This is a genomic window from Mycetocola sp. Y171 (assembly GCF_056713165.1).
In genome coordinates this window covers 617,889-672,993 of record NZ_JBWYGX010000002.1, presented here as the reverse complement: position 1 = coordinate 672,993, position 55,105 = coordinate 617,889, and the positions used below count along the sequence as shown (strand labels likewise).

At 67.3% G+C, this 55,105-nt stretch carries 52 protein-coding genes, 4 tRNA genes and 1 riboswitch (2 of these 57 only partly in view); of the genes, 21 read left to right on the top strand and 35 right to left on the bottom strand.

All coding sequences use genetic code 11. The features are described from left to right. Window positions 1-836, bottom strand: the 5' portion of a protein-coding gene (gene tig / locus AC1M2K_RS12950) for a trigger factor (RefSeq protein ID WP_480241296.1). 514 nt of this gene lie to the left of the window's left edge; 836 of the gene's 1,350 nt are visible here — the first part of the coding sequence; its start codon is at window positions 834-836; its stop codon lies beyond the left edge, outside the window. Between the two features lie 56 nt (window positions 837-892). After that, window positions 893-966: transfer RNA gene (locus tag AC1M2K_RS12945), tRNA-Pro, on the bottom strand. A 227-nt stretch (window positions 967-1,193) separates the two neighbouring features. Here AC1M2K_RS12945 and AC1M2K_RS12940 point away from each other — a divergent pair. Continuing rightward, window positions 1,194-1,267: transfer RNA gene (locus tag AC1M2K_RS12940), tRNA-Gly, on the top strand. Window positions 1,268-1,269: 2 nt separating this feature from the next. After that, entirely contained in the window at window positions 1,270-1,455 is a 186-nt protein-coding gene (locus AC1M2K_RS12935) for a hypothetical protein (protein WP_480236727.1), read from the top strand. 9 nt (window positions 1,456-1,464) lie between these two features. On the opposite strand, the gene AC1M2K_RS12930 is transcribed toward AC1M2K_RS12935, so the two are convergent. Continuing rightward, complete coding sequence (locus AC1M2K_RS12930) at window positions 1,465-1,998, bottom strand: gamma carbonic anhydrase family protein (protein WP_480241295.1); 534 nt, start codon at window positions 1,996-1,998, stop codon at window positions 1,465-1,467. Window positions 1,999-2,101: 103 nt separating this feature from the next. Between AC1M2K_RS12930 and AC1M2K_RS12925 the strand changes: the two genes are divergently transcribed. Beyond that, window positions 2,102-5,989: an SCO7613 C-terminal domain-containing membrane protein gene (locus AC1M2K_RS12925; RefSeq protein ID WP_480241294.1), complete on the top strand. Its 3,888-nt coding sequence runs from the start codon at window positions 2,102-2,104 to the stop codon at window positions 5,987-5,989. A gap of 32 nt (window positions 5,990-6,021) precedes the next feature. Here AC1M2K_RS12925 and AC1M2K_RS12920 read toward each other — a convergent pair whose 3' ends face one another. The 3 genes from AC1M2K_RS12920 to AC1M2K_RS12910 are packed head-to-tail and all read right to left on the bottom strand — an operon-like array spanning window position 6,022 to window position 9,765. Then, window positions 6,022-6,690 (bottom strand): response regulator transcription factor, encoded by a 669-nt coding sequence (locus tag AC1M2K_RS12920; protein ID WP_480236730.1) that lies wholly within the window; start codon window positions 6,688-6,690, stop codon window positions 6,022-6,024. Window positions 6,691-6,737: 47 nt separating this feature from the next. Next, window positions 6,738-8,147, bottom strand: a complete 1,410-nt coding sequence (locus AC1M2K_RS12915) for a sensor histidine kinase (RefSeq protein WP_480241293.1) — start codon at window positions 8,145-8,147, stop codon at window positions 6,738-6,740. Further along, the gene (locus AC1M2K_RS12910; protein ID WP_480241292.1) at window positions 8,137-9,765 is read right to left on the bottom strand and encodes a multicopper oxidase family protein; all 1,629 of its coding nucleotides are present in this window, start codon (window positions 9,763-9,765) and stop codon (window positions 8,137-8,139) included. The genes AC1M2K_RS12915 and AC1M2K_RS12910 overlap by 11 nt, the downstream gene beginning before the upstream one ends. 181 nt (window positions 9,766-9,946) lie before the next feature. Here AC1M2K_RS12910 and AC1M2K_RS12905 point away from each other — a divergent pair, with 181 nt between their 5' ends. Beyond that, window positions 9,947-10,432: a Dps family protein gene (locus tag AC1M2K_RS12905; RefSeq protein WP_480236733.1), complete on the top strand. Its 486-nt coding sequence runs from the start codon at window positions 9,947-9,949 to the stop codon at window positions 10,430-10,432. 68 nt (window positions 10,433-10,500) lie between these two features. Here AC1M2K_RS12905 and AC1M2K_RS12900 read toward each other — a convergent pair whose 3' ends face one another. From AC1M2K_RS12900 to AC1M2K_RS12880, 5 genes are read right to left on the bottom strand one after another with little or no spacing between them, the layout of a single operon-like run. Continuing rightward, on the bottom strand, window positions 10,501-12,012 hold the full coding sequence (locus AC1M2K_RS12900) for an amidohydrolase (RefSeq protein ID WP_480241291.1): 1,512 nt from the start codon (window positions 12,010-12,012) through the stop codon (window positions 10,501-10,503). Then, entirely contained in the window at window positions 12,009-12,629 is a 621-nt protein-coding gene (locus AC1M2K_RS12895) for an FMN-binding negative transcriptional regulator (protein ID WP_480236735.1), read from the bottom strand. The genes AC1M2K_RS12900 and AC1M2K_RS12895 overlap by 4 nt, the downstream gene beginning before the upstream one ends. Before the next feature lie 34 nt (window positions 12,630-12,663). Then, window positions 12,664-13,659: an Fpg/Nei family DNA glycosylase gene (locus AC1M2K_RS12890; protein ID WP_480241290.1), complete on the bottom strand. Its 996-nt coding sequence runs from the start codon at window positions 13,657-13,659 to the stop codon at window positions 12,664-12,666. A 1-nt stretch (window position 13,660) separates the two neighbouring features. After that, window positions 13,661-14,164: a ribose-5-phosphate isomerase gene (locus AC1M2K_RS12885; protein WP_480236737.1), complete on the bottom strand. Its 504-nt coding sequence runs from the start codon at window positions 14,162-14,164 to the stop codon at window positions 13,661-13,663. A 45-nt stretch (window positions 14,165-14,209) separates the two neighbouring features. Beyond that, window positions 14,210-14,845, bottom strand: a complete 636-nt coding sequence (locus AC1M2K_RS12880; protein WP_480241289.1) for a mycothiol-dependent nitroreductase Rv2466c family protein — start codon at window positions 14,843-14,845, stop codon at window positions 14,210-14,212. Window positions 14,846-14,980: 135 nt separating this feature from the next. Here AC1M2K_RS12880 and pepN point away from each other — a divergent pair, with 135 nt between their 5' ends. The 6 genes from pepN (at window position 14,981) to AC1M2K_RS12850 (ending at window position 24,027) form a co-directional block, all read left to right on the top strand. Further along, entirely contained in the window at window positions 14,981-17,527 is a 2,547-nt protein-coding gene (gene pepN / locus AC1M2K_RS12875) for an aminopeptidase N (protein WP_480241288.1), read from the top strand. A gap of 129 nt (window positions 17,528-17,656) precedes the next feature. Beyond that, a complete protein-coding gene (locus AC1M2K_RS12870; RefSeq protein WP_480236740.1) occupies window positions 17,657-18,673 on the top strand; it encodes a mechanosensitive ion channel family protein in 1,017 nt (338 codons plus the stop codon). Next, on the top strand, window positions 18,670-19,065 hold the full coding sequence (locus tag AC1M2K_RS12865) for a globin (protein ID WP_480236741.1): 396 nt from the start codon (window positions 18,670-18,672) through the stop codon (window positions 19,063-19,065). The genes AC1M2K_RS12870 and AC1M2K_RS12865 overlap by 4 nt, the downstream gene beginning before the upstream one ends. A 78-nt stretch (window positions 19,066-19,143) precedes the next feature. After that, entirely contained in the window at window positions 19,144-20,811 is a 1,668-nt protein-coding gene (locus AC1M2K_RS12860) for an FAD-binding dehydrogenase (RefSeq protein ID WP_480241287.1), read from the top strand. Window positions 20,812-20,935: 124 nt separating this feature from the next. Then, entirely contained in the window at window positions 20,936-23,095 is a 2,160-nt protein-coding gene (locus AC1M2K_RS12855) for an elongation factor G-like protein EF-G2 (protein WP_480241286.1), read from the top strand. Between the two features lie 44 nt (window positions 23,096-23,139). Then, a complete protein-coding gene (locus tag AC1M2K_RS12850) occupies window positions 23,140-24,027 on the top strand; it encodes an aminoglycoside phosphotransferase family protein (protein ID WP_480241285.1) in 888 nt (295 codons plus the stop codon). Window positions 24,028-24,045: 18 nt separating this feature from the next. On the opposite strand, the gene AC1M2K_RS12845 is transcribed toward AC1M2K_RS12850, so the two are convergent. Beyond that, on the bottom strand, window positions 24,046-24,783 hold the full coding sequence (locus tag AC1M2K_RS12845; protein WP_480241284.1) for a VOC family protein: 738 nt from the start codon (window positions 24,781-24,783) through the stop codon (window positions 24,046-24,048). 49 nt (window positions 24,784-24,832) lie between these two features. Then, window positions 24,833-25,489, bottom strand: a complete 657-nt coding sequence (locus AC1M2K_RS12840) for a DUF8185 domain-containing protein (RefSeq protein ID WP_480241283.1) — start codon at window positions 25,487-25,489, stop codon at window positions 24,833-24,835. Between the two features lie 69 nt (window positions 25,490-25,558). Here AC1M2K_RS12840 and AC1M2K_RS12835 point away from each other — a divergent pair, with 69 nt between their 5' ends. Next, entirely contained in the window at window positions 25,559-26,461 is a 903-nt protein-coding gene (locus AC1M2K_RS12835) for an acyl-CoA thioesterase (protein ID WP_480241282.1), read from the top strand. On the opposite strand, the gene AC1M2K_RS12830 is transcribed toward AC1M2K_RS12835, so the two are convergent. The 4 genes from AC1M2K_RS12830 to AC1M2K_RS12815 all read right to left on the bottom strand — a co-directional run bounded on the left by AC1M2K_RS12830 (window position 26,445) and on the right by AC1M2K_RS12815 (window position 29,714). Next, complete coding sequence (locus AC1M2K_RS12830; protein ID WP_480236748.1) at window positions 26,445-26,918, bottom strand: acyl-CoA thioesterase; 474 nt, start codon at window positions 26,916-26,918, stop codon at window positions 26,445-26,447. The genes AC1M2K_RS12835 and AC1M2K_RS12830 overlap by 17 nt on opposite strands. Continuing rightward, window positions 26,918-28,600 (bottom strand): energy-dependent translational throttle protein EttA, encoded by a 1,683-nt coding sequence (ettA, locus tag AC1M2K_RS12825; protein WP_480241281.1) that lies wholly within the window; start codon window positions 28,598-28,600, stop codon window positions 26,918-26,920. Before ettA ends, AC1M2K_RS12830 begins: the two co-directional genes overlap by 1 nt. A 4-nt stretch (window positions 28,601-28,604) precedes the next feature. Next, the gene (locus AC1M2K_RS12820; RefSeq protein WP_480241280.1) at window positions 28,605-29,078 is read right to left on the bottom strand and encodes a DUF6993 domain-containing protein; all 474 of its coding nucleotides are present in this window, start codon (window positions 29,076-29,078) and stop codon (window positions 28,605-28,607) included. Between the two features lie 81 nt (window positions 29,079-29,159). After that, entirely contained in the window at window positions 29,160-29,714 is a 555-nt protein-coding gene (locus AC1M2K_RS12815; protein ID WP_480241279.1) for a single-stranded DNA-binding protein, read from the bottom strand. 242 nt (window positions 29,715-29,956) lie between these two features. On the opposite strand from AC1M2K_RS12815, the gene mgrA reads away from it, so the two are divergent. The 3 genes from mgrA to AC1M2K_RS12800 all read left to right on the top strand — a co-directional run bounded on the left by mgrA (window position 29,957) and on the right by AC1M2K_RS12800 (window position 32,237). After that, window positions 29,957-30,964, top strand: coding sequence for an L-glyceraldehyde 3-phosphate reductase (gene mgrA, locus AC1M2K_RS12810; RefSeq protein ID WP_480236752.1), 1,008 nt, complete (start codon window positions 29,957-29,959; stop codon window positions 30,962-30,964). Between the two features lie 183 nt (window positions 30,965-31,147). Continuing rightward, complete coding sequence (locus AC1M2K_RS12805) at window positions 31,148-31,444, top strand: hypothetical protein (RefSeq protein ID WP_480241278.1); 297 nt, start codon at window positions 31,148-31,150, stop codon at window positions 31,442-31,444. Between the two features lie 76 nt (window positions 31,445-31,520). Next, on the top strand, window positions 31,521-32,237 hold the full coding sequence (locus tag AC1M2K_RS12800; RefSeq protein ID WP_480236754.1) for a hypothetical protein: 717 nt from the start codon (window positions 31,521-31,523) through the stop codon (window positions 32,235-32,237). 80 nt (window positions 32,238-32,317) lie between these two features. Here the strand turns inward: AC1M2K_RS12800 and nadE are convergent, their stop codons facing one another. The 3 genes from nadE to AC1M2K_RS12785 form a co-directional block, all read right to left on the bottom strand. Further along, window positions 32,318-33,142, bottom strand: a complete 825-nt coding sequence (nadE, locus tag AC1M2K_RS12795; RefSeq protein WP_480236755.1) for an ammonia-dependent NAD(+) synthetase — start codon at window positions 33,140-33,142, stop codon at window positions 32,318-32,320. Between the two features lie 63 nt (window positions 33,143-33,205). Beyond that, window positions 33,206-33,715 carry a DUF427 domain-containing protein gene (locus AC1M2K_RS12790; RefSeq protein ID WP_480241277.1) on the bottom strand — a complete coding sequence of 170 codons (510 nt, stop codon included), beginning with the start codon at window positions 33,713-33,715 and terminating at the stop codon, window positions 33,206-33,208. A 168-nt stretch (window positions 33,716-33,883) separates the two neighbouring features. Beyond that, window positions 33,884-33,959 (bottom strand) — tRNA-Arg (locus tag AC1M2K_RS12785). Window positions 33,960-34,071: 112 nt separating this feature from the next. Between AC1M2K_RS12785 and orn the strand changes: the two genes are divergently transcribed. The 4 genes from orn (at window position 34,072) to AC1M2K_RS12765 (ending at window position 36,516) form a co-directional block, all read left to right on the top strand. Next, window positions 34,072-34,692, top strand: coding sequence for an oligoribonuclease (orn, locus tag AC1M2K_RS12780; RefSeq protein WP_480241276.1), 621 nt, complete (start codon window positions 34,072-34,074; stop codon window positions 34,690-34,692). 49 nt (window positions 34,693-34,741) lie between these two features. Further along, window positions 34,742-34,817: transfer RNA gene (locus AC1M2K_RS12775), tRNA-His, on the top strand. 58 nt (window positions 34,818-34,875) lie between these two features. Next, a complete protein-coding gene (locus AC1M2K_RS12770) occupies window positions 34,876-35,226 on the top strand; it encodes a metallopeptidase family protein (protein WP_480236758.1) in 351 nt (116 codons plus the stop codon). A gap of 57 nt (window positions 35,227-35,283) precedes the next feature. Next, the gene (locus AC1M2K_RS12765; RefSeq protein ID WP_480241275.1) at window positions 35,284-36,516 is read left to right on the top strand and encodes a D-alanyl-D-alanine carboxypeptidase family protein; all 1,233 of its coding nucleotides are present in this window, start codon (window positions 35,284-35,286) and stop codon (window positions 36,514-36,516) included. A gap of 18 nt (window positions 36,517-36,534) precedes the next feature. On the opposite strand, the gene AC1M2K_RS12760 is transcribed toward AC1M2K_RS12765, so the two are convergent. The 7 genes from AC1M2K_RS12760 to AC1M2K_RS12730 all read right to left on the bottom strand — a co-directional run bounded on the left by AC1M2K_RS12760 (window position 36,535) and on the right by AC1M2K_RS12730 (window position 42,175). Then, window positions 36,535-37,104: a nucleoside/nucleotide kinase family protein gene (locus tag AC1M2K_RS12760; protein WP_480241274.1), complete on the bottom strand. Its 570-nt coding sequence runs from the start codon at window positions 37,102-37,104 to the stop codon at window positions 36,535-36,537. After that, window positions 37,097-37,879 (bottom strand): energy-coupling factor transporter transmembrane component T family protein, encoded by a 783-nt coding sequence (locus tag AC1M2K_RS12755; RefSeq protein WP_480236761.1) that lies wholly within the window; start codon window positions 37,877-37,879, stop codon window positions 37,097-37,099. Before AC1M2K_RS12755 ends, AC1M2K_RS12760 begins: the two co-directional genes overlap by 8 nt. Beyond that, window positions 37,876-39,378, bottom strand: coding sequence for an ABC transporter ATP-binding protein (locus AC1M2K_RS12750; RefSeq protein WP_480241273.1), 1,503 nt, complete (start codon window positions 39,376-39,378; stop codon window positions 37,876-37,878). Before AC1M2K_RS12750 ends, AC1M2K_RS12755 begins: the two co-directional genes overlap by 4 nt. After that, complete coding sequence (locus AC1M2K_RS12745; protein ID WP_480236763.1) at window positions 39,375-40,025, bottom strand: ECF transporter S component; 651 nt, start codon at window positions 40,023-40,025, stop codon at window positions 39,375-39,377. The genes AC1M2K_RS12750 and AC1M2K_RS12745 overlap by 4 nt, the downstream gene beginning before the upstream one ends. 26 nt (window positions 40,026-40,051) lie before the next feature. After that, a riboswitch (TPP riboswitch) is annotated at window positions 40,052-40,162 on the bottom strand. A gap of 17 nt (window positions 40,163-40,179) precedes the next feature. After that, a complete protein-coding gene (locus AC1M2K_RS12740; RefSeq protein ID WP_480236764.1) occupies window positions 40,180-40,539 on the bottom strand; it encodes a hypothetical protein in 360 nt (119 codons plus the stop codon). Window positions 40,540-40,590: 51 nt separating this feature from the next. Further along, window positions 40,591-41,844 carry a DNA polymerase IV gene (locus tag AC1M2K_RS12735; protein WP_480241272.1) on the bottom strand — a complete coding sequence of 418 codons (1,254 nt, stop codon included), beginning with the start codon at window positions 41,842-41,844 and terminating at the stop codon, window positions 40,591-40,593. A gap of 91 nt (window positions 41,845-41,935) precedes the next feature. Next, window positions 41,936-42,175 (bottom strand): hypothetical protein, encoded by a 240-nt coding sequence (locus AC1M2K_RS12730; protein WP_480236766.1) that lies wholly within the window; start codon window positions 42,173-42,175, stop codon window positions 41,936-41,938. Window positions 42,176-42,233: 58 nt separating this feature from the next. Here AC1M2K_RS12730 and AC1M2K_RS12725 point away from each other — a divergent pair, with 58 nt between their 5' ends. Beyond that, entirely contained in the window at window positions 42,234-42,665 is a 432-nt protein-coding gene (locus AC1M2K_RS12725) for a VOC family protein (protein ID WP_480241271.1), read from the top strand. A 21-nt stretch (window positions 42,666-42,686) separates the two neighbouring features. Here the strand turns inward: AC1M2K_RS12725 and AC1M2K_RS12720 are convergent, their stop codons facing one another. The 4 genes from AC1M2K_RS12720 to gatC all read right to left on the bottom strand — a co-directional run bounded on the left by AC1M2K_RS12720 (window position 42,687) and on the right by gatC (window position 46,719). Continuing rightward, window positions 42,687-43,280: a hypothetical protein gene (locus AC1M2K_RS12720; RefSeq protein WP_480236768.1), complete on the bottom strand. Its 594-nt coding sequence runs from the start codon at window positions 43,278-43,280 to the stop codon at window positions 42,687-42,689. Between the two features lie 114 nt (window positions 43,281-43,394). Further along, window positions 43,395-44,909 (bottom strand): Asp-tRNA(Asn)/Glu-tRNA(Gln) amidotransferase subunit GatB, encoded by a 1,515-nt coding sequence (gene gatB / locus AC1M2K_RS12715; protein WP_480236769.1) that lies wholly within the window; start codon window positions 44,907-44,909, stop codon window positions 43,395-43,397. Next, complete coding sequence (gene gatA, locus AC1M2K_RS12710) at window positions 44,909-46,420, bottom strand: Asp-tRNA(Asn)/Glu-tRNA(Gln) amidotransferase subunit GatA (protein WP_480236770.1); 1,512 nt, start codon at window positions 46,418-46,420, stop codon at window positions 44,909-44,911. The genes gatB and gatA overlap by 1 nt, the downstream gene beginning before the upstream one ends. Further along, window positions 46,420-46,719, bottom strand: coding sequence for an Asp-tRNA(Asn)/Glu-tRNA(Gln) amidotransferase subunit GatC (gatC, locus tag AC1M2K_RS12705; protein WP_480236771.1), 300 nt, complete (start codon window positions 46,717-46,719; stop codon window positions 46,420-46,422). Before gatC ends, gatA begins: the two co-directional genes overlap by 1 nt. A gap of 109 nt (window positions 46,720-46,828) precedes the next feature. On the opposite strand from gatC, the gene AC1M2K_RS12700 reads away from it, so the two are divergent. Then, window positions 46,829-48,544, top strand: a complete 1,716-nt coding sequence (locus tag AC1M2K_RS12700; protein WP_480241270.1) for a long-chain-fatty-acid--CoA ligase — start codon at window positions 46,829-46,831, stop codon at window positions 48,542-48,544. A 103-nt stretch (window positions 48,545-48,647) separates the two neighbouring features. Here the strand turns inward: AC1M2K_RS12700 and ligA are convergent, their stop codons facing one another. The 4 genes from ligA to AC1M2K_RS12680 all read right to left on the bottom strand — a co-directional run bounded on the left by ligA (window position 48,648) and on the right by AC1M2K_RS12680 (window position 54,936). Then, window positions 48,648-50,969, bottom strand: coding sequence for an NAD-dependent DNA ligase LigA (gene ligA, locus AC1M2K_RS12695; protein ID WP_480241269.1), 2,322 nt, complete (start codon window positions 50,967-50,969; stop codon window positions 48,648-48,650). A gap of 53 nt (window positions 50,970-51,022) precedes the next feature. Beyond that, complete coding sequence (locus AC1M2K_RS12690; protein WP_480241268.1) at window positions 51,023-52,288, bottom strand: MFS transporter; 1,266 nt, start codon at window positions 52,286-52,288, stop codon at window positions 51,023-51,025. A 257-nt stretch (window positions 52,289-52,545) separates the two neighbouring features. Further along, window positions 52,546-53,670: a tRNA 2-thiouridine(34) synthase MnmA gene (gene mnmA / locus AC1M2K_RS12685; RefSeq protein WP_480236775.1), complete on the bottom strand. Its 1,125-nt coding sequence runs from the start codon at window positions 53,668-53,670 to the stop codon at window positions 52,546-52,548. A gap of 45 nt (window positions 53,671-53,715) precedes the next feature. Beyond that, the gene (locus AC1M2K_RS12680; RefSeq protein ID WP_480241267.1) at window positions 53,716-54,936 is read right to left on the bottom strand and encodes a cysteine desulfurase family protein; all 1,221 of its coding nucleotides are present in this window, start codon (window positions 54,934-54,936) and stop codon (window positions 53,716-53,718) included. A 56-nt stretch (window positions 54,937-54,992) separates the two neighbouring features. On the opposite strand from AC1M2K_RS12680, the gene glgX reads away from it, so the two are divergent. Next, a protein-coding gene (glgX, locus tag AC1M2K_RS12675; RefSeq protein ID WP_480241266.1) for a glycogen debranching protein GlgX crosses the window boundary here: on the top strand, window positions 54,993-55,105 show its 5' end (the start). 1,942 nt of this gene lie beyond the right edge of the window; 113 of the gene's 2,055 nt are visible here — the first part of the coding sequence; its start codon is at window positions 54,993-54,995; its stop codon lies off the right edge, out of view.

Sequence of the window (55,105 nt, the reverse complement as noted above, 5' to 3'; positions counted from 1 at the left end):
CCGAAGGCCTTCTGGCGCGCGACCTGCTCCTTGAGGCTCTCGGTCAGCTCGGCGATAGTGTCGAACTCGCTGGCGATCTGAGCGAAGTCGTCGTCTGCGGCGGGCATTTCGCGTTCCTTGACGGCGCTGACGGTGACGGTGATCTCGGCGTTCTCGCCCTCGTGGTCTCCACCGAGCAGCGGAGCGCTGAACGTAGTGACCTCACCGGCGGTGAGCGACTCGAGCGCCTCGTCGATGCCCTCGATCAGGTCGCCTGAGCCGACCTCGTATGAGATGCCTGACGCGTTGTCGACCTCTTCGCCGTTGATCGTGGCGATCAGGTCGATCTGCACGAAGTCACCGGTGGTTGCTGGGCGGTCGACGGTGATGAGCGTGCCGAAGCGTGTGCGGAGCTTGTCGAGCTCCTCGGTGACGTCGGCGTCGGTGATCTCGGCCTCGTCGACCTCGATGGTGATGTCGTCGTAGGCCGGGAGCGTGATCTCGGGGCGAACGTCGACCTCGATGGCGAGCTGAAGGTCTCCGGAGAAGTCCTTGTCGCTGGGCCACTCGACGATGTCAGCCTCTGGCCGTCCGAGGGTGCGGATGCTGTGCTCTTCGACAGCGGCGCGGTAGAAACCGTCCAGGCTCTCGTTGACGGCGTGCTCGAGGACGGCGCCCTTGCCCATCCTCTGGTCGATGATCGCCGGCGGAACCTTGCCCTTGCGGAAACCGGGGATGTTGACCTGTTCGGCGATGTGGCCGTATGCGTGGGTGATGCTCGGCTTCAGGTCCTCAGGCGTCACCGAGATGGCGAGCTTGACTCGGGTGGGGCTGAGCTTTTCGACCGTGGATTTCACGTTGGTGTGTTCTCCTGTGTAGTGGATTTTTCCTCGAGCTGAGGAGTACGGACTTGTCGGGGCGACAGGATTCGAACCTGCGACCTCCCGGTCCCAAACCGGGCGCTCTACCAAGCTGAGCTACGCCCCGGTAGCACCTACCGGTGGTGGACTCACACACCGAAGCAAAACGATGCATCAAGGTGGAAGGCCTCCGACAGTCTAATGCACGGCCGCTCCGAAAATTCCGCCTCGGGCATCAGCGGCACGAGGCGACCCGAAACGTGTACTACGATATTCGGGTGCCGGTCTTCCGGCGTCGGGATGTCGCCCGACCAACAACTGAATACGAAACTCCGGCGGAGACCCGTCGGATTCGGGGCTGTAGCTTAGTGGTAAAGCCTCTGTCTTCCAAACAGATGATGCGAGTTCGATTCTCGTCAGCCCCTCCAATATGAAAATCCTCCGCGCCTATTCGCTGTGGACGACAGCAGGTGTGGTCCTGTTCGTCGTCGGAGGCTTCGCGATGGGTACCGGCCGCTTCGGCGTCGGCGTTTTCCTGCTCGCCGCCTCAGCCGTCTGCCTCGGCACGGCGATGGCATCCCACCGGCGGTGGGTCAAGAAGTACGGCTCCGACTAGCCGCGTTCCTCATTCGGCCGGTTCGCCATGGTGCTGAGCGTTTGCCACATACCGCGCCGCGTTCTGACGGATGCCATCGACCTCGTCATCGGTGAGCGACCGGCGCACCTTCGCCGGGACCCCTGCGACGAGTGACCGCGGCGGCACCACCGTCCCTTCGAGCACGACCGCTCCCCCCGCGATGAGGCACTCATCGCCGATGACGGCGCCGGAAAGCACGACAGAGCCCATCCCGATCAGCACGGTGTCGCCGATGGTGCATCCGTGGACGACGGCGTTGTGGCCCACCGAGACGTCTCGTCCGATTCGGACCGGCCAGGCGGCATCCACGTGCACAGCGACGCCGTCCTGGATGTTGCTGCCTTCTCCGAGCTCGATCGCGGCGTAATCGCCGCGGAGCACGGCGTTGTACCAGACACTCGACGACGGTTGGAGGGTGACGTTGCCGATCACCCGGGCCCCAGGGGCGACGAACGCACCGTCGGTGTGTGGCCCGGGAACGCCGGAGAGTCTGATGATCGATGAAGAGTCCTGGACTGTCATGGCGACACCCTATCCGGCGCAAAATTCCTCCACAGCCCGAGCCCGGCTTCCCCAACCCCGAAAGGGGCGGTTGCGGTGCGCGCGGCTCCGACAGAATGGGGCAATGCCCGAATTCCAGGACCCGCGTCGCCTCAGCAGGTGGCCGGCGGACGCGTCGCTCCTCACCGACACGACGGTCTGCCCGGCGTGCTTCCACCCGCTCGGCAGGACGGTGTGCGCCAACTGCGGCCTCGACCTCGGAGTCTCCGCCGCAGGCGACCTTCTCGCCGCCGGAACGGCCGTCGCCACCGCCGAGGCCGCCAGACAGCGGCTCATCAGCAGGATGCGCGTCGAGCAGGAACAGCGTCTCCTCGCGGAGCGCATGGCCGCGGGTGCGCGATCGGTGAGCCATGCCGGTCCCGACCACGGGGCACCCGTAGCGGGGTTCACTCCTTCGGGCCCCGGTCACGCACCGATCCTGCCGCCGGCGGCACCCGCTGGCGACCCGTTCGTCACGGCGGCGTTCGCCCCAGTGCCTGGAACGCCCGGTCCGTCCGTGCCCCAGCCGGCTCCCGCAGCAGCGCAGTTCGCGCCTTCCCAGCCGATTCCCCCGATGTTCGCGGCCCCACCGGCTGGGATGACACCGATGGGCGCGCCACAGGCCGGGCCTGCGCGACCGCGACGGAGCGGCATCCAGATCCTCATGCTCACCGTTGGCGTGATCCTCGTCTCGATCATGGCCCTCTTCTTCGTGCTGCTCGCCTACCTCATCGCCAGTCTCGAAGTGCGGTCGATCCTCACCGGGCTGGCGAGCGTCGCGGTGTTCGGCGTGGCCGTCCTGCTCTCCCGCCGACGTCTGCAGGGAACGGCTGAAGGGATCGCTGCGCTCGCTGTGGTGCTCTTCCTCCTCGACCTCTGGATCGTCAGGGCGAACGGCCTGTTCGGATCCGACCGGCTCGACGGTTGGCTCTACGCCGGGCTCTCGATCGGCCTGCTCACCGGGCTCCTCGCGCTGGCGGCGCGGGCGCTGCCTCTGCGGACCCTGTCCTTGTCCGCGGCCCTGCTCGGGCCCGTTGCCGGGTTCGCCCTCGTTCAGGGCGTCCTCGCCGACGTCGATCCCTGGACCAGGACCTGGGCCGCATTCACCGCCGTCGGTGTCGGCGCCCTGGTCTGGACCAGGGTGCGGCGCCGCGTGGAACAGGGAATCCTGCGCGCGTCAGGCATGCTCGCGGCCGCCTGGGCGACGTTCTGCGCGTTCGGAGCATTCCCCGACCTCGACGCCGGCGGCACGATCGCGTTCACCGTCGTCGCTTCGGTCTGGTTCCTGACCCTGGCTGTGGCGCCTGTCGGCCAGGCCGTTGCCGGTGAGGATGCGGTCCGGCCGGCGCGATTGGACGGCTGGGGAGCGCTTGCCGCGATTGGCCTCGGCCTCGCAGCTGCGGCGGCAGGGCTGTCCCTCCTTCTCCGCGGCGGTGTCGATGACGCCGTGTTCTGGCTGCCGGCGACGGTGACGGCATCGGCTGCAGTCGTCGTGGCACTGCTCGCCCGCATCCCCGGACTCACGCGGCTCGTCCCTGCGCTGCGTCTGGCCGCCCTCCTGCCCCTCAGCCTTGCCGCGCTCGCGACCGGTCCATCCATCGTGTACTCCGCCGCCATCACCGCCTGGGGCGCGACAACCCGCCCGTTCAGCCTGTCCGCGTTCGGGACTCCGCCGAACCCGCTGGTCCCGCTCGACGTGGGAGCGCCACTCGGCCTGCTCCTCGTCTCGGGACTCGCTCTCGCTGCACTCTCCGCACTCGGCTTTGCCCGGCAGATGGTCTGGCTCCCCGCGATCGTCGGCGGATTCGGGCTCGTCGCCGTCAGCGCCGTGATCGGCCAGCCGGTCGCATCCGCAGTGTGCCTCGGTATTCTGGCGGCCCTCCTGCTCGTCGCATTTGCAGTGCTGCCGCCCGGTTCTCTGCGTGTCGCCGTCTGCACCGTGTTCTCCGTCGCCCTCTTCGCGTTCGGCACGATCGGGCTGACCAGCACGGCCACCTTCCCGGTGACCGCGGTCGCGTCGGTGATCCTCCTGGCGGCGGCGAGGCAGGTGTGCGTGCGTGCGGTCGCTCCCGCTGCGGCAGCGGTCCTCGCGCCCGTTGCCACCGGTTCTGCTGTGATCGCGCTCATCGTCAGCGCCCGACTCGTCCCGACCTGGTTCGAGGTCGTCACGGGCACCACGGTGACCGCCGCGATTCCTCCGCTGTGGATGACGGTCTCCGCGCTTCTCCTGGCCGTCGGAGTCGTCGTTGCCGCCGAACGCCTCACCCGGGCCGAAGCCGCCGTCATCACCGCAGTCTCGGCGGTCTCCGTCGGCATCGGGCTCGCCGAGCTCAGCATCTGGAGCGACCCGATACCCCACCTGGTGGCGCTGGTGGCTACCGTCGCCGCCGGGCTGGTCTGGCAGCTTGGCGGGCGGGTTTCCGACTGGGCCGAGCGATACGTGGCCGCTGCGGCCGCACCCGCGGCCGCTGTCTGGGCCGTCGGCGTTGCATGGACCGAGTTCGGTCCTGACCTCCCCTCCGGCCTCGACCCGGCCACGACGACGGGCGTCGTGCTCGCTGTGGCGACCGTCGCTCTCGCAGCGATCGCGCCCCCTCTCTTCCGTCGACGGGACGGCAGTGCCGGCTCTCATCCGGCACGGATAGCGTGGGATGTCTCCCTCGGTTTCGCTGCGGCGGTCGTGATCGCGTCGGTCTTCTTCCGCCCTGAGCTCGGCTGGCTCACTCTCGTCTTCCTGGCTGTCACACCCGTGCTCGTTGCGAGCGGAGACGGCGACATCGTCGCCGGGAACTCGCCGAGACGACACGTCGCGTGGCTCGGACTTCCCCTCGCGGTCTCCGGCCTGTGGCTGGGTCTCGCGCGTGCCGACGCCACCATCGTCGAGTACTACACCCTGCCGGTCGCCGGACTCCTCCTGGCGCTTCTCGCACTCACCCTGCTGCGGCGCCCAACCACCGGTCCCGGGAACGGACGCACCCTCCTGCTCGCGTCTGCGCTTCTCGTCGGTCTCGGCCCGAGCGCGATCGCGGCATCCGACGCGGCACCGATTCGAGGATTTCTCGTCCTGGTCGTCTCCGCGATCCTCGTCGTCGCCGGGTCGCTCGTGGCTCCGGTGTATCGCGGGCTCCAGGGCGGACCCGTCTTCTGGCTGGCCGGCGCGTGCGCGGCCGCCATCGTCGGGATCGGTCGCACCTCGCTGAACCCCACCGCGTCCTCGCTGCCGTTCGAGTGGTGGTCAGCAGGCGCAGCCCTGGTTCTCGCCACCGGCGGCGTCCTCTGGCACACCAGGGCGCGCACGCCTTCCTCCTTCGCCACCGCCGCGATGATCGCATCGGTGGTCGTCGTCTCGCTGCCAACCACGATCGTCCTCCTCACGGCGGGCACGGATGCCTGGCGCGCGGTCACCGTTCTCCTCGTGACCTGCGGGTACATCGTTGCGGCATCCCTTCGCGACGAATTCGGCCCGGCCCTGCGCTGGGTGTCGATCGCGTCCGGCGCCGTCCTCGGCGGGACGATCCTCGTGACCGGCTCCGCCGACCCGTTCGAACTCGCCACCGTCCCGCTCGCCATGGCGCTCCTTCTCGGCGGAAGTGTCCGACTCAGCCGGGACGAACGTCGAGGCTCGTGGCCGGGACTCGGACCAGGGCTTGCGCTGCTCCTGCTCCCGCCGCTCGCCGCCGACTTCGGTCCGAACGAGCTGTGGCGGGTCGTCGCGCTCGGCGTCGTGGCCCTCGTCGTGCTCGGTGCCGGGCTGGCGCTCAAGCTGCAGGCTCCGACGTTGATCGGCGCCGCAGTCGTTGTCCTCCACGGGCTCGCACAACTCTGGCCCTGGATCTCGGATTTGTACGGCAGCGTGCCGTGGTGGCTGTGGGCGGGCATCGGAGGCGTGATACTCATCATCCTCGCCGCGACATACGAAAGCCGGATCCGCGACCTCAAGGCCGTGGCCCGCGGAGTGTCCTCGCTGCGCTGACGCCGGTCTCGGGCCCGCGAAGAAACTGGCGCTCAGGACCTCAGGTAGCGCAGCACGGCGAGCACCCGGCGATGGTCGGACGCCGACGCCTCGAGCCCGAGCTTCGCGAAGATCGCGGTCACGTTCTTCTCCACGGCGCCGACCCCGACGACGAGCCGCCTGGCGATGCCCTGGTTGGTGACCCCCTCTGCCATGAGCTGGAGCACCTCGCTCTCACGCGGGGTGAGGGATGCCAGCGGGTCCCGGCGCTGCGCGAGCAACTGGTGGACCACCTGCGGGTCGAGCACCGTTCCGCCCGAAGCGATCCGAGTGACGGCCTCGCGCAGTTCCTCGAGCGACGCGACGCGATCTTTCAACAGGTAGCCGACACCACCGGATGACGCACCGAGCAACTCGTCCGCGTACGCGCCTTCGACGTACTGACTGAGCAGGAGGATGCCGATCCCCGGGTGCGTGCGCCGGATCTCCAGGGCGGTGCGTACGCCTTCGTCCCGGTAGCCGGGAGGCATCCGGACATCGAGGACGACGACATCCGGTGCGGTCCCGGCGAGTCCGGCGAGCAGGCTGTCCCCGTCGCCGTATGAGCCGACCGTGGAGAATCCTGCTTCGTCGAACAGCCGGACGAGGCCCTCACGGAGCAGCACAGAGTCGTCGGCCACCGCCACCCGTATCGGGCCTCGTTGCGCATCCAGTTGAGTCACGCCCCCAGCCTAGGGCCGGGGCGCCTGACCGGACCGGGGTGAGCCGGTCAGGCCAGCGGCACGGATGCGGTCGCCCGCGTCCCCGCACCGACGGGGCTGTCGAGCGTCAGTGAGCCGCGCAGCCCCTGCAGGCGATCGCGAAGCCCCTGCAGGCCGTGTCCGTCGACGATTCGGGCGCCTCCGACACCGTCGTCCGAGACGATGAAGGTCAGCATCCGGCCGTTCTCGGTTGCGACGACGGACAGGTCGACCGTCACGGATCGCGCCCTGGAGTGCTTCGAGGCGTTGGTGACGAGTTCGGCGGCGATGAAGTAGCCGTTCCTTTCGATCTCTGCTGGAAACCGCAGGCCGGGTTCGAGCGAGCTGGTGACGGTCACAGGGATGGTGCTCACCGTGGCGAGCGACTCGATGGCGCTCACCAGCCCCCGGTCGCCGAGGATCGGCGGAGCGAAGCCGCGGGACAGCGCGCGGAGCTCTTCGAGCGACGCCTGGGCCTGCTGCCGGGCCTCACCGATCAGTGTCCTGGCGGCATCCGGGTCGGTGTCGAGCCGGCGTTCGGCCGCTGCGAGGTCCATCTGCAGGCGCACGAGACGCTGCTGTGGGCCATCGTGGATGTCGCGTTCGAGCCGCCGGACGGACTGGTCCTCGGCCTGCACCGCGGCGCCGCGCGATGCATCCAGGGCCGCGACCTCACGGCGGAGGTCGTCGCTGCTCCACCGCGACAGCAGCCCGCGTGCGATCGTGTGGTGAAGCGTGGTCAGGCCGCGGGTGATGAACGGCAGGGTGGCGAGGAAGATCACGCCGAGGACGAACTGGGCGATGGAGTCGGCGACGGCGGGATCGATGCCGAGGGGGCGGCCGTTCGAGGCAAGCGCGAATGCCCACTCGCTGAGGTAGAACTCACGGTCCCCTCGCGGAAGGAAGATCGACCAGAACCAGTAGCTGACGCCGCCGAGACCGACCGAGACCCAGACGATGGTGATGGTCCAGGTCGCGACGCTCACGATCGGGTTGATCACCAGGCCGTGCAGTAGGTAGGTCCAGTAGTGGCCGTCGGCCACGGGGCCAAGCGCGGTCCGCCAGAATCCGGCGTCAGCTCCGGCTCGCGGCCACTCCGGCGTGGGGACAGTTGGGCGCCCTGCCGCGCGGAGCCTGACGAGTTCGAGGGTGCCGAACGCCCGTGCCACGTAGAGCGTGGCGACGACGACGAACACGCCGACGACGATCGCGAGCAGACCGAGCCCTGTGGAGAAGAGGCTGGACATGATTACCAGCCCGAGGATGGCGATCGGCATGGTGAGGAGCAGGAATCCGAGCTCACGGGGAACGCCTCGCCACAGCCCGCCGTATCCCCGGCGCGCCTCTGGCGCTTGTGCGGGTGGCTCGGGTTCCATGGTGCCCAGCGTGCCAGAGATCGGAGCCGGGCGGGTGTCCAGCTCGAGGTTCTCAGTGCTCATGATCGGTTCCTTCTGTCTGTCGTGGCCCGTAGCCGCCTGGCTGCGTGTCGGTGTGGTCTTCGGTGGAGTCGTGTTCGCCCGGTTCGACGGTGTCGCCGGGTTCCACGACCAGGAACTGGCCCATCATTCCGGCGTCTTCGTGCCAGAGCAGGTGGCAGTGGTACATGTAGGGAGAATCGCGGTCACCGTCGGTGCCGAAGCGCATCACGAGCCGGTACTCCACCTGCGGGGCGAGGTAGACCGTGTCCTTCCAGCCGGCCAGCTCCGGGGGCGGGTCGTCCCCTCCGACGGATGCCACCTGGAACTGCACGTCGTGGACGTGGAAGTTATGGGGCATCACCATGCCGTTGCGCACGACCCAGGTCTCCGTGCTACCGGCGGTGACGACCTCGTCGATACGGTCCATGTCCATCGTTTCCCCGTTGATGGTGAACCCGTCGAGGGTGAAACTCCGCGTGGCGACGGCATCCGACTCGCGCAGCGGTTCGATCGAGGCGAGGCTGTCGGGGACGAGCGCTGCCGGGACGAGATCGGGACCGGCGCGCAGCTCGAGGACATCGAACCGGTCTGCGCCCCCGTTGTGTCCGGCGAGATCGTCCGGCATCCCGAGGTCCTGCTCGGTGGATCGGAGCACGGGGCGCTCCCCCGCGCTGAGCGACACGATGATCTCGGCGCGTTCTCCAGGAGAGAGCCGGATCGCGTCCGTGGTGTGCGGCGTGCTGAGCAGACCGCCGTCTGACGCCACCATGGCGAACGTCCGTTCGTCGTCGAAACCAAAGTTGTAGGTCCTGGCGGTGGACGCGTTCAGGAGGCGCAACCTGACGGCCGCGGTGCTCACGTCGAGGTACGGGGCGAAGGTGCCGTTGACGAGGAGTTCGGTTCCGAGGGCGCCGACGAAGCCGCGGTTGTCGTCCGAAAGGACGGCAGATTCGTCGAGGTCGACGTCCTGCACGAGAACGGGGATGTCATCGAGCCCGTAGGTCCGCGGAAGATCCAGGGCGGCTTCTTCGGCATCCGTCACCAGGAACAGCCCGGCCAGTCCCCTCGCGACCTGGTCTTCGGTGTCGTCGTGAGGGTGGGGGTGGTACCAGAGGGTCGCCGCAGGCTGGTCGAGAGTCCACTCCGGCGCTGCGTGTCCTCCTGGCGCGATGGGCTGGTGGGGGCCGCCGTCCATCGCGGCAGGAAGATGCATTCCGTGCCAGTGCAGGGTGGTGGGGTCCTCCAGTCGGTTGGTGATCTCTGTGCGCACCTTCTCACCGCGGGCCGCGACAAGGGTCGGACCGAGGTGGGCGCCGTTGTATCCGCGCGTCGCCGTCTGCTGACCCGACCGGAACTCCGAATACCCGTCCTGCGCCTCGAGTTCGAAGACCCGCGTGCCGTCGGCATCCACCCGCGATGGCGCAAGCGGAGGGATGGCCAGTGGCCGACTGAAATCGACGTTGCCGACGGTGTCGACCTTCTGGGCCGAGAGCAGTCCAGGGATCATCGGTCCGGCGAGGGCGATGGCCGCACAGCCGGCGATGAGCAAGACGGGCACGAGCGTGAGCGCGATGGCGAGTCGGCGCCGCCGACGCCGGGGCTGCGCTGGTCGGGGTGCTGGAGCGGGAGTCGAGATCATGCCTCAAGCCTTCCGGCGAACGGTTCCCGGGAACATCAGGCATCCCACCGACTCCGATCGGGGGAAACCCCCGGAAACACGAAGTAAGACGAGCCTTGTCTTGGTTGCGGAATGCCGGAGCCTGAGTAGCGTTGTTCTCAAGAGCGCACCACAATCCACGCGCAAGCGAAGGGGAACACCCATGACAGACATCACCACCGTTTCATCGACCTCCGTCAGCCCCGACGTCGCCGCGGGAGTCGCCCAGTTCCTGAGCCCGGTCGTCATCGACCTCACCGCCCTTGTCGTGAACGGCAAGCAGGCCCACTGGCACGTCCGCGGAGCGAACTTCGTCGGCGTCCACGAACTCCTCGACACGATCGTCGCCCACGCACAGGACTGGGCTGACAGCGCCGCTGAGCGCATCGTCGCCCTCGGCCTTCCCGTCGATGGCCGGCTGTCCACAGTGGCGGCGAAGACCACGACAGGCGAGCTGACCGCCGGATTCCAGCAGTCGAACACGACGATCGCTGAGTACGTGGCCCAGATCGACGCAGCTCTCGTCTCGGTGAAGACCGCCGTCGACGAGCTGGACGGAATCGACCTGACCAGCCAGGACGTCGCCATCGAGATCGCCCGCGGTCTCGAGAAGGACCGCTGGTTCCTCGTCGCCCACGTCTCGAAGTAGACAACGCACAGACGTCAGAGGGAGGGTCGCCACACCGGCGGCCCTCCCTCTCTCGTTGACGGATGCCGTCAGAGCGCGGTGTACGTGTCCCGTCCGTTGAGGATCGTGGCAGCCACCGGCATTCTCCGGAGTTCGTCGGGGCTCGCAGCGTACGGGTCGCGGTCGACGATCACGAGGTCCGCGACCTGGCCCGCACGGACGACGGCCGAACCGATCCTGGTGGATGCCGCGAGGGCTTCGGCGACCGTGATCGACTGCTCAGGATGCCACGGAGCACGTCCATCCCGTGACCTCCCGACGGCAGACGCGATCGCCAACCACGGGTCGAGCGGAGCCACGGGCGCATCCGAACCGAGAGCGAGCGTCCCGCCTGCGTCGAGGATACTTCTCAGGGGAAACGCCCGGCCCGTCCGGCCAGCCCAGTAGCGGTCGGCCACCTCCCTGTCGTCCATGGCGTGTTCCGGCTGAACACTCGCGGTCACGCCCAGTTCGGCGAAACGGGCGAGGTCGCGCGAAGACAGAAGCTGCGCGTGTTCGACGCTCCCGCGGGAACCGGTGGAGGCGAAGGAGTCGAGGACATGACTGTTCGCCTGGTCTCCGATGGCATGGATCGCCGACTCGAGCCCGACGCTCTTTGCGCGGGACATCAGGCCCTTCAGGTCCTCCGGTTGGACGGTGAGCACGCCGTGGGAGTGCTGCGCACCCTCCAGCCCCGGATACTCGTCGACGCAGTAGGCGGTGCGGGTGTTCAGCGACCCGTCGGTGATCACCTTGAGCGACCCGACCTCGAGGAGCCCGTGCGTGTGCGGCAGGATCTGTCCGGTCTGGAGCCGCTCGGCGATCGCGCGGTCGAGGTGGTGCGGGTAGATGCCGAAGCGCGTGCGCAGGGCGATGTTCCCTGTGGCGATCCGCCGTGTCCAGGCCTCGAGGTTCCACGCCATCTCGAAATCGATGACGCCGACGACGCCCCTGGCGGCCGCGGCGTTCGCCGCCTCGCCCGCCCAGCCGTCGATGACGGCATCCGTCGCGGTGTCGAGAGAGCGGTGCACGGCGAACGCGTCTTCCTCCCGCAGCAGCCCGGTCGCGTGGCCGGCGTGACCGTACCGGAGCAACGCTGCACTGTTCAGCCAGGCGCAGTGCAGGTCGGCGGCGATGAGGATGACCTCCCGCCCGTGGGAGACGGCGTCGAGGGAGGCGAGGTCGACGGTGTCCGGCCAGAGGGCGTCACGGAACCCGAAACCGACGGCGGGTTCGTCGACGCCCGTTGGGGTGTTCGCATCGACGACGGCGAGAACGTCCGCCGCCGTCGCCGTTCCGGAGAGGTCGAACCGGCGAGAGGTCTGCGCCCACTGAGTGAAGTGGACGTGGGAGTCCCAGAGCCCCGGCAGGATCCAGCGCCCATCCGCCGCAGTCACGTCACCTTCGGGCCGTCCACTGCCCGCCGGTCTCACATCGGCCACCCTGCCGTCTTCGAGCACGACGTCGACAGGGCCGTCCGCTCCCCCGGCGATCCGGACACGGGCGAGCGTGCGTCGGATGCCTGACCCCGGCCGCGACGCCCGCAACCGGAATTCGCTCATCGTCGTGCCCGGCGCATCTCAGCGGCCAGGGCGGGGTTGGTGTACTCCGGACCGTTCTCCAGCTGGTCGATGATCCTGTCGACCGTTTCGGCCGGGCGGTTCTGGCTGAGCTTGCGCTTCGCGACGACCTTCGTCGGCGTCAGGCGGAATCCGACTGTTCCGCTGCTGATGCGGGCGGCGTACTCGGCGTTGGCCGGTGTGCCCTCCATCAACCGCGGTTCAGGCATCCGGCCTTCGAAGTGCTCGACGAGCTGACCGAGGACCCGGAAGTTCTCCTCGTCGCTGAGGATCTCGGGGGTCCCGCTCAGGTGCGCGACGACGAAGTTCCAGGTGGGAACCGCCGGCTTGTCGTCGTACCAGCCTGGCGAGATGTAGCCGTGCGGTCCCTGGACGACGACGAGGAGTTCGTGGGAGCCGAGCTCGTGGATCGCTTCGTCCGGCCGACCCACATGGCCGAGGATCGTGAGGTCGTCACGGTCAGGGTCGAGCACCACCGCGTAGTGCGACGCGACCAGGCCGTCTGCCGTGTCGCTGACGAGCGTCACCCACGGGTTCCGTTCGATGAGCCTGCGCAGCTCGGGGATGTCGCCGAGCACGAAGCTGGGGTTCTGTCTCATGGGGTCCTCTCGATGTGACCATTCAGCGAATCGTTCAGCGCTGGCAGTTCGGGCACCAGTACAGCTTGCGTGCGCCCATCTCCTCCAGCGCGATGTGGGTGCCGCAGACCCGGCACGGCAGGCCCTCCCGTTTGTACACCCAATGGCGATCATCCCTTGATGCCATCGCCTTGCGGTAGTCCTCGCCGCTGAGGTCGTCCATCGTCATCATCTGACCGGTCTCGACCCCGATCCGCAGCAGTCGCGCCCAGTCCCGCCAGATCGCGCGAACGGTCTCCTCAGGCACAAGCCTGCCTGGAGTGTGCGGGTCGACCCGTGCGCGGAACAGCAGTTCGGCACGGTAGACGTTGCCGATCCCGGAGACGACGGTCTGGTCCATCAACAGCAGGCCGATCGGTGTCGGCTTCCTGCGCACGACGACCGTGAAGCGCTCCTCGGCTTCAGTGCTGTCGTCGAGCAGGGGGTCTGGGCCGAGCTTCGCGATCACTTCTCCCACACGCGCGTCGTCGATCACCTCGCAGGCCGTCGGGCCGCGGAGGTCGGCGACGGCGTGGTCGGTGAGCAGTCGCACCCGGACGGCGCCCACCGGTTCAGGCGGGAAGGTGTCCCATTCGTCCCCGGCGAGGCCCTTCGTCTGCTCCGACATCCGTACCCGGGTCTTCCGCGGTGCGCCGATCGAATGCAGCGAGTTCTCGCCGGCGTCGTCGAGGATGGCCGTCGCGAGGTCGGTCCCCTTCTGGTTCGTCTGGCCCATCCGCCCGTTCGCCGAGGCGATCGTGGCATCCTGGGTGATCTCACCGGCGAAGTCCCACGCACCGTACATCCCGAGGTGCACCCGAAGCCAGACGCTGTCGTCGAAGTCGATGAACATCTGCTTGCCGACCGCTTTCACGTCGGTGACTGTGCGCCCGTCCAGGATCGACGCCCCCTCCGCGAACCGGCCCTGTGGCGACGAGACCGCGACCCGGTGACCCTGGAAGTTCTGGCGGAACTGCCGTGCGATGCGGTGAACGGAATGGCCCTCTGGCACGCTAGCCCCGTTCTGGGAGAGCGTCGACGCCCTTGCCTGCGATCGTGCCCGTCGTCTCGAACTCGGCGAGCTGGGCGATCCGTCGCACGTGGCGTTCCTCTGCGGTGAACGGTTCGGCGATGAACGCGTCGATGAAGGAGATCACGTCCTCCACAGGATGCTGCCGGGCACCGATCGAGATGACGTTGGCGTCGTTGTGGTCCCTCGCGAGCGTCGCAGTGCTGAGGTTCCAGACGAGCGCGGCGCGGACGCCACGAACCTTGTTGGCCGCGATCTGCTCGCCGTTCCCTGACCCACCGAAGACGACGCCGAGTGCTTCGACGCCGGACTCCTGGTCACGGACGACCCCGAGAGCCGCGTTGATGCAGAATGCCGGGTAGTCATCCAGCGCGTCGTACTCGGCGGGACCGTGGTCGATGACCTCGTGTCCGTTGTCGCGGAGGTGCTGCTGCAGGTGCTTGCTGAAGTCGAGGCCGGCGTGGTCGGTGGCGATGTGGATGCGCATGGTTACATTCTGCCGTTTCCGGCGCCGTCACCGCTCACCGGCGGCTCAGCTGAAGATCGGGCCGACGGTGCGGCTCCGTTTGATCTCGAAGAAGCCCGGGTATGCGGCGACAGCGACGACCCCATCCCACAGTCTCGCGGCCTCTTCCCCCTGCGGCGACGGCGAGATCACCGGGCCGAAGAAGGCGACGTCGTTGACGGCGATGACCGGGGTTCCGACGTCCTGGCCGACGCGGCCGATCCCGTCGAAGTGGCTCGCACGCATCTGCGGGTCGAACTCGTCCGTCAGGGAGTGCTCGGCGAACTCAGGAGGCAGACCCACTTCGGCGAGCGCCTGGGCGATCACGGTGTCAGGATCTGTCGACTCCCCCGGGTGGATCTGCATCCCGAGCGCGTCGTACAACGGCTTCACGATGGCCTGCCCGAAGTGCTCCTGGGCGGCAGCGACGAGACGGGTGTAACGAAGGGCACGAGGGAAGAACGCCCGGTACTCCTCAGACACGTCCTGATCCTCATTGAGCACCGCGAGGCTCATGATGTGCCAGGTGACGTCGAGGTTGCGGAGACCAGCGACCTCGTCGACCCAGCGGGAGGTCATCCACGCCCACGGGCAGGACGGGTCGAACCAGAAGTCGACGGCGGTCGGGGCGGTCGGGGCGGAAGCGGCGGTATCGGTGGTCATACCTCCAGCCAACCACGGAAACGCCCCCGGGCATTCCCTGGGGCTCCGGCGGCGCCGGAACACGAACGACTACGCTTGCAAGTCGGACACGATCCGATCGATCTGTACCGTCCCATCGCACAAAGGAGTTCAGCGTTGCCCGGAGAAAACCTCACCCGCGCCGAAGCACAGGAACGAGCATCGCTCGTCTCCACCCAGAGCTACGAGATCGCCCTCGACCTGACCACAGGACCTGAGACCTTCCGCTCGACGACAACGGTGCGGTTCAGTGCCACCCCCGGCGCGTCCACGTTCATCGACGCGATCACGCGCACCGTGCACTCGGTGACCCTCAACGGGACGAGGCTTGACCCGGCCGCCGTGAGCGACGGCATCCGCATCGCCCTCGACGACCTGCAGGCCGAGAACGAACTCGTCGTCGACGCCGACATGATCTACATGAACACCGGAGAGGGCCTTCACCGTTTCGTCGACCCGGTGGACGACGAGGTCTACCTGTACAGCCAGTTCGAGGTCCCCGACTCCCGCCGTATGTATGCGGTGTTCGAGCAGCCGGACCTCAAGGCGACGTTCCAGTTCACCGTGACCGCGCCTGAGCACTGGGAGATCATCTCCAACTCCGCGACGCCTGAGCCCGTGCCCGCCTCCACAGGGAGCAAGACCTGGGCGTTCGAGCCGACCGACATCATGTCGAGCTACATCACGGCGATCATCGCCGGACCGTATGCCTCGGTCCGCAGTGAGCTCACCTCCAGTGACGGCCGCACCATCCCGCTCGGCGTGTTCTGCCGCAAGAGCCTGTCCGAGTACCTCGACGCCGATTACATCTTTGAGAAGACCCGCCAGGGTTTCGAATACTTCGAGTCCAAGTTCGACTACCCGTACCCGTTCCCGAAGTACGACCAGCTGTTCGTTCCCGAATACAACGCTGGCGCCATGGAGCACGCCGGCGCTGTCACATTCACCGAGGCGTACATCTTCCGGTCGAAGGTGACGGATGCCATCAAGGAGCGTCGCGTCGTCACGATCCTGCACGAGCTCGCCCACATGTGGTTCGGCGACCTCGTCACGATGAAGTGGTGGAACGACCTCTGGCTCAACGAGTCGTTCGCGGAGTGGGCGTCGACCATCGCCGTCGCAGAGGCCACGGAGTGGACCGGCGCATGGACCACGTTCAACGCCATGGAGAAGAGCTGGGCGTACCGCCAGGACCAGCTTCCCTCCACCCACCCGATCGTCGCGACCATCAACGATCTCGAGGACGTGCAGGTCAACTTCGACGGCATCACATACGCCAAGGGCGGGTCGGTGCTCAAGCAGCTCGTCGCCTGGGTCGGAATCGATGCCTTCTACGCCGGTGTGTCCGCCTACTTCAAGAAGCACGCGTGGGGGAACACCGAGCTCGTCGACCTGCTCACCGAGCTCGAGACGGCATCCGGTCGCGACCTCAGCGACTGGGGCAAGCTGTGGCTCGAGACGGCCGGTGTGAACACGCTTCGTCCGGAGATCAGCGTGGACGACTCCGGTGTTCTCACCGCGTTCACCGTGCTGCAGAGCGCGGTGCCCGAGTACCCGACGATCCGCCCGCACCGTCTGGCCATCGGCTTCTACAACCTCGTCGACGGCAAGCTGGTCCGTGAGGACCGGCTCGAACTCGACGTCGACGGTGAGCGCACGGATGTTCCCGAGCTCGTCGGCAAGAAGCGCCCGGACCTCATCCTCCTCAATGACGACGACCTCGCATACGCCAAGATCCGTCTCGACGAGGCCTCCCTCGCTGTGGCCACCGAGTCGCTGTCCGCGATCGAAGACCCGCTGGCGCGGTCGCTTGTCTGGGCCGCTGCCTGGGATGCCACGCGCGACGCCGAGACGCCGGCACGCGACTACATACGACTCGTCCTCGGCAACATCGCCACCGAGAGTGAATCGACGACGATCCGGACGACGCTGAACCAGCTCGTACTCGCCGCGACCCAGTACGTCGCTCCTGAGGCCAGGGAACATGTTCTCACCGAGGTCGGCGACGCCCTCTGGCAGCTCGCCCAGGGTGCAGAGGCCGGCTCGGACGCCCAGTTCCAGTTCGTGAAGTTCTTCGCGGGAGTCGCATCCACCGGCACGCACTTCGACGTGATCCGCGCACTGCGCTCTGGTGAGAGAAGCCTCGACGGGCTCGAGATCGACACCGACCTCGACTGGGAGCTGCTCACAGCGCTCACGGCCGGTGGAGCCGCAACCAGCGACGACGTCGACGCCGCACTCGCCGGAGACAACACGGCGAACGGCGCGAAGGCTGCCGCACTCGCCCGCGCCGCGATCCCGACCCTCGAAGCGAAGCGTGCCGCATGGGCATCCGTCGTCGACACCGACACGGCCCCCAACGCGATCGTCCAGTGGACGGGAATCGGATTCCAGCGGGCTCGCGACAAGAACGTCCTCGCGTCCTTCATCCCGGACTACTTCGGGATGCTGCAGCGCATCTGGGACTCACGCAGCTACAAGATCGCCGAGTACCTGGCGGTGGGTCTCTACCCGGCGCCCCTCGCGAACGCGGAGCTGCGCGACGCGACCGTCGCCTGGCTGGAGACGAACGACGAGCCGCCCGCGCTGCGCCGGATCGTCGTCGAGAACCTCGCGGGGGTCGAGCGCGCCATGAAGGCGCAGGAGCGCGACGCTCAGGCGTAACCGCCCGCGAGTTGCCGGGTTTGCAGGGGTCAGGACGCGTCCGCACCACTGCAAACCCGGCAACTCGCGTCTAACTGACGGGCCGGGCCTCCAGCATCCGTCCAGTAGCCCGCCCCTAGACTTGAGGCAATGAATATGACTGAATTCTGGGCCGCCGTCACCGTGTTCTTCGCGACACCGCTCGGCACCCTTGTCGCCATCGCCCTCATCATCGTCGGCGCGTTCATCGCGGCCTGGCTGATGCACTTCGTGATCCGCAGGGTCGTGAACCAGATCGTGTCCGGGGTGAAGAAGAACCAGGGCGCTGAAGACACGCAGGCGCTCAACGTCTCCCCTCTCGCGGCCGTGCGCCTGGTGCAGCGCACCCGCACCCTGGGCACGGTGCTCGGCAACATCGTCAACGTCACCGTCGTGATCATCGCCATCGTGCTCGTGGTGAACCAGATCGACCAGAACATCATCGGCTCGCTCGCACTCCTCACCGCCGCTCTCGGCGCCGGCCTCGGTTTCGGCGCCCAGAACATCGTCAAGGACGTGCTCAACGGCCTGTTCATGGTGATGGAGGACCAGCTCGGCGTCGGCGACGTCGTCGACCTCGGCCCTGCGACCGGTGTCGTCGAACGCGTCGGCATCCGCATCACCCAGGTCCGCGACGTCAACGGAACGCTGTGGTTCGTCCGCAACGGTGAAATCCTCCGCGTCGGCAACATGTCCCAGGGCTGGGCCCGGGTGATCATCGACCTCGCCGTCCCGTACGACGCCGATGTCGAGGCTGTCCAAGACCGGATGCTCGACGCGGCGTCATCGCTCGCCCAGGACCCGAAGTGGCGCAGCCGCATCCTCGAGCGCCCTGAGCTCTGGGGCATCGAGTCCATCTCCGAAGAGGCCCTCGTCATCCGCCTGGTCATGAAGACCCGCCCGCCGGCGAAGGATGACGTCGCCCGCGAGCTCCGCACGAGGCTCAAGGCCGCAACGGACGAACTGGGTATCCAGCTGCCGACGCTCAAGAGCGTCGTCCTCGAGGGATTCGACGGAGCGGCATCCGTCACCGGTGCCCGCCCGCCGCGGACGAAGCCGCTCAAGGTCGTCAACCAGGCGCCTCACGCCACGAAGAAGGCCTCGAAGAAAGCCCCGCAGACGCCATGAGCGACCTCCTCTCCTCCAACACTTTCTACGAGGAGGTCGGCGGGCGCGCGACCTTCGAGAAGCTCTGCCGCGAGTTCTACAAGGGCGTCGCTGCCGATCCGGTCCTCAAACCGATGTACCCCGAAGAGGACCTCGGACCGGCCGCTGAGCGTCTCACGATGTTCCTCGAGCAGTATTGGGGAGGACCGTCAACCTACAGCGAACAGCGTGGCCACCCGCGCCTGCGAATGCGGCACATGCCGTTCAAAGTCAATCCGGACGCCCGTGACCGCTGGCTCCTCCACATGCGCGCCGCAGTCGACACGCTCGGGCTGTCGCCGCTGCACGAGGCCACGCTCTGGGACTACCTCGAGCGAGCAGCACAGGCCATGGTCAACACGTTCGACGAGTAACACCAGAGAGGCCGGGTGATCTCCTACGATGGGGGAACCCGGAGGGCGACGGAGCCTCACGGATGAAGGAGTTCCCGGATGCCCTCACCCACACCGACCTCAGCCGATGCCATCGTCGTCGGCGCCGGACTCGCCGGTCTCGTCGCTGCAGCCGAGCTGGCGGATGCCGGCAGGCGCGTGATCATCGTCGAGCAGGAGCCTCAATCGTCCCTCGGCGGTCAAGCGCACTGGTCGTTCGGCGGCCTGTTCCTCGTCGACACGCCTGAGCAGCGCCGAATGGGCATCCATGACTCGCACGAACTCGCCTGGCAGGACTGGCAGGGATCGGCCGGCTTCGACAGGCCGGAAGACGACTGGGCGAAACGGTGGGCGGAGGCATACGTCGACTTCGCCGCCGGAGACAAACGGTCCTGGCTGAACGAACAGGGCGTCGGCTTCTTCCCCGTCGTCGGCTGGGCGGAGCGCGGCGGGTACACGGCGAACGGGCACGGGAACTCGGTGCCGCGGTTCCACATCGTCTGGGGCACCGGCCCTGCCATCGTCGAGCCGTTCCTCCGTCGCGTCCAGGCGGGGATGGGAGCCGGCCGGGTGCACATCCTCCACCGGCACCGCGTCGACGACCTCGTGCTGACCGACGGGGCCGTCACCGGCGTCAGCGGCACCATCCTGGAACCCTCGACGGCGAAACGCGGCGAAGCCAGCTCCCGCAAGGTGAGCGGCGAGTTCGAGTTGTCCGCGCAGGCGGTCGTCGTCACGACCGGAGGAATCGGCGGCAACCTCGACCTGGTGCGTGAGAAGTGGCCGGCCAGACTCGGTGCTGCCCCTGCGTCGATGCTCGCCGGTGTGCCCGCCCATGTCGACGGGCGCGGGCTGGGAATCGTCGAGCGAGCCGGAGCCCGTCTCGTCAACGGCGACAGGATGTGGCACTACACCGAAGGCATCACCAACTGGGACCCGGTCTGGGCCTCACACGGCATCCGGATCCTGCCAGGGCCGTCGTCGTTGTGGCTCGACGCCACCGGCGCCCGCCTCCCCGCGCCTCTGTTCCCCGGCTTCGACACTCTCGGCACGCTCGAACACATCCTCGCCACCGGGCACGACCACAGCTGGTTCGTCCTCACCCAGAAGATCATCGAGAAGGAGTTCGCCCTCTCGGGAAGCGAACAGAACCCCGATCTCACCGACAAGAACCTCAAGCTCCTGCTCAAGCGCGTCGCGCCGGGCGCTCCTGGACCGGTTGAGGCATTCAAGGAGAAGGGCGAGGACTTCGTGGTCGCCGCGAACCTGCCTGAGCTCCTGGCCGGTATGCAGCGGCTCTCAGGAGACGCCGCGCTCGACACGGTGCGCGTCGAGCGGGAGATCCGGTGGCGCGATGCGCAGCTGGACAACGACTTCTCGAAGGATGCCCAGATCACCGCTATCCGCGGCGCACGGTCGTACCGCGGAGACAAGCTGATCAGGGTGGCCAGCCCGCACAAACTGCTCGATGAGAAAGCCGGGCCGCTCATCGCCGTGAAGCTGCACATCCTCACCAGGAAGAGCCTCGGCGGCATCCAGACCGACCTCTCCGGGCGGGCGCTGGCCGGGGACGGTAGCCCGGTCCCCGGGCTCTACGCCGCGGGTGAGGCCAGCGGATTCGGCGGAGGCGGGGTGCACGGATACCGTGCACTCGAGGGCACGTTCCTCGGCGGATGCCTGTTCACCGGCCGCACGGTCGGTCGGGCGATCGAGGCGCAGCTGCGCTGAGTTCGACGCCGGCGGTCCCCGCTGCTCGGGCCGAACCCATGTCGACCTCTTGCCGTCGGCCGTCCCGATGGTGTCGAATCGACTCAGGCCGTGCGAACGGTGCGGGCGACGCAGGGAGTTCCTCATGTCGGCAAAGGGTACGAACGCCCAGGCGAAAGGCGCTGGCCGGACCAGCGCGGAGCGGGTGGAGGCGTCGCCGGGCCTGTCGGCCACCCGTCCGGAGAACATCCGCAACATCGCGCTTGTCGGCCGTTCCGGGTCGGGCAAGACGATCCTGACCGAAGCGCTGCTCGCAGCAACAGGCGTTCTCACGCGCATGGGGTCGATCGTCGACGGCACGACCACGAGCGACTCGGACCCGTCCGAGATGCACCAGCAACGGTCTGTGGCGCTGTCGGTTCTGCCATTCGCGGTGGGCGACATCAAGGTGAACCTGCTCGACACCCCCGGCTACTCGGATTTCATCGGCGACCTGCGCGCAGGGCTGAGGGCAGCGGATGCCGCACTGTTCGTCGTCTCGGCGGTCGACGGTGTCGACGCGGCCACGACCGCCCTGTGGGCAGAATGCGATCACCTGGGGATGCCGCGCGCCGTCGTGATCAGCCGCATCGATCACCCGCGGGCCAACTACGACGCCGTTCTGTCCGCCTGCCAGGACGCCTTCGGCACCGCGGTGCTTCCGCTTTATCTCCCCGTGCGCTCCGCCGGAACGATCAGCGGGCTGCTCGGCCTGCTTTCCCGCACCGTGTCGGATCACAGCGCCGGACCCTCGCGAGTGTCCCGAACAGCGGATGCGGGCGAACTCGCCGAGTCGGAGAGCGCCAGGGGCGCACTGATCGAGGGCATCATCGCCGAGAGCGAAGACGAGACCCTGATGGACCGTTATCTCGACGGAGAAGAGATCGACCTCGACATCCTCATCGCCGACCTCGAGAAAGCGGTCGCAGGCGGGGCCTTCTTCCCGGTCCTGCCGACCTCGGCCGAGACCGGCGTCGGCATCACGGAACTCCTCGAGCTGATGACCGGCGCGTTCCCGCCGCCGACGGAGCGCCCAGTCCCTCCGGTGACCGATCTTCGCGGCAAGCCGGCAGGACGCCTGAGCTGTGACCCGGACGGACCACTCGTCGGCGAGGTGGTGCGGACGACCATCGACTCGTTCCTCGGTCGCGTCTGCCTGGTGCGGATCTTCTCCGGAACACTGCGCGAGAACTCGAACATCCACATCGGCGGTCACGGACTGGCGGATCGCGGTCACCAGGACCACGACAGCGACGAACGGGTCACTCACCTGCAGTCTCCACTCGGTTCCCGTCTGCGTGCCGTGTCGTACTGCGTGGCAGGTGACATCTGCGCGCTAACCAAGCTCAGCGGTGTCGAGACCGGCGACACGGTCTCCGACCGGGAACGGCCGCTCCTCGTCGCGGCGTGGGACATGCCTGAGCCGCTGATGCCCGTCGCGGTTCAGGGTGCGACGCACGCGGATGAGGACACCCTCGCCAGGAACATGGGAAAGGTGGCGGCCGTCGACCCGACGCTCCGCGTCGAACGCAACGCGGAAACGCACCAACTGATCCTGTGGTGCATGGGTGAGGCGCACGCGGAGGTCGTGCTCGACCGACTGCGCGGCCAGGGCGTCAAACTGCAGACCGTCGACGTGATCACGCCACTTCGAGAGACCTTCACCGCGCCGGCATCCGCCAGGGGGCGCTACGTCAAACAGTCCGGCGGACACGGCCAGTTCGGCATCTGCGACATCGAGGTCGAACCGCTCGAACGAGGCGCCGGGTTCGAGTTCGTCAACCAGGTGGTTGGCGGAGTCGTCCCTGGGCAGTTCGTCGGCTCGGTCGAAAAGGGGGTCCGTGAACAGATGCAGAGGGGCCTGTCCGCCGGGTTTCCCGTGGTGGACATCCGGGTGAGACTCGTCGGAGGGAAGGCTCACAGTGTCGATTCATCGGATGCCGCGTTCCAGGCCGCCGGCGCGCTGGCACTGCGCGAAGCAGCGTCCACCACCACGATCCAGTTGCTCGAGCCGGTTTCCACCGTCACGATCAGCGTTCCGGACAGTTACGTGGGCGCGGTGATGACCGACCTGTCCTCCCGCAGGGGCCACATGACGGGAACGTCGTCGATCGGCAGCCACACCGAGATCAGCGCCGAGATCCCGGACGCCGAGCTCCTGCGATACGCGATCGAGCTCCGCGCGCTGACCGCAGGCACCGGGAATTTCCGCCGGAGCTACCTGCGGCACGAGCCCGTCCCGTCGAAGACGGCAGCGAACGCCTGATCCGTGCGCTCCGCTGTCTGCTCGGCCGTTGGCATACTGGTGGGATGGCCACGACACCACCCGCAGAGGTCGAGATCTCGCCGGACCTCGTTCGTCGCCTGCTGGAGGCGCAGCATCCCGACCTGGCCGGCAAGACGATCGAGCTCGTGGCCTCCGGCTGGGACAACGCGATCTATCGGCTGGGCACGGACCTGCTCGTTCGACTCCCCCGGCGTCTGCTGTCGTCTCAGCTGGTGCTGAACGAGCAACGCTGGCTTCCCGGAGTCGCGCACCGCGTCACGGTGAACATACCCGTTCCGGTGCGGGCCGGCGTGCCGACGGACTTCTATCCCTGGCCGTGGAGCGTCACGCCGTGGTTCCCCGGCGATGTCGTCGCCCTCCGACCGCGAAAACAGCGGGCGGATCTCGCCGAACCGCTCGCGGTCTTTCTCGCCGAGTTCGCTGAGGCCGCCCCCGACGACGCACCGGAGAATCCGTGGCGCGGTGTTCCGCTCGCCGACCGGGATGTCAGCGTCCGGGAGCGTATCGCGTCGGGGCTGGTACCCGAAGCGGATGCTGCATCCCGGCTGTGGGACCACGCGATCAGCCAACCGGTGTGGAACGGCCAGCGGCTGTGGGTCCACGGCGACCTGCACCCGGCGAACCTCGTCTCCGTCGACGGGTCCCTGGCCGCGGTCCTGGACTTCGGAGACCTCACCGCAGGTGACCCGGCCACCGACCTCGCGGCCGCGTGGCTCGTCTTCGACGCGCCCGGTCGCGCACGATTCCGAGACGCCGTCGACCGTTCCCGCAACATTGACGCAGCGACCTGGATCCGCGCCCAAGGTTGGGCGCTCTGCCTGGCGTCGGCGCTGCTGACCGCCTCGGACGATTCTCCAGCGCACCGGCGGATCGGTGAGGAGACCCTGGCTGAGCTTCTCGCCGGGTACTGACCGGCCGGAGCAGACTCGTCAGCGCGGGGCGAGGACGCAGAAGTCGTTGCCTTCGATGTCGGTGAGGACCCGCCACGGCACATCGCCCTGGCCGATGTCCGCGTCTGAGGCGCCCAGCGCCTGCAGTCGCGCCACCTCGTGGGTCTGGTCGTCGCCCGGGTACGGCATCACGTCGAGATGGACACGGCTGCGGGTGCTTCCCCCACCTGGCGCGCGAACGAATTCCAGGTACGGCCCGACACCCGCGGCTGAGCGCAGGCTAGCATGCTCGTCGGTCACCTCGTGCAGGGTCCAGTCCATCGCCTCGTGCCAGAACCTCGCCATGGCCCGAGGATCCGCGCAATGGACGACCACCGCGGCGACCGGCCCGGTGTCCTTATAGACCGGCCGCGGCTCCAGCACGCAGAAGACGTTTCCCTCCGGGTCGGCCAGAACCGTCCACGGCACGTCTCCCTGCCCGACGTCGGCGGCTGTCGCGCCGAGATCCATCAGCCTCGCGACGAGCTCAGTCTTGTGCGCCGCCGACGTCGTGGCCAGATCGAGGTGCACACGATATCTCACGGTTTCGGGGTCAGGGACGGAGACGACATCGATGCATACCGCGGACGGGTCAGGCCAGACGAAGCCCGTGGGTTCGACGTTCGTCACGCCCGGCCCCTCACTGGAGACACCCCAGCCGAGAGCATCCGCCCAGAACCGGCCGAGCGCCGCGTCATCCCGAGCCTTGACGTTCACCTGTACGAGTCGCAGAGCCATGGCGCACGAGCCTACTCCCCCGGGAAGTGCCGATCCGTGCAGACACGGGCTACAGGCCGCGGCCGGTCCTGACGAGCACGTGACCGCGAACCGGACTGGCCCTCAGCCAGCCTCCAGACGCGAACAGCGGAATCTCTTCGTCGCCGACGAGGAAGCCGAGACTGGCCGCCGCGAAGGCGAGTCCTGATGGAACGTTCGCCTGACCGTCGAGCGGGCGCGACCAGACGTCCGAGCGGACACGCTGGACGATCAGATCTCCGGTGTTCTCGGGAACCGCACGCGCGACCTCGCCCGCGCCGTCGCGGGCGACGAGCTCGAGAGCGAGAGAGTTGAGGGAGGCGATCTTCTCCCAACCGCCGCGTGGTGGCGCGATCCCCGACCAGCTGGTGCGGACATCCGCAGCGGGCAGCGGCACGGTCGGAGTGTCGTCGGCGGGGTCGAGCAGGGCGAGCCGATCCGACATCGCCGCGGGGGGAATGACGCGATCGAACGTGGCCCCCGAGACCTCGGTGAACGTCCTCAGGCCGAGGATGGTGGGGCTGGTGTCGAGGAGACCGCGCGGGTGAAGCACGGCCGAATACACGGCGAGGACTCCCCCGCCGGCGATGAGCCGTACCGCTGTGTCGTCGACGAGCCTCGCCCGCGCGAGGTACACCCTGAGGTCGGCGGCGGCGTGGGCGTCCTGGAGCGTGATCACGTCATTCATCTGCTGTCTAAACTACCTAACAGGGCGGTGCGATCCCGACCATGCCCGGCCAGCCACGATCGGAGAACGATGACCGACCCCCTCGCTTCGCTGCTTCACGCACTCGACCTCTCGGACACGGGTGCCAGAACGAGTGAGGACATCTTCACCGGCCCGTCGCAGTGGATGCCCGGTGGGCGAGTCTACGGAGGCCAGGTCCTCGCCCAGTCGGTCATGGCGGCCTCGATGACCACGGAAGAGCACCGGGTCGTGCATTCGATGCACGGCTATTTCCTCCGGCCGGGCGACGTCAACCAGCCGATCACCTTCAGCGTCGACCGAATCCACGATGGCCGGTCGTTCTCGACCCGAAGGACCCAGGCGTACCAGAACGGCCTCCCGATCCTCTCGATGATCGCGTCGTTCCAGGACATCGACGAGGGACTCGACCACCAGGCACCGATGCCTGAGGGTTACCCGGACCCTGAGGATCTGCCGTCGACCGCAGATCTCCTGGCGCACATCGACCACCCCGTCGCCCGGTCCTGGGCGGGAGACCGGCCGTTCGACATCCGTCACGTGCCTTCGCCCATCTACCTGTCGGTGGAGGGCGAGCACACCGCGACCAATGCCGTCTGGGTGAAGGCGATCGGTGACCTTCCCGACGACGAGAGCCTGCATCGCGCCGCCCTCGCCTACGCCAGTGACTACCCTCTGCTCGAGTCCATCCTGCGTCGCCACGGTTTGCCGTGGATGACCCGCGACCTCAAAGTCGCCAGCCTCGACCATGCCATGTGGTGGCACCGCCCGGCGCGGGTCGACCAGTGGCTGCTCTACGTCCAGGAGTCCCCGAGTGCGTCAGGCGGGCGCGGTCTCGCGCAGGGCCGGTTCTACACCCGCGAGGGACAGCTCGTCGCGAGCGTGGCTCAGGAGGGCATGGTCAGGGTGCCGCCGGCGCTGAGCGATGGCGGACCGGCTAACGGCGCTTCGTGAACGGGACGGGATCCTCGAGGTAGCGTGTCCAGGCCGTCCGCTCCTCATCGGTGATCCGGCGGGGGCGTGAGGTGGCCGCATCGACGAGGACGATCGTGCTCGACGCACGCGCATACAACGGCTGGTCGCCGCCGGCGGGACCGTACACTTCGTAGTCCACCTCGAGGCTCGCGCCGCCGAGGTTCCCGATCCAGACCTGCACGTCGAGCGGTTGCCGCTGGTACGGAATGGGCGCCACATATTCGACCTCGTGCCTGGCGATGAGCGTGATCGTGTTCGATCCCGCTTCCGCCTCGATCAGGGCCATCCCCGAATCGATGTCGCCGCCTTCACTGTCGTCGCGCCAGAAGACGCGGACACGCGCTTCCTCGAGCAGTCGCATCAGCTCCACGTTGTTGACGTGGTTGTACGCGTCGAGGTCGCCCCAGCGGAGGTGGATCGGGACGTGGACCCGCATCAGTCCCTCGTGAGCTTCCGGTACGCGGAACGGTGCGGTTTCGCGGCGTCGGGTCCGAGGCGCTCGATCTTGTTCTCCTCGTACGACTCGAAGTTTCCCTCGAACCAGTACCAGTTGCCCGGGTCTTCCTCCGTGCCCTCGTAGGACAGGATGTGGGTGGCGATGCGGTCGAGGAACCACCGGTCGTGGGTGATGACCACGGCACAACCGGGGAACTCGAGGAGCGCGTTCTCGAGGCTTCCGAGCGTTTCGACGTCGAGGTCGTTCGTCGGTTCGTCGAGGAGCAGCAGGTTGCCGCCCTGCTTGAGGGTCAGGGCGAGGTTGAGCCGGTTGCGCTCACCACCGGAGAGCACACCGGCCTTCTTCTGCTGGTCAGGACCCTTGAATCCGAACTGGGAGACGTAGGCGCGGGACGGGATCTCGGTCTTGCCGACCTGGATGTAGTCCTGGCCGTCTGACACGACCTCCCAGAGGTTCTTGTTGGGGTCGATGCCGCCGCGGCTCTGGTCGACGTAGGAGATGTCGACCGTGTCGCCGACCTTGAGCTCGCCGCCGTCGAGCGGCTCGAGGCCGACGATGGTCTTGAACAGCGTGGTCTTACCGACACCGTTGGGGCCGATGACGCCGACGATGCCGTTGCGGGGAAGGGTGAAGCTGAGGTCGCTGATGAGGATCCGCTCGCCGAAGCCCTTCTGCAGCTTCCGTGCGTCGATGACCTGTGAGCCGAGACGGGGTCCGACGGGGATCACGATCTCTTCGAAGTCGAGTTTGCGGGTGCGCTCGGCCTCGGTCACCATCTCTTCGTACCTGGCGAGGCGGGCCTTCGACTTGGCCTGGCGGCCCTTGGCGTTCGAGCGGACCCAGTCCAGCTCCTCGGCGAGACGCTTGGAGAGTTTCTGGTCCTTCTTACCCTGGATCTGGAGGCGTTCCTGCTTCTTCTCGAGGTAGGTCGAGTAGTTGCCCTCATAGGGGTAGAGGTGTCCGCGGTCGACTTCGGCGATCCACTCGGCGACGTGGTCGAGGAAGTACCGGTCGTGGGTGACGGCGAGGACGGCGCCCGGGTATTTCGCCAGGTGCTGCTCGAGCCACAGGACGCTTTCGGCGTCGAGGTGGTTGGTGGGCTCATCGAGGAGGAGGAGGTCGGGCTTCTGCAGGAGGAGCTTGCACAGCGCGACGCGGCGCTTCTCACCACCGGAGAGGTTCGCAACGTTGAGGTCGCCCGGCGGCGTGCGCAGGGCGTCCATGGCCTGCTCCAACTGCGAGTCGAGGTCCCAGGCGTCTGCGTGATCGATCTCTTCCTGCAGGGTGCCCATTTCAGCGAGCAGCGCGTCGAAGTCGGCGTCCGGTTCAGCCATGGCTGCGGATATCTCGTTGAAGCGGTCGACTTTGCCCTTGATCGGCCCGACGCCCTCCTGGACGTTCTCGAGGACGGTCTTCGTCTCGTCGAGCTCCGGCTCCTGCATGAGGATGCCCACCGTGTAGCCGGGAGTCAGCTTCGCTTCACCGTTGCTCGGGGTGTCGAGCCCGGCCATGATCTTGAGGATCGTGGACTTACCAGCACCGTTGGGACCGACGACGCCGATCTTCGCACCGGGGAAGAACGACATCGTGACATCGTCGAGAATGAGCTTGTCGCCGACCGCTTTGCGGGCGCGCACCATGGAGTAAATGTATTCAGCCATATTGCTACCAGTCTATTGGCCTTGTACTGCCGATGAGACATGTGCCCGTCCCCAGCAGCGGGGCGACCGTGGAGTGGTAGCCGCCGACCGCCGCGCCGTTCTGACCGATCAGGCAGGATTCGCCCCACTTGACCGAGAACTGGATGGAGTCTGCCGCGTTCCCGATGGTCGTCGTGTCCGAGGTCACTTCCATGGCGGTCTTGTCGAAACCTGCTGCGACGAGGCCGTCGACGAACGCGCGGCCGTCAGCGGCCGCGTTCGCTGTGAGTGTCGCCGCGTTGACGGTGTCGAAGAACACCACCGCTTCGTCTGCCGGAGCGTCCGGGTCGAAGGTCGGTGCCGCGGAAGGAGTCGACGTCGGTGTCTTCGTCGTCGGGGCGGGCGTAGCCGCAGGCGGTGTCGACGAACACCCCGTGAGGAGACCGACCAGGAGCGCGCCCGCTGCCATGCCGCCGGCACTGCTGATCCGTGTCCGCATCCCTGATCTCCTCCGACTGTCACAGGGGGCACCGGTCGCAGCGCCCCTCCTCGATAGTAGGCGGACGGCGGTCGGCGGATGTCAGAACGGTGTGTCGGTTGCCTGTGCGGATGCCCCGAATCCGCCGGCGGCGGAGCCGGGAGCCGCCGCCCACGTCTCGGTACGCTCCGCCCCGCCGGGTCCAACGCTCGCCTGCTCGCCGACGGCCTCCTGCCCGGCGGCATCAGGCGCACCCGATCGTCCCTCCTCGACGGAGCCGTCGGCCGGGGCGGGCTCGCGCTGAATCGTCCTCACGTAGTGGGCTGTGCCCCAGACGAGATCGTGACCGATGCTGTCGGCTTCGACGTCGACGGACGTTCCGGTCTTCTCGCCGGATTCCCAGCGCCGGACTTTCAACCGACCGGTCACGAGCACGCGGTCGCCCTTGTGCACCGATGTTCCGGCGTTGACCGCCAATGCCCGGAACGCCGTCACGGTGTACCAGTTCGTCTCACCGGCCACCCACTCGGACGTGCGCCTGTCGAAATATCGCTGGTTCGAGGCCAGCCGGAAGCTGGTGAACGGGACTCTGTCGTCGCTGCTGACCACGTGCGGCACGGTCGCGACGAGGCCGGTCAGGGTGATGGTGTCGGTCATGGGGTACTCCGTCCTCAGAAGACACGCGCGGCGGCTCCGGCGTGCAGATGGTCCCGGGGCAGGCCCTCGTGCCGGACCGCCGGCCCCGGAAACCACAGCACGAGTGTGCCCTCGATTCCGGAGCGGGCGACTCGCGCGCCACGATCGGTGGGGAACGACACCGGCGAGGCCGGGTGTGGAGGGCGCGGCGAGCGTCGCCGATCGCGACGATCGGTAAGTGACCCAGTCACTAGCATTGCCTCATGACTTATGTTGCCGATGAGAACCGTTACGACACGATGCAGTACGCCAGGACCGGCAAGAGCGGCTTGATGCTTCCCCGCGTCAGCCTCGGTTTCTGGCACAACTTCGGCGACGCCCGCGGCTGGGAGACCCAGCGAGCGATCGTACGCAGGGCATTCGACCTCGGAATCACCCACTTCGATCTCGCCAACAACTACGGCCCGCCTCCCGGATCGGCCGAACGGAATTTCGGTCGCATCCTGGCCGATGACTTCTCGTCGCACCGCGACGAGATCGTCGTGTCGACCAAGGCCGGATACGACATGGCCCCTGGCCCGTACGGCGAATGGGGTTCCCGCAAGACGCTCCTCTCATCGCTCGACCAGAGCCTCGGGCGTCTCGGGCTGGACTACGTCGACATCTTTTACTCCCACCGCCCGGACCCTGACACCCCGATCGAGGAGACCATGGGCGCCCTGGCGACCGCGGTCAATTCCGGCAGGGCACTGTACGCGGGCATCTCGAACTACTCGCCGGAGCAGACCAGGCAGGCCGCTGCAGCACTGGCGGAACACAAGATCCCGCTCCTCATCCACCAGCCGAGTTACTCGATGTTCAACCGCCACGTCGAGAACGGACTCCTCGAGGTCCTCGACGAGGTCGGCGCCGGATCGATCGTCTTCTCCCCGCTCGCCCAGGGAATGCTCACCGACCGCTACCTCGACGGAACCGTCCCGAGCGGCTCCCGTGCGGCGACGAGTCATTTCCTGTCACCCGAAAAACTGAGCGAGACATATCTCGAGCGCGCCCGTGCCCTCAACGGCATCGCGCAGGGTCGCGGGCAGTCTCTCGCCCAGATGGCGCTGACGTGGGTGCTCAGGCATCCTCAGGTCACCTCGGCACTGATCGGCGCGAGCTCGGTCGCCCAGCTGGAACAGAACGTCAAGGCGCTCGAGGCCGCTCCCCTGAGCGATGAGGAACTCGCCGCCATCGAGCCGTTCGCCGTCGACGGGACCGGCCTGAAATAGGCCGGCACCTTCTCGTCCTCCCAGGCATCGCGTCAGCCCGGTCGTCCCCGCCATCCGGCGCGGTTCGGCCGGGCTTTCGCGTGTCGGGGCGCCCACGTCCCTCCTCGCCGGTCGGATGTCAGTGGTGCCGCTTAACCTCGGAACACGAGATGATCCGGGGCCGGCCACAGGCGAGGAGGAACGATGACCACCACGATGACGACCACCAGACCAGTGGGCTCGGCGACACCGGCACGGGCGATCGCCACCGCTTCCGGCACGGCACGGCACCGCACCGGGCTCAGCCTGGTCCGCGTGAAGGACGACCTCTGGCGCGCGACCGTCGCCGACGGGCGAATCCTCGGCCACATCGAGCGCCGCGACGACGTCGATGGAACGACCTATGTCGCGAAGCGACTGGTACCAGCCCAGGCGCGGTTCCACACGCTCGGCGAGTTCTGGGAGATCGACGACGCCATGGATTGCCTGCACTCTCTCTGACTGCGCCGGCGCCTGAAATGCGCGACACGGCTCGGGCTCCGCTGCTGGGTGACAGTTCGCGGGTAATCTTCGGCACATGGAATTGTGGAACGAATTCGTAGCCTGGCTTACCGCAACCGACACGCGACCGGTTATCTTCACCGTGATCGTCGTCGCTGTCGCCATCCTCGTTTCGGCGCTTCTCGCAGCCGCAGTGACGAAGGCATCCGTCCGGCGCCTGCTCGAGCAGCGTGACCGCGACCTCAAGGCATCCGCTATCGCCGCGCTCGTCGACGCCTCCACCGAGGCCGCCGTCTGGACGTCGCTGACGCCACAGGAACAGGCGATCGCCGACCGCTCAGCCGGTCAGGCCGACATCCAGCTGCGTCTGCTGCCGGTCAAGGGCGCCGCTGTTGCGGCAAATTGGGCCGCGCACCAGCTCGCCGAGATGAAGCGGAACTCGGCCACCTTCGGTTTCGAGCTCGCTCCAGCGCAGTCGGAGTTCCGCGATCGTCTCGTCGAATGGCAGGCTCGTCCGTCGCGCACACGGCGCGTATTCGAGAGCGACCTCGAGCGCTGGAAATTCGAGAACACCGCGACCGAGAAGACACTCCTCGCCGAACAGGACGCATGGGCTGCCCGCCAGCACCGCGAACAGTTCACAACAACCGACGCAGGCGAGCCCGCCGTCCAGCCCGCGGCATTCACCAAGGCGGACACAACCACCCAGAAGCTCATCGACGATGTCGCTGCAATGGACGTCAAACGGGCGGCCACGGAATCCGAAGCGGAAGCCGAGAAGAAGCCGGCCTGACCGGTTCCCGAACGATAGAGGCGGTGCCCGCGTGAAGCGGCACCGCCTTTGTCGTTGTGTGACGTCCTGCTCTCAGCGGGTCAGGAACGCCACCACGTGTCGACGGGTGTGACCGGGGTTGCCCGCTTGTGGCGCGTGGCGAGGAATCGGTTCTCGATGGCGTCAGCGATGTCGTCCGGCACGCTCTTGCCCTCGAGGAAGTCGTCGATGTCTTCGTACTCGAGCCCGAGGTTCGCCTCGTCGGTCTGGCCGGGGTTGTGGTCGAGCAGGTCAGCGGTCGGCAGCTTCTCGTAGAGCCGTTCGGGAGCGCCGAGGTGGATGAGCATCTGCCGCCCCTGCCGCTTCGACAGCCCGCTCAGGGGAAGGATGTCTGCACCACCGTCGCCGAACTTCGTGAAGAAGCCGGTCACGGCTTCCGCCGCGTGGTCCGTGCCCACAACGAGGCATCCCTCCTGGCCGGCGATAGCGTACTGCGCGATCATCCGGGTGCGGGCCTTCACGTTCCCCTTGTGGAAGTCGGTGAGCTGTTCGCCGGCCACTTCGGCGTACTCGTCCTCGACGGCGTCGACCGCCTGGTGGACGTTGAACGTGATCACGCGGAGCGGGCGGATGAAGTCGAGCGCCAGCTGGGCGTCGTCCTCATCCCGCTGCACCTGATACGGGAGCCGAACGGCGATGAAGGTCGCCGGCGTGCCCGACGCGGACAGCCGGTCGACGGCGAGCTGGCAGATACGTCCGGCCAGCGTCGAATCCTGTCCGCCGCTGATGCCGAGGACGAAACCCTTGACGCCGGTCGTCCTGAGGTAGTCGACGAGGAAACCCACCCGCCTGTCCACCTCGGCGGCCGGGTCGATGCTGGGCTGGACGTCCAGCTCGGAAATGATCTCCTGTTGAAGCGCTCGCATGGCGTTAACCTACCGTCGTCGCGTTACGGATGTGTGTCCGCCGGGTGAGGTGCTCGAAGCGCGCTACCAGCCCATCGTCCCCGGGCCGCCTTTGAACGGTCCGACGATGCGAGAGGTCACCCAGCCTCCGTAGAAGCCACCCTCCTGAGGCACGACCTCTTCGTCACCGACCTGGCAGGAGTCCATCAGCCCGGGATAGAGGGCGACCATGCCGACCAACTGCTCGAAGCCCTCTCGCGGTTGCGGGTAGTGCCATCCGCCACGATGGACGATGCGGTCCCCGACCGACAGGTCGACGTATGACGCCTTGCCCTTGAACTCACACCACGTGACTTCCCTGCCCGGCGAGAGAACTCCGGCGTCGAATGACGACATCGGGACGTAATACACCGGCGGATGGCTCGTCTCCAGGACCCGCAGGGCCCCGGTCGTCTGTGCGATCGCCCGGCCGCCGAGCCGCACGATCACCCGATCGCTTGTCTCCTCGACCCGCGGCGGCCGCGGGTAGTCCCAGACAGACTCCTGACCGGGGCCTGGTGGGATGGGAACGGGGCGGCGGAACAGTGGTGTCATGGCTCCATCCTGTCCGGGCCGGCTGGAGGATCGCCGTGCGAGGTGCCCCCGGCAGGATTCGAACCTGCGACCAAGAGATGAGAAGCACCGCGAGATTCCTGAACTGGTGCCCCCGGCAGGATTCGAACCTGCGACCAAGAGATGAGAAGCACCGCGAGATTCCTGAACTGGTGCCCCCGGCAGGATTCGAACCTGCGACCAAGAGATTAGAAGGCTCCTGCTCTATCCCCTGAGCTACGGAGGCGGGCAGTCCCAGAATACCGTAGCGACCCCGGCACTCTCGCGCCGCGACATCCATGGCGACAGCATCTGGATGAGCGGCGGGGAGCGTCGCCGGTCACAAGTAGCATGGGGGCATGAGTAATGTGAGCGACCTCCTGGTATGGATCGACTGCGAAATGACCGGGCTCGACCTCGCTGTCGACGAGTTGGTGGAGATCGCCGTCGTGATCACCGATTTCGACCTCAAGCCCGTCGATGAAGGCATCAGCATCGTCATCAAGCCAGACGCGTCCGCGCTCGACAACATGGGCGAGTTCGTGACGAACATGCATCGTTCCTCTGGTCTGCTCGATGAGATCCCGAACGGTGTCAGCCTCGCGGATGCCGAGTACCAGGCGCTCGAGTACATCCTCAGCCATGTCCCCGACGAGCAGAAGGCTCCTCTCGCTGGCAACTCGATCGGCACCGACCGCGCGTTCCTCGCAAAGTTCATGCCGCGACTCGACGGTCACCTGCACTACCGCAACGTCGACGTCTCCTCGATCAAGGAACTCGCCCGTCGCTGGTACCCGCGGATCTATTTCAACGCCCCCGCCAAAGACGGTGGGCACCGGGCTCTTGCCGACATCCTCGAGTCGATCCGCGAACTCGCCTACTACCGCGAAGCCGCTTTCGTCCCACTCCCCGGGCCGACCTCCGACGAAGCAAAATCCGTCGCGGCGTCCGTGGTGCACAACTACACCCCAAGTGTGTAATAGACTCTCATAGTTGCAATCGCACGGTCCCGATCGTGAGATGCGCATGGTGGGTATAGCTCAGTTGGTAGAGCGCCTGGTTGTGGTCCAGGAGGTCGCGGGTTCAAGCCCCGTTACTCACCCCAAGTAGCAGACACCGTGTCATGGTGTTTGAGCCCGAGTAGCTCGGAACGGTGCACAGACATGGTCGACATGGATGCCGACACGTTCGAAGCCCTCGTCGGTGACGTTTTCGACACCCTGCCCGATGACATGGTCGACGGGCTCGAGAATGTCGCCATCGTCATCGAGGATCGGCCGGAGGATGGCTCACTCGACCTCCTCGGCCTGTACCACGGCACCGCCCTGACCGACCGCGACCAGTACGGCTTCGGCGAGCTCCCTGACTTGATCAGCATCTATCGCGAACCGCTCCTTTCGATCGTCGACGACGATGCCGAGCTCCGTGAACAGATCCGGATCACGCTTGTCCACGAGATCGCGCATTTCTACGGAATCGATGACGACGAATTGCACGACCTCGGCTGGGGCTGACGGGCAAACGCCATCGGTCGGGTTAGCCTGAGGCGTGACGATTTCAGGTGGCAAGCAGTGGGTGTAGCGCGTGGACTCGGAGTCCTGGTCGGCACCGTGGTGATCCTCGGCCTCGGCGCGTATGGCCCGGCAACCCTCCTCGGCCCGCTCCCCGCGGCATCCGTCACACGGGTGGAGCTCGCCGACCCCGTCGCCGCTGTCCCGCCCGCTCTCCCGGAGACCGGCTCGAGCGCCGTCACCGACTCCCCCACGTCGGCGACACTCGCCAGCGCCGGCGGCACAGAGGCCGTTCCGATGGCCGGGATCACCAAGACGATCACCGCCCTCGTCGTCCTTGACAGGCATCCGATCTCCGAGGACGCCCCTGGCGCCACCGTTCCGATCACGAGTGCGGACTATCTCTCATACGTCGACTATCAGAAGGCCGGGAAGCGCACGGTGTCCGTCTTCACGGCCGACGCATGGACCGAGCGGGAGATGCTCCAGGCCATGCTGCTCGGCTCGAGCAACAACCACGCGGATACCCTGGCCCGCTGGGCGTACGGCTCCGTCCCTGAGTACGTCGATGCCGCGAACGCCTGGCTCAGCGAGCAGGGCATGTCATCGACGATCGTCGTCGACGCGACCGGTCTGAGCGAGCAGAGTGTCGGAACCGCAGCCGACCTCGCACGGCTGTCGGCACTCGCGCTCGACACACCGGTGATCCAGGCGGTCCTCGCCGAGCCGGTCACTGGACTCCCGAGCCGACGCGGCATCACGAACACCACGACGTACCTTCCCGAGAACGGCGTCACCGGAATCTCGCGCAGCTATACGGACGCCGCGGGCATCTGCCTCCTCTTCGCGCTTGATGTGGTTCCGGAGGGATCGACAGAACCGTTCCGGGTCTACGGAGCGTTTCTCCGGCAGCCGGACTGGGCTGCCCTCGAAGCCGGCGTCCTCGCGCTCGTCGAGAGTGCACGACTCGGCGTGACTCCTCTTCCTGCGATCGCCGAGGGCACTCCTGTCGTCGAGTTCAGCACCGAGTGGGGCCAGACGGCATCCGGAGTAGCCGGCCTCTCCCCCGACCGCGTCCGGTGGGGCCAGACCACACCGGAACTGACCGTCGACGCCGACCCTGTGACGATCGCGGGTGCCGGCACGAAGGTCGGTACGATCAGTGTCGACGACGGACCGGGCGATGAGCGCACGGTTTCGCTCAAGCTGGGTTCGTCGCTCCACGACCCGGGGGTGTTGTGGCGGCTGTCGCATCCGTTCCCCGTGATCGGTGCCCTTCTCGACTCCCTCTGACCGAATTCTGCGACGGTGTCAGGCGAGACGGAGTCGGACATCCGCGTGTGCAGAGGGCCTCTCACCGGTGAGAAACGCTCCGTACTGGGAATCCCATTCGTCCCAGTGTGCGTCGAATCCGCCACGGTCACGCGCGAGAGCGCGGTGCTTCCGTACGAGGTCGTCGGCATCCAGCCAGATCCGCAGCGTCGCCAGTGGTGCGTTCGACCGGGTGAGGACTCCGCACCCCTCGACGATGAGCGACCGGTTCGCCGGCACAGGATGCCACTCGGCAGGCCTGCCGCTCTCCCAGTCGTGGCGGCGCCACCGGGCCTCTCCGCCACTGCGCCTCGGAGCGAGAAGGTGCTCATGAACGTGTGCGCTGCCGGCAGCGAGACCGCCCCAGCCGGGGTAGAGGTTGTCCATGCGGACGAGAGTCACCGCTCCCGGCCAGCCGTTGACGAGGGCGTCGGCCAGCGTGGACTTGCCCGCGCCGCTCGGGCCATCGAGAAGGACGGTTTCGACGGCACCCGAGCAGCGGGCGAGAATCACGGCAACCGCTTCGTCGATGTCGATCTCTCCCGGGAGGTCGCTCGTCGGCTCAGTCAAGGATGAAGCTCCAGGTCCCCGCCATGACGGCGGCGGTGACCGCTGCGCAGGCGATCGCCAGCCCGATGAGGATGAGGACGCCCTCCGCCAATCCGAAGCGCGAAGGACGGGCCCACGTGCGCGGAAGATCTGACCCGAAGCCTTTGGCCTCCATGGCGGTTGCGAGCTTGCTCCCGCGACGGATCGCCAGCACCAGCAGCGCGAATCCCTGCGTGCCGAGCCGGGCGAGGACGTTCGCATCCCCGACGCCTCGTGCCCTGCGGGCCTGCCCGAGCGCCCGCCAGTCGTCGATGAAGAGCCCGATCATCCGCATGCCCGCCAGTCCGCCGAGCACGAACCTGGCCGGGAGGTGCAGCACCTGGGCGAGGCCGTCGGCCAGGTCGGTGGGGTCGGTGGTCGCAAAGAGCACGATGCTCGGCAGGCCGATGGCGAGCACCCTCAGGGTGATCGCGAGTCCCAGCGCCGCGGAACCCTCGGTGATCGACACCGGACCCCACTCGGCCAGCACTGCGCCGCTGTCTTCGCCGTAGAGCACGGTGGTGAGCCCGGCGAACGGGGCGGCGAGCCAGAGCGGCGCCGTCCGCAGCCAGAACTGGCGTGCGTCGAGACCGGACCAGAACAGGAGGATACCGACGAGCAGCAATGCCACCGACGCCGAGACGACGTCGATCGACAGCAGGAGGGTGACGCTGAGGAGGACGGCGACGGCCAGCTTCGCGACCGGGTTGATCCTGGCGATGGCCGAGTCCCGGATCTCGGGGAGCAGCGCACTCATGTCAGGACCTCGCTGCCCGACCCGAGGGTCAGTTCGTGATCGGCGAATGCGGCGACGAGGGCGAGGTCGTGGGTCACGGTGACGACGGAACTCCCACCATCGACGAGCTCGCCGAGAAGGGAGACCACTTCGCCCCAGGTCACGGCGTCCTGTCCGAATGTCGGTTCGTCGAGAAGGAGTACTCGGGGCCGGGTGGCCAGCACCGTCGCGACGGACAGCCGGCGCTTCTCACCGCCGGAGAGCGTGAACGGGTTCGCATCGGCGAGGTGGGTCAGACGCAGCCGGTCGAGCAGGTCGTCGACACGGGAGTGGACCTCGTTCGGTGCGAGTTTGAGGGCGAGCGGCCCGACCGCGAGTTCGCGCCGTACGGTCGACGCCAGGAACTGATGCTCGGGCTCCTGGAACACCGTTCCCAGCCGCGTGAGCAGATCGCGGGACTTCCAGCGGATCGGCGACGGGGAGAGGCCTCGCGCGAGCGCGGGCGTGGCGGCGAGGTCGCCGCCGACGGGGGGCAACAGTCCGGCGAGGGTGAGCGCGAGTGTGGACTTCCCCGCGCCGTTCGGCCCCGTGACAGCCGTTCCAGACCCTTCCGAGAGCACGAGGTCGAGACCGGATGCCGCCACGGCGGCGGAATTCGTCGCGAACGGTGTACGCCCCACGGCCAGATCGCGAGCCTGGAGGAGGCCGACGCCCGCTGACCCCCGGAGGGGTCGTGGGGCCACGGTCGGCGGGATTCCGGGAACCCAGACACCCGCGGCGGCGAGTCTTGGGCCTTCACGGTCGAGAACGTCGCCCGGCGGTCCGTCTGCGAGCACGCCACCGGACGGATCGAGAACGATGACCCTGTCCACGACGTCGCGCCAGACCGCGACCCGGTGTTCGACCACGATGAGCGTTGCCCCGGACTCCGAGACGACGCTGTCGACCACGTCGCGGATCTCACGGACGCCATCCGGGTCGAGGTTCGCGGTGGGCTCGTCGAGCAGGATCAGACCCGGCCGCATGGCGAGCACGCCGGCGAGGGCAAGCCGTTGCTTCTGTCCGCCGGACAGGTTGGAGGAGGAGTGGCCGAGCGGCAGGTCGAGGCGGACGGCACGCAGAGCCCAGCGGACCCGTTCCCAGATCTCGTCCCTCGGCACACCAAGGTTCTCGCAGGAGAAGGCGACATCGTCACCGATGCGTGCGAGAACTATTTGCGAGTCGGGGTCCTGGAGGACGAGACCCGCGCGGCCGCGAGCATCCGCCGGTCGTCGGCCGTCGAGGAGGAGTGCTCCGAACTCGTCGCCCTCTTCCTCGCCGCCGAGCACACCGGCGATGGCCTGCAGGAGAGTGGACTTGCCTGCCCCCGACGCACCGAGGAGGAGGACACGCTCCCCCGGTTCGACGTCGAGGGTCAGCGACGACACGGCCGCGTTACTGCGGCCGGCATGGCGCCAACCCCAGTCCCTGGCACGCACGTGCACGCCAGGGACGAGGCGGGAAGAGACCGAGTCGATCATCGACCGCCGGCGTCCGCCACTGTCCTGGCCTGTCGGCCCGAGGCGAACCTGCTCAACGCTCCGGTCGCGGCAAGACCGCGCACGGCGAACCACGAGAGAAGTCCGGCGATGAACACGCCCGAGACGATGGCGCTGACGATGTAGGTGACCTTCGCGCTGACCTCGAGGGCCGCGTAGCTCGTGAACGTGGTGTCGAGCAATCCGACAGCAAGACCGGTGCTTGCGCCGGCGAGCAGTGCGACACCGAGGCGCCAGTTCGCGTAGAAGAACAACGCGAAGACGAGTTCGGCTCCGAGACCCTGCACGAGGCCCCAGATCAGCGTCTCAAAACCCCACACGGTGCCGATCAGAGCGGAGACCGCCGCGGCGACGAGCTCCGTGTAGAGCGCGGCACCCGGCTTGCGGATCACCAGGCCGCCGAGCACGCCGGCGAAGAGCCAGCCGCCGGCGAGGAGGCCGCCGAGTCCTGGGGTGAACGCGAGCGCCGCGCTGAGCGGCCCCCACGCAAGGCCCCAGGCCCAGAAGATGACCCCGGAGGCGACACCGATGACACTGGCCACGACGATGTCGACGACCCGCCAGCGGAGATTCCGCCTGGCCGTGGCTGCAGGAGCAGCCGTTGTCGATGGAGAGATTGTTGAATGCACGATACGCGCCCTTTCGTGGGCACGGGTAGCGAGATGGTTTGCCTCCCTGCGCTGGCATTACCCAGATCAGGTTCGACGGTCGAAGATTATGGAATCTTCCTCTCAGCCCGGTTCACCGGACTCCCGTGTTACTGCAGCCAGTCTAGGCGATTCGCTACTTCTTCAGTGCGCGGATGACGAGCGACAACGCTTTTCCGACCGCCCAGACGAACGGGATCCCCACCGCGACGAGAGAAACGACGTTCGGCTCGAAACGGAGCCCCTGCCTGGTCTTGATGTAGGCACCGATCGGAAGCGCGAAACCGCCTCCCCCTCCGCCCGACCCCGCGCCGTGTCCGGCGTTGGACTTCGAAGCGGTGTCTGCTTCGGCTTCTCCTTCGCCGGCGCCGAAGCCGTACCAGGCGAGAGCGACGGGGATGAGCTTCTCACCGTCCACGTCGACAGCGTCGCCGTACACGGTGGTCACTCCGACAGCCTTGAATTTGTCTGCCAGTTCGAGCGCGAGTTTTGTCATACCGCCACGCTATCGGGCTGCACCGGACGAACCAAGGGGTTGCGCCGATACTCACTCACGCGGGTATCGTGTTCCTCCCGCTGTGCTCCCCCGCCCGCGGCCGAGCAGCGACGCACGTCTGACCGCTTCTCCGCCGAACCGGGCCCGGAGGGAGTCGATGGTCGTCTCGGCCTCGCGCCATTCCTCATCCGGGTCCCAGAGCGATGCCATCGCCCCGTCGCCGTCGAGCAACTGCTCAGCGCGCACGCCGACGAGCCGGACGGGTCTCCCGTCGACCTCCAGTGCGGTGAACAGGTCGTTGGCCTCCTCGTAGAGGCGGCGTCCGACGTTGGAGGGCTCCGCGAGTGTGTGCGAACGTGTGAGCGTCGTGAAATCGTCGAATCGGACCTTGATCGCGACCGTCCGTGCTGAGAGGCCCGCCTTCCGCAGCCGGACGGCGACCTGGTCGGCGAGTCGCAGGAGCTCGAGGCGTAGTCGCGTCGGATCGGTGATGTCCTCGTTGAACGTCACCTCATGGCCGATGCTCTTCTCCGCGGTTGCTGTGACGACCGAGCGTGCGTCTCGTCCATTCGCGAGTTCATGCAGTTTGACGCCGGTGGCATCGCCGACGGCTTTGCGGAGCGTGGCGAGTGGTGTGTCTGCTACGTCGCCGACGGTGTGGAGACCGATACGAAGCAGGGCCTCCTCCGTCTTCGCCCCGACGCCCCAGAGGGCACGGATCGAGAGCGGATGAAGGAACGCCAGGGTCTCTGCGGGAGGGATGACGAGCAACCCGTCGGGTTTCGCCCGGCCGGATGCCACCTTCGCGACGAACTTCGTGGCTGCTGCGCCCACGGAACAGGTCAGCCCCGTCTCCCGCTGGACACGGTCTCGGATCAGCTGGCCGACCTCGGCGGGCGAACCGATGAGACGCCGGGCTCCTGAGACGTCGAGGAACGCTTCGTCGATGCTCAACGGTTCGACGAGAGGTGTGGCATCCCTGAAGATCGACATGACCTGTCGCGAATAGTCCGTGTACCGCTCGTGGTGCGGCGGAAGGACGACGGCTTGAGGACATAACCGCATCGCCTTCGACACGGGCATCGCCGCCGTCACCCCGAAGCGCCTCGCCTCATAGGTGGCGCTGGTCACCACCGAGCGGCCCTCTGCGTGCCCGATGATCACCGGTTTGCCCCGAAGTTCCGGGTGGTCGAGAAGCTCGACTGATGCGAAGAACGCGTCCATGTCGATGTGCAGGATGTGTGCGCCCTCGTCGTTGCTGAGGTCGGCAGTGACCTGCCTCGCGCTGCCGTCCTGCCTGCTCATGAGTCGATTCTCCCACAGGACGCCGACACGCTCCCGACATTCTGTTCGGAAATAGGGTTCGCTGGGCGCGGGTATCCTTCGAAGATTCCACCTACACGGTGAGGCGCGGCCCTGAGTCCCCTGCCGACGCCCGTTCGTCGGCGGCACGACGACGGTAACGACTCAGCAGGAGCACCTCCACCGGGGCGGTGAGGCCGATCGCGAGCAGCACGGCGAACCAGTTCCCGGTGGCGATGCTGACCCACAGCCCTGCTCCCAGGATCAGGGCCGAATATCCGGATGCCAGGATCCAGACCACAGGGGTGGACAGTCGCGACTGGTGAGGACTCATTGCGTCAGCTTAGGCCGATCTCTTGAAGTCGGCGTGCGTGGCCGACAGGCTGGACCACATGGACCCCACCATTCACTTCATCACGGTCGCAACGGGCAACCTTGACGCCGCCCGTTCGTTCTATCAACGCGGTCTCGGCTGGCGCCCGCTCGCGGATGTCCCTGGTGAGATCATCTTCTTCCAGACCGGTCCGTCGCTCGTTCTCGGGCTGTACGACAAGGCGGCTTTCGCCGCCGATCTCGGTCGCCCGGCCAGCGAGACGCGCATCGACGGGCTGACCCTGTCGCACAACGTCGAAAGCCCCGGCGCGGTCGACCGCACGGTGGAACGGATGCTGTCGGCGGGCGCCACCTTGATCTCATCGCCCCGCCACGCGGCATTCGGCGGTTATCACGGCCACGTCACCGACCCCAACGGTGTCGTCTGGGAGATCGCGCACAACCCCGGCTGGCACGTCGACGACGACGGGAAGGTGACGCTCAGCACGTGAGTCGCCCTGAGAAGGCCACTCTCAGACCAGGGCGATGACGACCGGTTTCAACCACTCGCGAAACGCTTCGGGATCGTCCCGGAGCGTCTCGCTGATAATCACGGTATCCGGTGCGACGACCCAGGCGCCCGAGCCGCGCACCGGAAGGACCTCGAGGTCGAGTCGGAACGATCCCGTCTGACGACGCAGTTCGAATTGACGCCGCTGCACCAGTTCGTAGGCGTCCGCCAGCGGATGGACCCGAGCGTCGACCGCGCGCTGGTACTCCACGTGGCGTTCTTCTGCCCAGGCCATCGCCTGGGCGTAACAGTTGTAGACGAGCTCCTGCAGTTCGAGTGCCCGGTCGAACACCTCGAAGTGCGGCGGTCGCACCTGGCTGATGAACGGCCTCGTTGCGCGCATGACGATGCCGGCCCACCAGCCGCGCCACTGTGCTGCCAGCTCGTTCCGGTCGAGGTCGGGCAGGTCCACCGGCTCGAGCGGAGGATCCACCGGCGGAATCTGCTCTTCGCAGATGTCGGTGAGTCCGCCGAGATCCCGGAAGGCGAGGGCGAGCAGCAGGTCCCAGGGACAATCCTCTGTGATCTGCCAACGAATCGAGCCCTCGACCAGCATGGCAGCATCGTACTGCCGAAAATCAGGTCACGGAAGTTCCCGTTTCGGCTCCCTGCGTACGCGGGGAGGCCGGATGTCCGCCGGATCAGACCCGGCGGACATCCGGCCATCGCATCAGCCTGCGGCTCGCTCCAGGACCAGTTCGCGAACGCGCGCTGCGTCCGCCTGGCCCTTCATGGCCTTCATGACGGCGCCGATCACGGCGCCTGCTGCCTGCACCTTGCCGTCGCGGATCTTCTCGAGCACGTCAGGCTGCGAGGCGAGCGCTTCGTCGATGGCTGCGATGAGCGCTCCGTCGTCGGACACGACGGCGAGCCCACGAGCGTCGACGACCTCCTGAGGCGAACCCTCACCGGCGATGACTCCCTCGAGCACCTGGCGGGCGAGTTTGTCGGTCAGTGTCCCGTCTTCGACGAGCACCGCGAGTGCTGCGACGTTTTCCGGGGAGACGAGCGAGGATGCTTCGACTCCGTTCACGTTCGCCACCCGGCTGATCTCACCGGTCCACCACTTGCGGGCAGCTGCCGGTGTGGCTCCTGCCGCAACGGTCTCAGTGATCTCGACGAGCAGACCGCCGTTGACCACATCCTGGAACTCCAGGTCAGTGAAGCCCCAGTCCGACTTGAGTCGGCGACGGCGAGCCGCAGGTGGTTCAGGGAGGGCTGCGCGGAGTTCCTCGATGAGTTCGGCGCTCGGCTCGACCGGGAGCAGGTCTGGCTCGGGGAAGTACCGGTAATCGTCAGCATCGCTCTTCGGCCGTCCGGCGCTCGTGCGGCCGGTGTCCTCGTGCCAGTGCCTGGTCTCCTGCGTGATCGTGCCGCCTGAGGCAAGGATGGCCGCCTGGCGCTGGATCTCGTAACGGATCGCACGCTCGACCGAACGCAACGAGTTCACGTTCTTCGTCTCGGTGCGGGTTCCGAGCGGTGCGGGAGGCTGACCCTCCGGCGTACGCGGACGGAGCGAGATGTTCGCGTCGCAACGCAGGTTGCCGCGCTCCATTTTGGCGTCGGAGATCCCCAGTGACACGACGATGTCGCGGATGGTGGACACGTACGCCTTGGCCAGTTCAGGAGCATCCGCTTCGGCTCCGTAGATGATGTCCGTGACGATCTCGACCAGGGGCACGCCGGCCCGGTTGTAATCGACCAGCGAGTATTCGGCACCCTGGATCCGCCCCGTTGAACCACCGACGTGCGTGAGCTTGCCGGCGTCCTCCTCCATGTGCGCGCGCTCGATCGACACGGTCACGAGGCGGCCGTTCGGTAGTTCGACGTCGACTGATCCGTCGAAGGCGATCGGCTCGTCGTACTGGGAGATCTGGTAGTTCTTCGCCAGGTCGGGGTAGAAGTAGTTCTTGCGTGCGAACCGCGACGACGGCGCGATCGAGCAGCCGAGGGCGAGGCCCAGGCTGATCGAATAGCGAACGGCCTGCTCGTTGACGACCGGCAGCGCGCCGGGCAGTCCGAGGCACACCGGTGTGACGTTGGTGTTGACGAGCGAACCGAATTCGTTCGGCGCATGCGAGAACATCTTGGTCTTCGTGTTGAGCTCGACATGCACCTCGAAGCCGAGCACCGGCTCGAACAGTTCGAGGGCCTTGTCGTAGTCCATCAGGGCGTCTTTTGCCATTATTTGCCTCCCAGTGCCGGAGCCTGCGAGATCAGCGTGTGACCCCACTGCTGCTCGAGCAGAGCTTCGATTGCCGCGCCGACGCGGTAGAGCCTGGCGTCCCCGCGGACCGGCGCCATGATCTGGATGCCGACCGGCAGCCCGTCTTCGGGGGCGAGCCCGATCGGGACGCTGATGCCGGGCACGCCGGCGAGGTTGGCAGGGATCGTGGCGATGTCGTTGAGGTACATGGCCATCGGGTCTTCGAGCTTCTCGCCGAACTTGAATGCCGTCGTGGGCGCGCTCGGGCTGACGAGGACGTCGACCTGTGCGAACGCCGCGTCGAAGTCGCGCTGGATCAGCGTGCGCACCTTCTGCGCGCTTCCGTAGTAGGCGTCGTAGTACCCGGCGCTGAGAGCGTAGGTGCCGAGGATGATCCGGCGCTTGACCTCTGGGCCGAACCCGGCCTCGCGCGTCGCGGCCATGACCTGCTCGACGGTTCCGCCACCCTCGGGCTGCACCCGCATACCGAACCGGACGGAGTCGAACTTCGCCAGGTTGGAGGAGGCTTCGGCCGGGAGGATCAAGTAGTAGGCCGAGACGGCGTACTCGAAGTGCGGTGCGCTGACTTCGACGATCTCTGCGCCCTGCTTCTGCAGGAGGGCGACGGTTTCGTCGAACCGGCTCTGGACGCCGGCCTGGAAGCCTTCGCCGGAGAGTTCACGGACCACACCGACCTTGAGTCCTGTGAGCACGTCGCCGCGGGCACCTTCGCGAGCGGCGTCCGCCATCGACGACCAGGTGTCCGTGAGAGACGTGGAGTCGAATGGGTCGTGCCCGCCGATGACGTCCTGCAGAAGACCGGCGTCGAGAACGGTCCTCGTCACCGGGCCGACCTGGTCGAGGCTCGAGGCCAGTGCGATCGCGCCGTAGCGGCTCACAGCACCGTAGGTCGGTTTGACGCCGACGGTGCCGGTTACGTGTGCCGGCTGACGGATGGATCCACCGGTGTCGCTCCCGAGAGCCAGCGGTGCTTCGAAAGCAGCGACGGCTGCGGCCGATCCGCCTCCTGAACCGCCGGGGATGCGGCCGAGGTCCCATGGGTTCCTGGTCGGTCCGTAGGCCGAGTGCTCCGTCGACGACCCCATGGCGAACTCGTCCATGTTGGTCTTGCCGATCGGGATGAGCCCTGCGGCACGCGACCTCGAGACGACCGTCGCGTCGAACGGCGACATGTATCCCTCGAGGATCTTGCTTCCGGAGGTGGACGGCATGTCGGTCGTGACGAGGACGTCCTTGACGGCGAGGGGCACGCCGGCCAGTGGGCCGAGTTCCTCACCGGCGGCGCGGCGTTCGTCGATGCGCCTGGCGGTACCGATGGCGTGGTCGGACACATGGAGGAACGCGTGCACGTCGGTGTCCACGGCCGTGATGCGGTCGAGGTGGGCCTGGGTGGCTTCGACGGCGCTGATCTCGCGGCTCTGTAGCTTCTGCGCGAGGTCGGCGGCGGTCAGACGGATGATGTCGCTCACTACTGCTCCTCCCCCAGGATCGCCGAGACCTTGAACCGGTTGTCGGCTTGCTCTGGCGCATTCTGAAGCGCCTGCTCGATCGTCAGCGTCTCGCCCACGACGTCGGGGCGGAAGACGTTCGACAGCGGAACGGGGTGGCTCGTCGCCGGAACGTCCGGGGTCGCCACCTGCTGCACCTTGGCGATGCTGTCGACGATCTGGTCAAGTTCGGTGGTGAGACTCGAGATCTCTTCTGGGGTGAGGGCAATACGGGCGAGGTTCGCCAGATGCGCCACCTGCTCCTCAGAAATTTCAGACATGGGACTCCGTCAGGTAAGTACTGGGGTGTCCTCCCATTCTATTGGGCGACGCACCGGCCGCCCGCCCGTGCGGCGCCGTGCTCAACGCTCCGCGATTAGAGTAAGGCGAGTGACCGACACCTCTCCGCGTCCCTGGCTGAACAATTACGCACCGAACGTGCCGCACGACATCCCCCGGCAGGATGGATGTCTGGGTGACCTCGTAGACGCGTCAGCAGAACACCACCCCTCGTTCGTCGCCCTCGAGTTCTTCGGCGCGACGACGACCTACCGCCAGCTCCAGCACGCGATCCACCGCGTGGCCGAGGGACTGCGCGAGCTCGGTGTATCCAAGGGCGACCCCGTCGCGATCGTCCTGCCGAACTGCCCGGAGCACATCGTCGCGTTCTACGCCGTGCTGCGTCTCGGCGCCGTCGTGGTCGAACACAACCCGCTGTACACGCCGCGTGAGCTGCGGCACCAGTTCGAAGACCACGGAGCGCGCGTCGCGATCGTCTGGAGCAAGGTCGTGTCGACCGTCCAGGAGTTCCCGGAGGACATCGCGGTCGACTCCCTCATCTCCGTCGACATCACGAGGTCGATGCCCGCCGGCATGCGGGTGGCGCTCTCCCTCCCGGTGAAGAAGGCCCGCGAGTCGCGCGCTGCGCTCACCGCGAAGACGCACAACACCATCACCTGGTCGAAGCTCAGTTCGTCGCGGACGATCGACTCCTTCCATCCGCGTCCCGAGTCGACGGATGTGGCGATCATCCAGTACACGTCTGGCACGACTGGCGCCCCCAAGGGCGCCGTGCTCACCCACGCGAACCTGCTCGCGAACGCCGCCCAGGCGCGGGCCTGGACTCCCACGATCAAACACGCCGGGTGCACCGTGTACGCCGTCCTGCCGATGTTCCACGCTTACGGTCTGACGCTGTGTCTCACCTTCGCCATGAGCCTGGGCGCCCGCCTGGTGCTGTTCCCGAAGTTCGACCCAGACCTCGTCCTGGCTGCCGCGAAGAAGCATCCGCCGACCTTCCTGCCCGCCGTGCCGCCGATCGCCGAGCGCCTGCTCACCAGGGCCATGGAGAAAGGCGTCTCGCTTCACGGACTCGAGATCGGCATTTCGGGCGCGATGGCCCTTCCAGACGAACTCGTCGTTCCGTTTGAAAAGGCAACGGGCGGTTACCTCATCGAGGGTTACGGTCTGAGCGAATGTTCCCCAGTGCTGATGGCGAATCCGGTATCGGAGGGACGCAAGGCCGGTACGGTCGGGCTGCCGCTGCCGAGTACCGAGATCCGGATCGTCGACCCGGAGAACCCGACCGCAGACGTCGACCCGGGTTCCCCTGGAGAACTGATCGTCCGCGGCCCGCAGGTCTTCTCCGGGTACTACCGCAAGCCCGAGGAGACCAGCGCTGTGTTCGTCGACGGCGACTGGTTCCGCACCGGTGACATCGTGACGATGGATGCCGACGGATTCGTCAGCGTCGTCGACCGGATCAAGGAACTGATCATCACCGGCGGATTCAATGTCGCGCCGACCGAGGTCGAGAACGCACTCCGCCAGCACCCGGCGATCCTGGACGTCGCCGTCGTCGGCATGCCGAGCGCCCACTCCGGCGAGGACGTCGTCGCCGCGGTCGTCCTGCGCGCCGGCGAGAAGCTGGACAGGGAGTCGATCCGCCAGTTCGCGCGAGACAACCTCACCGCGTACAAGGTGCCACGCCGCATCGTCGCCATCGACGAGCTGCCGACGTCGCTGATCGGAAAGGTCCTGCGCAAGCAGGTCCGCGAGCAGCTGCTCCAGAAGGAGACCGGCCGCCAGGCCGACATCGTGCGCTGAGGGCGGTCGGCGCTCAGGCCGCGACCGAACGACCTTTTGAGGCAACTCGATCGCCTGAACGCCCATTACGGGCACCTCGGCGCGCCTGGGGTCGAATCTGAGGTCAGTCGGCGTCCGGATCTCCGGTCGAGTCGCCGGCTCCGTCGAGCGCACTCGGGCCCTGGGTGACGAGCACGGCGAACTGTGCGGCATCGATGATCCGCAGCCCGAGCTCCTCGGCCTTTCCGAGCTTGGACCCTGCGCCGGGCCCGGCGGCGACGAAATCGGTTTTCTTCGACACGCTCGACGCTGCCTTGCCCCCTGCGGCGATGATCGCCTCCTGGGCGCCTTCGCGGCTGTATCCCTCGAGTGAACCGGTGGCGACCACGGTGAGTCCGGCGAGAACCCCTCCTGCCTCCCCCGCTGCTCCTGGACCCGGGTGGCCCGGAGTCGAAAATTGCACTCCTGCTGCCGTCCACCGGTCGATGATCTCGCGGTGCCAGTCGATCTCGAACCAGTCGAGCACGGCATCCGCGATGATCCCGCCGACGCCGTCGGTCTCTGCCAGTTGCTCCCTGCTGGCTGCACGGATCGCATCGAGCGACCCGAAGTAGTCGGCCAGTGCTCGAGCTGCGACTGGTCCGACGTGACGGATGTTGAGTGAGACGAGGATGCGCCAGAGCGGTTTCGTCTTGGCCGACTGCAGGTTCTGCAGGAGTTCGACAGCGCCCTTCGACGGAACCGATCCCTCGTCGCCGGAGAACTCGGCGGCATCCGGGTCGAATGCGCCGTCTTTCTTGACATTCCTCTTGCGCCTGAACGGCGTGACGCGCTTGACTTGACCGTCGTCGGCGAGTTTGGCGAGTCCGGTCTCGATGTCGTAGACGGTGACCGTGACCGGGAAGAGGTCCTCGATGGTCAGGTCGAACAGCCGTGCCTCTGAGACGTCGCCGTTCTCGTCGGCGAGCGGTGCGGCCGACGGACCGAGAGGCTGGGTCAGTGCTGCGGCGGCGACCTCACCGAGACCCTCGATGTCGAGTGCTCCACGGGATCCGACGTGTTCGACTCGACCGCGTACCTGCGCAGGGCACGACCGGGAGTTCGGGCAGCGGAGATCCTTGTCGCCTCCCTTGGCCGGCCGAAGCGGGGTGCCGCAGGACGGGCAGTTCTCGGGCATGACGAACGCCCGCTCGGTGCCGTCACGGAGTTCGACGACGGGGCCGAGGATCTCGGGGATGACGTCGCCGGCCTTGCGCAGCACGACGGTGTCGCCGATGAGCACACCCTTCGCCTTCACGACGTCCTGGTTGTGAAGGGTGGCCTGGCTCACGGTCGACCCGGCGACACGGACAGGCTCGACCTGAGCGAACGGAGTGGCACGGCCCGTCCTGCCGACGCTGACGACGATGTCGAGGAGTTTCGTGTTCACCTGCTCTGGCGGGTACTTGAATGCCGTCGCCCAGCGGGGGGCGCGACTGGTTGCGCCGAGTTCGTCGTGCAGGGCGAGCTCGTCGACTTTGATCACGATGCCGTCGATCTCGTGCTCGACGCTCGCGCGGTTCTCGCCGTAGTGCTCGATGAATCCGATCACGCCGTCGATGCCGTCGAACACGCGGAAGTGGGTCGAGGTCGGCAGCCCCCACTCGGACAGGAGGCCGTAGACCTCCGATTGCGCCGAGACGGGAGGGTTCGGCCATGCGCCGATGCCGTGCACCAGCATCCGGAGCCTGCCGAGGCGGTTGTTCATCAACTGCAGCTGGGCCGCGTTCTTACTCTCGGCCTTCTGTCGGAGGCTGCCGCTCGCCGCATTGCGCGGGTTGGCGAAGACCTTCTCGCCCGCAGCGAGTTGAAGTTCGTTGAGTTCGCGGAAGGCCTCGACCGGGAAGAAGATCTCTCCCCTGACCTCGACGAGGGCGGGATGCCCGGATCCGGCGAGCCTCGTCGGGATCGAGCGGATGGACGCGACGTTCTCGGTGACATCTTCGCCGACGACACCGTCACCCCGGGTGGCCGCGCTCACGAGGCGCCCGTTCTCATACCGGAGGTTCACGGCGAGGCCGTCGATCTTCAACTCGGTGAGGTAGTGCACCGAGCGGGCGGAGGCGCGTTCGACGCGCTCGCTCCATCCGCGCAGCTCGTCGGCGGAGAAGACGTTGTCGAGGCTCAGCATCCGTTCGGCGTGCGTGACCGGGTCGAACAGTGAGGCCTGGGCCCGACCTCCGACCGTCTGGGTGGGGCTGTCTTGCCCCTGCAGTTCGGGGAAGAAATGCTCGAGCAGCTCGAGCCGGTGCATCATGGCGTCGTAGTCGGCGTCTGAGACGAGGGAGGCGTCCTGCTCGTAATACGCGTCACGGAGTTCGAGGATCCGTGTCGTCAGGGCGGCGGCCTCAGCCGCGGCCTTCTCGAGGTCTTTCGGCGTGGTCTGCTGGTCGATGCTCTCTGTCACTCGCCCAGTCTAGGGACAGCCACCGACACGGCGAGAGGGGTAGCGGCGGGCGGTCAGCGCACCGAACGGACGGGGATGATCGCGAGCGCCCCGAGGATGGCGGCGACGCCTGCGGCGACGAACAGCGCCGCGAATCCCCCTGACGCGGCTACGACGAACGCCCCGAGCAGCGGCGCGAACGCCTGAGGCACCGCCGTGGCGATGTTCATGATCCCGAGGTCCTTGCCGCGGTCCTCCTGCGCTGGGAGGACCTGCGTCGCGAGCGCTTGGTCGACGCAGAGGAAGCATCCGTAGCCGAGACCGAGCATCCCGGCCGCGACGAGCGCCGCGCTGAAGCTCGGTACGAACGCGAGGACGAGAGCGGCGAGGCCCTGCAACGCCGCAGCGGCGAACACGAACGACTTCCGCCGTCCGAGCAGGTCGGACAGGCGCCCCAGGAACACGGCGGCGAGGATGACGAAGAGCATGTAGACGAGCGTGAGGAGGAGCAGGTCGTCCTCCGGTTCATCCACCCGCAGGCCGTACTGGAGGAAATAGAGCAGGAGGGTCGTACCGAGGGCATTGCCGATGTTCACGAGGATCCGGCCGAGAAGCGTCCAGCCGAAGTCCGGGTGTGTACGCGGGTTGATCCAGAAGCCGGCGATGAACGCCGCAGGGGTGAGCGGTCGCCGTGACTCCCTGGGCAGCACCTCGTCGCGCAGGGCAATCAGGAACGGGAGCACGAGGAGCACGAGCGCGACGGAGACCACGAGGTAGCCGACGAGCTGGCCGAGCGACAGGAGTGTGACGAGGGCGACGCCGAGGATGATCCCGATCGCCTGCGGTGCGCTCATCCAGCCGGACACCGTCCCCCGCTGGTTCACAGGCACCTGGTCGGAGATCACGGCGGTGAGGGCTGCGGTGAGCATGCAGAAGCCGGTGAGCGCGAAGCACCAGGCTATGCCGACGGCCACGATGTCGGTCTGGAACCCGAGCAGGGCGAGGGACGCGGCGAAGACCACGGTCCCGGCTGCCATCCACGGCCGACGCCTACCGAAGCGGGAGGTCGTCCGGTCGGAGAGGGCGCCGGTGAGCGGGTAGGCGATCAGCGCGCAGAGTCCGCCGATACCGGAGATGATCCCGAAGGCAACGACGCTGTCGATCCAGTCGTCCGGATGGACGGCGGCGTCGACCTGCAACGGCAGCAGGAGCTGGATCGGCGTGAGCTGTGCCATCCAGATGCCGAGCCACGCTGCTGCGAACAGCGCGATCCAGCGGCCAGGAACGCGGGTGGTGGGTTCTGTGACCGGTACGAGCGGTCCTTCGGTCGTCGTGGCCACGGGAGTCAAGATACCGCAGGCTCTGCCCGCGTGGGGCGGATGCGTCACCCCCTGTTCGCGTCCGCCGCTGCGCGTTGGCCTGGTCGTCGTGCCGTCGATGTCGGTCGAGCTGTCCCGCATGCGGCCCGCGTCAGCGAATCACCACAAATCGCGGTCGACATCGGCGAGTCGCCACAACGTGCGGTCCACAGGTCCCCCGAACGTCCATTCGTGGCGAGTCAGGCGGATACCACCCGCGGCGCGACTCCGAATGGGCGTCAGGCGGTGGCCGGGACGGCGCTCACTGTGCGATCGATCGTGCACTGCCCGAGCACGCGCGTGCCGACGTAGACGACCGCGGTCTGGCCGGGTGCGACACCATCGAGCGGCGTCTCCGGGCGGATCATCAGCTCGGGCTCGCCGGTCTCGGCGTGCGGCTGCACGACGGCGACCGCTGGGACAGGGTCGGCGTGGGCGCGGATCTGCACGTCGCAGTCGAAGGCGACGTCGGGGTGCTCAGGCGCGAGGCCGGCCCAGGTGAATCGTGAACCCGCGATCTCGGCGATGGCGAGTGCTTCCTTCGGCCCCACAACCACCTCGTTGGTCTTCGGCCGGACCTCGAGCACGAACCGCGGGCGGCCGTCAGGGTCCGGAACGCCGAGGTTGAGCCCCCGACGTTGTCCGACGGTGAACGCCGCAGCGCCCTCGTGTGATCCGACGACGGATCCATCGCGGTCGAGGATCTCGCCCTTCTCGGCGCCGACCCGTTCAGCGAGCCAGCCGCGGGTGTCCCCGTCAGGGATGAAGCAGATGTCGTGGCTGTCCGGCTTGTTCGCCACGCTGAATCCGCGCGCTGCGGCCTCGGCACGGACCTCCGCCTTGGATGGCGTCGCGCCGAGGGGGAACATCGAGTGGGCGATCTGCTCAGAGGTGAGGACACCGAGCACGTAGCTCTGGTCCTTCGCCCACGCGCTCGCGCGGTGCAGTTCGCGGTTGCCGTCCGCATCCGTGACGATCGTCGCGTAGTGGCCGGTGCAGACGGCGTCGAAGCCGAGGTCGATCGCCTTCTCGAGGAGGGCGGCGAACTTGATCTTCTCGTTGCAGCGCATGCAGGGGTTCGGGGTGCGGCCTGCGGCGTATTCGGCGATGAAGTCGTCGACGACGTCGAGCTTGAACCGTTCGGAGAAGTCCCAGACGTAGTAGGGGATGCCGATGATGTTGGCCGCGCGCTGGGCGTCCATCGAATCCTCGATCGTGCAGCAGCCGCGGCTGCCTGTACGGAGCGTCCCTGGCATCCGACTGAGCGCGAGGTGCACGCCGACGACCTCGTGGCCGGCCTCGACGGCGCGCGCAGCGGCGACTGCGGAGTCGACGCCACCGGACATTGCTGCTAAAACCTTCACCGGAACAGTGTACGCGCCGGTTCCTGATCGCGCCCTGTTGCCCGGTCAGGCCCCGAGAGTGGTCTGCCTGTCGGCGAGCCCCGCCCGCGACGCCTGCGCGTATGCCGACGGAAGCGCAGACAGGAGCGCATCGATGTCTGCGTCCGTCGTCGTGTGGCCGAGAGTCACGCGGAGCGCGCCCCTCGCCTCCAGTTCGTTCCTGCCCATCGCCCTGAGCACGTGCGACGGTTCGGGGATCCCCGCCTGGCAGGCGGAGCCGGTGGAGACGGACACTCCGGCCATGTCCAGCAGGAACAGGAGCGAGTCCCCCTCGCAGCCGGCGAATGCGACGTGGACGTTGCCAGGCAGACGACCGGAACCAGCAGGTCCGTTGAGTCGCGCAGAGGGAACGGCAGAGAGGATGCCGTCGATGAGCCGGTCGCGCAGGGCGGACAGCCGGACGGCCTCGGCGTTCCGGGAAGCGGCAGCGTGCCTGGCTGCGACCGCGAACGACACGGCGCCGGCAACGTCCTGGGTACCTGACCGCACCTGCCGTTGCTGGCCGCCCCCGTGAAGCAACGGCTCCACGCTCGCCGAGCGGGAAAGAACGAGTGCGCCGACCCCCACAGGCCCGCCGATCTTGTGCGCCGAGACGCTCATCGCGACAAGCCCCGCGCCCCCTACACTTCCGGATGCGGCACGAACAGCGGCGAAGTCGGTGTCGAGATACCCGTATGCAGCGACAGCGTCGAGGTGAACGGGGACGCCGTGCGCGGCAGCGAGCGCCGAGATCGCACTCACCGGCTGGATACTGCCCACTTCGTTGTTCGCCCAGAGGAGTGTGATGAGAGCGACGCGTTCGCCGTAGCTCTCCAGCGCGCCGGCAACGACATCCGGCCTGACACGTCCGTCCTCATCGAGCGGGAGCCAGCCGATCTCGGCTCCCTCATGCTGTTCGAGCCACTCGAGCGTGTCGATCGTGGCGTGGTGCTCGCCGCCGGGAGCGAGGATTACCGGGCGATCCGCAGCGCGGTTCCGCGACCACCAGATCCCCTTGACGGCGAGGTTGACCGCTTCGGTTCCGCCGGAGGTGAGGACCACTTCGATCGGGTCGCAGCCGACCGTCAGAGCGATCTGCTCGCGTGCCTCCTCCAGCATCCGTTTGGCGGCCTGCCCCTGGGAGTGGATCGACGCCGGATTGCCGACGACACCGAGCGCGTCGGCGTACGCGGCGATGGCTTCGGGGAGCATCGGCGTCGTCGCCGCATGGTCAAGATAGACGACCATCCCGCTCTCCTTCCGCCGGTACGCGCACGTGGTACGCACTCACTACTCTAGAACGCATGACTCCGACCGATTCCCTGCACGATCTCGGCGTCCGAGTCACGTCTCACGGTGGTGAGTTGCGCGTCTGGTCGGCAAGTGCCGACTCGATGGAACTCGTCATCTTCGACGA

What these genes read in the sequence shown, in the direction of transcription:
- AC1M2K_RS12935 (WP_480236727.1), top strand. Translation starts at nt 1,270, where the DNA reads ATGAAAATCCTCCGCGCCTATTCGCTGTGGACGACAGCAGGTGTGGTC.
- AC1M2K_RS12930 (WP_480241295.1), bottom strand. Translation starts at nt 1,998, where the DNA reads ATGACAGTCCAGGACTCTTCATCGATCATCAGACTCTCCGGCGTTCCC.
- AC1M2K_RS12925 (WP_480241294.1), top strand. Translation starts at nt 2,102, where the DNA reads ATGCCCGAATTCCAGGACCCGCGTCGCCTCAGCAGGTGGCCGGCGGAC.
- AC1M2K_RS12915 (WP_480241293.1), bottom strand. Translation starts at nt 8,147, where the DNA reads ATGAGCACTGAGAACCTCGAGCTGGACACCCGCCCGGCTCCGATCTCT.
- AC1M2K_RS12910 (WP_480241292.1), bottom strand. Translation starts at nt 9,765, where the DNA reads ATGATCTCGACTCCCGCTCCAGCACCCCGACCAGCGCAGCCCCGGCGT.
- AC1M2K_RS12905 (WP_480236733.1), top strand. Translation starts at nt 9,947, where the DNA reads ATGACAGACATCACCACCGTTTCATCGACCTCCGTCAGCCCCGACGTC.
- AC1M2K_RS12900 (WP_480241291.1), bottom strand. Translation starts at nt 12,012, where the DNA reads ATGAGCGAATTCCGGTTGCGGGCGTCGCGGCCGGGGTCAGGCATCCGA.
- AC1M2K_RS12895 (WP_480236735.1), bottom strand. Translation starts at nt 12,629, where the DNA reads ATGAGACAGAACCCCAGCTTCGTGCTCGGCGACATCCCCGAGCTGCGC.
- AC1M2K_RS12885 (WP_480236737.1), bottom strand. Translation starts at nt 14,164, where the DNA reads ATGCGCATCCACATCGCCACCGACCACGCCGGCCTCGACTTCAGCAAG.
- AC1M2K_RS12880 (WP_480241289.1), bottom strand. Translation starts at nt 14,845, where the DNA reads ATGACCACCGATACCGCCGCTTCCGCCCCGACCGCCCCGACCGCCGTC.
- AC1M2K_RS12870 (WP_480236740.1), top strand. Translation starts at nt 17,657, where the DNA reads ATGAATATGACTGAATTCTGGGCCGCCGTCACCGTGTTCTTCGCGACA.
- AC1M2K_RS12865 (WP_480236741.1), top strand. Translation starts at nt 18,670, where the DNA reads ATGAGCGACCTCCTCTCCTCCAACACTTTCTACGAGGAGGTCGGCGGG.
- AC1M2K_RS12860 (WP_480241287.1), top strand. Translation starts at nt 19,144, where the DNA reads ATGCCCTCACCCACACCGACCTCAGCCGATGCCATCGTCGTCGGCGCC.
- AC1M2K_RS12855 (WP_480241286.1), top strand. Translation starts at nt 20,936, where the DNA reads ATGTCGGCAAAGGGTACGAACGCCCAGGCGAAAGGCGCTGGCCGGACC.
- AC1M2K_RS12850 (WP_480241285.1), top strand. Translation starts at nt 23,140, where the DNA reads ATGGCCACGACACCACCCGCAGAGGTCGAGATCTCGCCGGACCTCGTT.
- AC1M2K_RS12845 (WP_480241284.1), bottom strand. Translation starts at nt 24,783, where the DNA reads ATGGCTCTGCGACTCGTACAGGTGAACGTCAAGGCTCGGGATGACGCG.
- AC1M2K_RS12840 (WP_480241283.1), bottom strand. Translation starts at nt 25,489, where the DNA reads ATGAATGACGTGATCACGCTCCAGGACGCCCACGCCGCCGCCGACCTC.
- AC1M2K_RS12835 (WP_480241282.1), top strand. Translation starts at nt 25,559, where the DNA reads ATGACCGACCCCCTCGCTTCGCTGCTTCACGCACTCGACCTCTCGGAC.
- AC1M2K_RS12830 (WP_480236748.1), bottom strand. Translation starts at nt 26,918, where the DNA reads ATGCGGGTCCACGTCCCGATCCACCTCCGCTGGGGCGACCTCGACGCG.
- ettA (WP_480241281.1), bottom strand. Translation starts at nt 28,600, where the DNA reads ATGGCTGAATACATTTACTCCATGGTGCGCGCCCGCAAAGCGGTCGGC.
- AC1M2K_RS12820 (WP_480241280.1), bottom strand. Translation starts at nt 29,078, where the DNA reads ATGCGGACACGGATCAGCAGTGCCGGCGGCATGGCAGCGGGCGCGCTC.
- AC1M2K_RS12815 (WP_480241279.1), bottom strand. Translation starts at nt 29,714, where the DNA reads ATGACCGACACCATCACCCTGACCGGCCTCGTCGCGACCGTGCCGCAC.
- mgrA (WP_480236752.1), top strand. Translation starts at nt 29,957, where the DNA reads ATGACTTATGTTGCCGATGAGAACCGTTACGACACGATGCAGTACGCC.
- AC1M2K_RS12805 (WP_480241278.1), top strand. Translation starts at nt 31,148, where the DNA reads ATGACCACCACGATGACGACCACCAGACCAGTGGGCTCGGCGACACCG.
- AC1M2K_RS12800 (WP_480236754.1), top strand. Translation starts at nt 31,521, where the DNA reads ATGGAATTGTGGAACGAATTCGTAGCCTGGCTTACCGCAACCGACACG.
- nadE (WP_480236755.1), bottom strand. Translation starts at nt 33,142, where the DNA reads ATGCGAGCGCTTCAACAGGAGATCATTTCCGAGCTGGACGTCCAGCCC.
- AC1M2K_RS12790 (WP_480241277.1), bottom strand. Translation starts at nt 33,715, where the DNA reads ATGACACCACTGTTCCGCCGCCCCGTTCCCATCCCACCAGGCCCCGGT.
- orn (WP_480241276.1), top strand. Translation starts at nt 34,072, where the DNA reads ATGAGTAATGTGAGCGACCTCCTGGTATGGATCGACTGCGAAATGACC.
- AC1M2K_RS12770 (WP_480236758.1), top strand. Translation starts at nt 34,876, where the DNA reads ATGGTCGACATGGATGCCGACACGTTCGAAGCCCTCGTCGGTGACGTT.
- AC1M2K_RS12755 (WP_480236761.1), bottom strand. Translation starts at nt 37,879, where the DNA reads ATGAGTGCGCTGCTCCCCGAGATCCGGGACTCGGCCATCGCCAGGATC.
- AC1M2K_RS12750 (WP_480241273.1), bottom strand. Translation starts at nt 39,378, where the DNA reads ATGATCGACTCGGTCTCTTCCCGCCTCGTCCCTGGCGTGCACGTGCGT.
- AC1M2K_RS12740 (WP_480236764.1), bottom strand. Translation starts at nt 40,539, where the DNA reads ATGACAAAACTCGCGCTCGAACTGGCAGACAAATTCAAGGCTGTCGGA.
- AC1M2K_RS12735 (WP_480241272.1), bottom strand. Translation starts at nt 41,844, where the DNA reads ATGAGCAGGCAGGACGGCAGCGCGAGGCAGGTCACTGCCGACCTCAGC.
- AC1M2K_RS12730 (WP_480236766.1), bottom strand. Translation starts at nt 42,175, where the DNA reads ATGAGTCCTCACCAGTCGCGACTGTCCACCCCTGTGGTCTGGATCCTG.
- AC1M2K_RS12725 (WP_480241271.1), top strand. Translation starts at nt 42,234, where the DNA reads ATGGACCCCACCATTCACTTCATCACGGTCGCAACGGGCAACCTTGAC.
- AC1M2K_RS12720 (WP_480236768.1), bottom strand. Translation starts at nt 43,280, where the DNA reads ATGCTGGTCGAGGGCTCGATTCGTTGGCAGATCACAGAGGATTGTCCC.
- gatB (WP_480236769.1), bottom strand. Translation starts at nt 44,909, where the DNA reads ATGGCAAAAGACGCCCTGATGGACTACGACAAGGCCCTCGAACTGTTC.
- gatC (WP_480236771.1), bottom strand. Translation starts at nt 46,719, where the DNA reads ATGTCTGAAATTTCTGAGGAGCAGGTGGCGCATCTGGCGAACCTCGCC.
- AC1M2K_RS12680 (WP_480241267.1), bottom strand. Translation starts at nt 54,936, where the DNA reads ATGGTCGTCTATCTTGACCATGCGGCGACGACGCCGATGCTCCCCGAA.